At 41.6% G+C, this 57,671-nt stretch carries 63 protein-coding genes and 1 riboswitch (1 of these 64 running past the window's edge); of the genes, 60 read left to right on the top strand and 3 right to left on the bottom strand.

Annotated features, from left to right (window positions below):
- From xerD to AC25Y5_RS12385, 9 genes are all read left to right on the top strand, one after another.
- Nucleotides 1-520, top strand: partial view of a site-specific tyrosine recombinase XerD gene (xerD, locus tag AC25Y5_RS12425; protein ID WP_482101923.1) — the 3' portion only. 380 nt of this gene lie to the left of the window's left edge; 520 of the gene's 900 nt are visible here — the last part of the coding sequence; its start codon lies beyond the left edge, outside the window; it ends in the stop codon at nucleotides 518-520.
- A 36-nt stretch (nucleotides 521-556) separates the two neighbouring features.
- Complete coding sequence (deoB, locus tag AC25Y5_RS12420) at nucleotides 557-1,747, top strand: phosphopentomutase (protein ID WP_488140570.1); 1,191 nt, start codon at nucleotides 557-559, stop codon at nucleotides 1,745-1,747.
- On the top strand, nucleotides 1,747-3,060 hold the full coding sequence (locus AC25Y5_RS12415) for a pyrimidine-nucleoside phosphorylase (protein WP_488140569.1): 1,314 nt from the start codon (nucleotides 1,747-1,749) through the stop codon (nucleotides 3,058-3,060). Before deoB ends, AC25Y5_RS12415 begins: the two co-directional genes overlap by 1 nt.
- Before the next feature lie 430 nt (nucleotides 3,061-3,490).
- Nucleotides 3,491-3,844, top strand: coding sequence for an anti-sigma factor antagonist (locus AC25Y5_RS12410; RefSeq protein WP_488140568.1), 354 nt, complete (start codon nucleotides 3,491-3,493; stop codon nucleotides 3,842-3,844).
- A complete protein-coding gene (gene spoIIAB / locus AC25Y5_RS12405) occupies nucleotides 3,834-4,280 on the top strand; it encodes an anti-sigma F factor (RefSeq protein WP_482101920.1) in 447 nt (148 codons plus the stop codon). Before AC25Y5_RS12410 ends, spoIIAB begins: the two co-directional genes overlap by 11 nt.
- A gap of 3 nt (nucleotides 4,281-4,283) precedes the next feature.
- Nucleotides 4,284-5,072 (top strand): SigF/SigG family RNA polymerase sporulation sigma factor, encoded by a 789-nt coding sequence (locus AC25Y5_RS12400; RefSeq protein ID WP_482101919.1) that lies wholly within the window; start codon nucleotides 4,284-4,286, stop codon nucleotides 5,070-5,072.
- 4 nt (nucleotides 5,073-5,076) lie between these two features.
- The gene (locus tag AC25Y5_RS12395) at nucleotides 5,077-6,549 is read left to right on the top strand and encodes a spore germination protein (protein WP_488140567.1); all 1,473 of its coding nucleotides are present in this window, start codon (nucleotides 5,077-5,079) and stop codon (nucleotides 6,547-6,549) included.
- Nucleotides 6,550-6,613: 64 nt separating this feature from the next.
- The gene (lysA, locus tag AC25Y5_RS12390) at nucleotides 6,614-7,942 is read left to right on the top strand and encodes a diaminopimelate decarboxylase (protein ID WP_488140566.1); all 1,329 of its coding nucleotides are present in this window, start codon (nucleotides 6,614-6,616) and stop codon (nucleotides 7,940-7,942) included.
- Nucleotides 7,943-8,119: 177 nt separating this feature from the next.
- Nucleotides 8,120-8,488, top strand: a complete 369-nt coding sequence (locus AC25Y5_RS12385) for a GNAT family N-acetyltransferase (protein WP_488140565.1) — start codon at nucleotides 8,120-8,122, stop codon at nucleotides 8,486-8,488.
- On the opposite strand, the gene AC25Y5_RS12380 is transcribed toward AC25Y5_RS12385, so the two are convergent.
- Nucleotides 8,485-8,997 carry a DUF309 domain-containing protein gene (locus tag AC25Y5_RS12380; protein ID WP_488140564.1) on the bottom strand — a complete coding sequence of 171 codons (513 nt, stop codon included), beginning with the start codon at nucleotides 8,995-8,997 and terminating at the stop codon, nucleotides 8,485-8,487. The genes AC25Y5_RS12385 and AC25Y5_RS12380 overlap by 4 nt on opposite strands.
- 46 nt (nucleotides 8,998-9,043) lie before the next feature.
- Here AC25Y5_RS12380 and AC25Y5_RS12375 point away from each other — a divergent pair, with 46 nt between their 5' ends.
- The 12 genes from AC25Y5_RS12375 to AC25Y5_RS12320 all read left to right on the top strand — a co-directional run bounded on the left by AC25Y5_RS12375 (nucleotide 9,044) and on the right by AC25Y5_RS12320 (nucleotide 21,545).
- Entirely contained in the window at nucleotides 9,044-9,805 is a 762-nt protein-coding gene (locus tag AC25Y5_RS12375) for a segregation/condensation protein A (protein ID WP_488140563.1), read from the top strand.
- Nucleotides 9,795-10,406: an SMC-Scp complex subunit ScpB gene (gene scpB, locus AC25Y5_RS12370; RefSeq protein ID WP_488140562.1), complete on the top strand. Its 612-nt coding sequence runs from the start codon at nucleotides 9,795-9,797 to the stop codon at nucleotides 10,404-10,406. The genes AC25Y5_RS12375 and scpB overlap by 11 nt, the downstream gene beginning before the upstream one ends.
- Nucleotides 10,403-11,404: a D-alanyl-D-alanine carboxypeptidase family protein gene (locus AC25Y5_RS12365; protein WP_488140561.1), complete on the top strand. Its 1,002-nt coding sequence runs from the start codon at nucleotides 10,403-10,405 to the stop codon at nucleotides 11,402-11,404. The genes scpB and AC25Y5_RS12365 overlap by 4 nt, the downstream gene beginning before the upstream one ends.
- A 162-nt stretch (nucleotides 11,405-11,566) precedes the next feature.
- Nucleotides 11,567-12,298, top strand: a complete 732-nt coding sequence (locus AC25Y5_RS12360; protein WP_482101911.1) for a pseudouridine synthase — start codon at nucleotides 11,567-11,569, stop codon at nucleotides 12,296-12,298.
- Between the two features lie 218 nt (nucleotides 12,299-12,516).
- Entirely contained in the window at nucleotides 12,517-13,050 is a 534-nt protein-coding gene (gene resA, locus AC25Y5_RS12355) for a thiol-disulfide oxidoreductase ResA (protein ID WP_482101910.1), read from the top strand.
- Nucleotides 13,051-13,064: 14 nt separating this feature from the next.
- Nucleotides 13,065-14,714 (top strand): cytochrome c biogenesis protein ResB, encoded by a 1,650-nt coding sequence (gene resB / locus AC25Y5_RS12350; RefSeq protein WP_488140560.1) that lies wholly within the window; start codon nucleotides 13,065-13,067, stop codon nucleotides 14,712-14,714.
- The gene (gene ccsB / locus AC25Y5_RS12345; protein ID WP_488140559.1) at nucleotides 14,714-15,898 is read left to right on the top strand and encodes a c-type cytochrome biogenesis protein CcsB; all 1,185 of its coding nucleotides are present in this window, start codon (nucleotides 14,714-14,716) and stop codon (nucleotides 15,896-15,898) included. The genes resB and ccsB overlap by 1 nt, the downstream gene beginning before the upstream one ends.
- A gap of 248 nt (nucleotides 15,899-16,146) precedes the next feature.
- Nucleotides 16,147-16,866, top strand: coding sequence for a response regulator transcription factor (locus AC25Y5_RS12340; protein WP_482104463.1), 720 nt, complete (start codon nucleotides 16,147-16,149; stop codon nucleotides 16,864-16,866).
- Nucleotides 16,859-18,643: an ATP-binding protein gene (locus tag AC25Y5_RS12335; RefSeq protein ID WP_488140558.1), complete on the top strand. Its 1,785-nt coding sequence runs from the start codon at nucleotides 16,859-16,861 to the stop codon at nucleotides 18,641-18,643. The genes AC25Y5_RS12340 and AC25Y5_RS12335 overlap by 8 nt, the downstream gene beginning before the upstream one ends.
- Before the next feature lie 45 nt (nucleotides 18,644-18,688).
- Nucleotides 18,689-19,240 carry an RNA polymerase sigma factor SigX gene (locus AC25Y5_RS12330; protein ID WP_488140557.1) on the top strand — a complete coding sequence of 184 codons (552 nt, stop codon included), beginning with the start codon at nucleotides 18,689-18,691 and terminating at the stop codon, nucleotides 19,238-19,240.
- Complete coding sequence (locus AC25Y5_RS12325) at nucleotides 19,218-20,435, top strand: hypothetical protein (RefSeq protein WP_488140556.1); 1,218 nt, start codon at nucleotides 19,218-19,220, stop codon at nucleotides 20,433-20,435. Before AC25Y5_RS12330 ends, AC25Y5_RS12325 begins: the two co-directional genes overlap by 23 nt.
- Nucleotides 20,436-20,511: 76 nt before the next feature.
- A riboswitch (FMN riboswitch) is annotated at nucleotides 20,512-20,642 on the top strand.
- A 321-nt stretch (nucleotides 20,643-20,963) separates the two neighbouring features.
- Nucleotides 20,964-21,545 carry an ECF transporter S component gene (locus AC25Y5_RS12320; RefSeq protein ID WP_482101903.1) on the top strand — a complete coding sequence of 194 codons (582 nt, stop codon included), beginning with the start codon at nucleotides 20,964-20,966 and terminating at the stop codon, nucleotides 21,543-21,545.
- Between the two features lie 246 nt (nucleotides 21,546-21,791).
- Here the strand turns inward: AC25Y5_RS12320 and AC25Y5_RS12315 are convergent, their stop codons facing one another.
- Entirely contained in the window at nucleotides 21,792-22,043 is a 252-nt protein-coding gene (locus tag AC25Y5_RS12315; protein ID WP_340795973.1) for a ferredoxin, read from the bottom strand.
- 109 nt (nucleotides 22,044-22,152) lie between these two features.
- Between AC25Y5_RS12315 and AC25Y5_RS12310 the strand changes: the two genes are divergently transcribed.
- From AC25Y5_RS12310 to AC25Y5_RS12290, 5 genes are all read left to right on the top strand, one after another.
- Nucleotides 22,153-23,193 carry a YpbB family protein gene (locus tag AC25Y5_RS12310; RefSeq protein ID WP_488140555.1) on the top strand — a complete coding sequence of 347 codons (1,041 nt, stop codon included), beginning with the start codon at nucleotides 22,153-22,155 and terminating at the stop codon, nucleotides 23,191-23,193.
- Nucleotides 23,193-24,629 carry a RecQ family ATP-dependent DNA helicase gene (locus AC25Y5_RS12305; protein WP_488140554.1) on the top strand — a complete coding sequence of 479 codons (1,437 nt, stop codon included), beginning with the start codon at nucleotides 23,193-23,195 and terminating at the stop codon, nucleotides 24,627-24,629. Before AC25Y5_RS12310 ends, AC25Y5_RS12305 begins: the two co-directional genes overlap by 1 nt.
- Before the next feature lie 224 nt (nucleotides 24,630-24,853).
- A complete protein-coding gene (locus AC25Y5_RS12300; RefSeq protein WP_488140553.1) occupies nucleotides 24,854-25,552 on the top strand; it encodes a LysM peptidoglycan-binding domain-containing protein in 699 nt (232 codons plus the stop codon).
- Between the two features lie 64 nt (nucleotides 25,553-25,616).
- Nucleotides 25,617-26,393, top strand: coding sequence for a metallophosphoesterase (locus AC25Y5_RS12295; RefSeq protein ID WP_488140552.1), 777 nt, complete (start codon nucleotides 25,617-25,619; stop codon nucleotides 26,391-26,393).
- A 26-nt stretch (nucleotides 26,394-26,419) separates the two neighbouring features.
- Entirely contained in the window at nucleotides 26,420-27,391 is a 972-nt protein-coding gene (locus AC25Y5_RS12290; RefSeq protein ID WP_488140551.1) for a YpdA family putative bacillithiol disulfide reductase, read from the top strand.
- A gap of 62 nt (nucleotides 27,392-27,453) precedes the next feature.
- Here the strand turns inward: AC25Y5_RS12290 and AC25Y5_RS12285 are convergent, their stop codons facing one another.
- The gene (locus AC25Y5_RS12285) at nucleotides 27,454-28,392 is read right to left on the bottom strand and encodes an asparaginase (RefSeq protein ID WP_488140550.1); all 939 of its coding nucleotides are present in this window, start codon (nucleotides 28,390-28,392) and stop codon (nucleotides 27,454-27,456) included.
- Between the two features lie 60 nt (nucleotides 28,393-28,452).
- Between AC25Y5_RS12285 and prsW the strand changes: the two genes are divergently transcribed.
- The 34 genes from prsW to AC25Y5_RS12115 all read left to right on the top strand — a co-directional run bounded on the left by prsW (nucleotide 28,453) and on the right by AC25Y5_RS12115 (nucleotide 57,559).
- Nucleotides 28,453-29,136 (top strand): glutamic-type intramembrane protease PrsW, encoded by a 684-nt coding sequence (prsW, locus tag AC25Y5_RS12280; protein WP_482101896.1) that lies wholly within the window; start codon nucleotides 28,453-28,455, stop codon nucleotides 29,134-29,136.
- Between the two features lie 76 nt (nucleotides 29,137-29,212).
- The gene (sleB, locus tag AC25Y5_RS12275; RefSeq protein WP_488140549.1) at nucleotides 29,213-30,004 is read left to right on the top strand and encodes a spore cortex-lytic enzyme; all 792 of its coding nucleotides are present in this window, start codon (nucleotides 29,213-29,215) and stop codon (nucleotides 30,002-30,004) included.
- Between the two features lie 93 nt (nucleotides 30,005-30,097).
- The gene (locus AC25Y5_RS12270; RefSeq protein WP_488140548.1) at nucleotides 30,098-31,372 is read left to right on the top strand and encodes a PepSY1/2 domain-containing protein; all 1,275 of its coding nucleotides are present in this window, start codon (nucleotides 30,098-30,100) and stop codon (nucleotides 31,370-31,372) included.
- A gap of 71 nt (nucleotides 31,373-31,443) precedes the next feature.
- Nucleotides 31,444-32,085, top strand: a complete 642-nt coding sequence (locus AC25Y5_RS12265; RefSeq protein WP_488140547.1) for a flagellar brake protein — start codon at nucleotides 31,444-31,446, stop codon at nucleotides 32,083-32,085.
- A gap of 195 nt (nucleotides 32,086-32,280) precedes the next feature.
- A complete protein-coding gene (gene cmk, locus AC25Y5_RS12260) occupies nucleotides 32,281-32,958 on the top strand; it encodes a (d)CMP kinase (protein ID WP_488140546.1) in 678 nt (225 codons plus the stop codon).
- A complete protein-coding gene (locus AC25Y5_RS12255) occupies nucleotides 32,955-33,539 on the top strand; it encodes a lysophospholipid acyltransferase family protein (protein ID WP_482101891.1) in 585 nt (194 codons plus the stop codon). Before cmk ends, AC25Y5_RS12255 begins: the two co-directional genes overlap by 4 nt.
- An 82-nt stretch (nucleotides 33,540-33,621) precedes the next feature.
- The gene (gene rpsA, locus AC25Y5_RS12250) at nucleotides 33,622-34,770 is read left to right on the top strand and encodes a 30S ribosomal protein S1 (RefSeq protein ID WP_488140545.1); all 1,149 of its coding nucleotides are present in this window, start codon (nucleotides 33,622-33,624) and stop codon (nucleotides 34,768-34,770) included.
- Nucleotides 34,771-34,942: 172 nt separating this feature from the next.
- The gene (gene der / locus AC25Y5_RS12245) at nucleotides 34,943-36,253 is read left to right on the top strand and encodes a ribosome biogenesis GTPase Der (RefSeq protein ID WP_488140544.1); all 1,311 of its coding nucleotides are present in this window, start codon (nucleotides 34,943-34,945) and stop codon (nucleotides 36,251-36,253) included.
- A gap of 33 nt (nucleotides 36,254-36,286) precedes the next feature.
- Nucleotides 36,287-37,309 (top strand): NAD(P)H-dependent glycerol-3-phosphate dehydrogenase, encoded by a 1,023-nt coding sequence (locus tag AC25Y5_RS12240; RefSeq protein ID WP_488140543.1) that lies wholly within the window; start codon nucleotides 36,287-36,289, stop codon nucleotides 37,307-37,309.
- Nucleotides 37,310-37,348: 39 nt separating this feature from the next.
- On the top strand, nucleotides 37,349-37,543 hold the full coding sequence (locus AC25Y5_RS12235; protein ID WP_482102019.1) for a DUF2768 domain-containing protein: 195 nt from the start codon (nucleotides 37,349-37,351) through the stop codon (nucleotides 37,541-37,543).
- Nucleotides 37,543-38,265, top strand: coding sequence for a hypothetical protein (locus AC25Y5_RS12230; RefSeq protein WP_488140542.1), 723 nt, complete (start codon nucleotides 37,543-37,545; stop codon nucleotides 38,263-38,265). Before AC25Y5_RS12235 ends, AC25Y5_RS12230 begins: the two co-directional genes overlap by 1 nt.
- A gap of 76 nt (nucleotides 38,266-38,341) precedes the next feature.
- Nucleotides 38,342-39,820 (top strand): stage IV sporulation protein A, encoded by a 1,479-nt coding sequence (gene spoIVA, locus AC25Y5_RS12225; protein WP_482104447.1) that lies wholly within the window; start codon nucleotides 38,342-38,344, stop codon nucleotides 39,818-39,820.
- A gap of 162 nt (nucleotides 39,821-39,982) precedes the next feature.
- The gene (locus AC25Y5_RS12220; protein WP_482101885.1) at nucleotides 39,983-40,255 is read left to right on the top strand and encodes an HU family DNA-binding protein; all 273 of its coding nucleotides are present in this window, start codon (nucleotides 39,983-39,985) and stop codon (nucleotides 40,253-40,255) included.
- A gap of 176 nt (nucleotides 40,256-40,431) precedes the next feature.
- Entirely contained in the window at nucleotides 40,432-41,004 is a 573-nt protein-coding gene (gene folE / locus AC25Y5_RS12215; RefSeq protein WP_488140541.1) for a GTP cyclohydrolase I FolE, read from the top strand.
- A gap of 68 nt (nucleotides 41,005-41,072) precedes the next feature.
- A complete protein-coding gene (gene mtrB, locus AC25Y5_RS12210) occupies nucleotides 41,073-41,294 on the top strand; it encodes a trp RNA-binding attenuation protein MtrB (RefSeq protein WP_482101883.1) in 222 nt (73 codons plus the stop codon).
- A 48-nt stretch (nucleotides 41,295-41,342) separates the two neighbouring features.
- Complete coding sequence (locus tag AC25Y5_RS12205; RefSeq protein ID WP_488140540.1) at nucleotides 41,343-42,077, top strand: heptaprenyl diphosphate synthase component 1; 735 nt, start codon at nucleotides 41,343-41,345, stop codon at nucleotides 42,075-42,077.
- A gap of 17 nt (nucleotides 42,078-42,094) precedes the next feature.
- Nucleotides 42,095-42,793, top strand: a complete 699-nt coding sequence (locus AC25Y5_RS12200; protein WP_488140539.1) for a demethylmenaquinone methyltransferase — start codon at nucleotides 42,095-42,097, stop codon at nucleotides 42,791-42,793.
- A 24-nt stretch (nucleotides 42,794-42,817) separates the two neighbouring features.
- Nucleotides 42,818-43,792, top strand: coding sequence for a polyprenyl synthetase family protein (locus AC25Y5_RS12195; RefSeq protein WP_482101880.1), 975 nt, complete (start codon nucleotides 42,818-42,820; stop codon nucleotides 43,790-43,792).
- 83 nt (nucleotides 43,793-43,875) lie between these two features.
- Nucleotides 43,876-44,322 carry a nucleoside-diphosphate kinase gene (gene ndk / locus AC25Y5_RS12190; protein WP_482101879.1) on the top strand — a complete coding sequence of 149 codons (447 nt, stop codon included), beginning with the start codon at nucleotides 43,876-43,878 and terminating at the stop codon, nucleotides 44,320-44,322.
- Nucleotides 44,323-44,546: 224 nt separating this feature from the next.
- Nucleotides 44,547-45,317, top strand: a complete 771-nt coding sequence (locus tag AC25Y5_RS12185) for a CheR family methyltransferase (protein ID WP_488140538.1) — start codon at nucleotides 44,547-44,549, stop codon at nucleotides 45,315-45,317.
- 112 nt (nucleotides 45,318-45,429) lie between these two features.
- A complete protein-coding gene (gene aroC / locus AC25Y5_RS12180) occupies nucleotides 45,430-46,611 on the top strand; it encodes a chorismate synthase (protein ID WP_482101877.1) in 1,182 nt (393 codons plus the stop codon).
- Between the two features lies 1 nt (nucleotide 46,612).
- Nucleotides 46,613-47,719 carry a 3-dehydroquinate synthase gene (aroB, locus tag AC25Y5_RS12175; RefSeq protein WP_488140537.1) on the top strand — a complete coding sequence of 369 codons (1,107 nt, stop codon included), beginning with the start codon at nucleotides 46,613-46,615 and terminating at the stop codon, nucleotides 47,717-47,719.
- Nucleotides 47,719-48,081, top strand: coding sequence for a chorismate mutase (aroH, locus tag AC25Y5_RS12170; protein WP_482104653.1), 363 nt, complete (start codon nucleotides 47,719-47,721; stop codon nucleotides 48,079-48,081). Before aroB ends, aroH begins: the two co-directional genes overlap by 1 nt.
- Before the next feature lie 29 nt (nucleotides 48,082-48,110).
- A complete protein-coding gene (gene hisC, locus AC25Y5_RS12165) occupies nucleotides 48,111-49,214 on the top strand; it encodes a histidinol-phosphate transaminase (protein ID WP_488140536.1) in 1,104 nt (367 codons plus the stop codon).
- Nucleotides 49,211-50,311 (top strand): prephenate dehydrogenase, encoded by a 1,101-nt coding sequence (locus AC25Y5_RS12160; protein WP_488140535.1) that lies wholly within the window; start codon nucleotides 49,211-49,213, stop codon nucleotides 50,309-50,311. The genes hisC and AC25Y5_RS12160 overlap by 4 nt, the downstream gene beginning before the upstream one ends.
- Before the next feature lie 18 nt (nucleotides 50,312-50,329).
- The gene (gene aroA, locus AC25Y5_RS12155; RefSeq protein WP_488140602.1) at nucleotides 50,330-51,631 is read left to right on the top strand and encodes a 3-phosphoshikimate 1-carboxyvinyltransferase; all 1,302 of its coding nucleotides are present in this window, start codon (nucleotides 50,330-50,332) and stop codon (nucleotides 51,629-51,631) included.
- 38 nt (nucleotides 51,632-51,669) lie between these two features.
- A complete protein-coding gene (locus AC25Y5_RS12150; protein WP_482101873.1) occupies nucleotides 51,670-52,935 on the top strand; it encodes a tetratricopeptide repeat protein in 1,266 nt (421 codons plus the stop codon).
- Nucleotide 52,936: 1 nt separating this feature from the next.
- Nucleotides 52,937-53,488 (top strand): ReoY family proteolytic degradation factor, encoded by a 552-nt coding sequence (locus AC25Y5_RS12145; RefSeq protein ID WP_482101872.1) that lies wholly within the window; start codon nucleotides 52,937-52,939, stop codon nucleotides 53,486-53,488.
- Nucleotides 53,489-53,545: 57 nt separating this feature from the next.
- The gene (locus AC25Y5_RS12140; RefSeq protein ID WP_488140534.1) at nucleotides 53,546-53,995 is read left to right on the top strand and encodes a YpiF family protein; all 450 of its coding nucleotides are present in this window, start codon (nucleotides 53,546-53,548) and stop codon (nucleotides 53,993-53,995) included.
- A gap of 144 nt (nucleotides 53,996-54,139) precedes the next feature.
- A complete protein-coding gene (locus tag AC25Y5_RS12135; protein ID WP_488140533.1) occupies nucleotides 54,140-54,646 on the top strand; it encodes a Rieske (2Fe-2S) protein in 507 nt (168 codons plus the stop codon).
- Between the two features lie 23 nt (nucleotides 54,647-54,669).
- Nucleotides 54,670-55,344 carry a menaquinol-cytochrome c reductase cytochrome b subunit gene (gene qcrB, locus AC25Y5_RS12130; protein WP_067210348.1) on the top strand — a complete coding sequence of 225 codons (675 nt, stop codon included), beginning with the start codon at nucleotides 54,670-54,672 and terminating at the stop codon, nucleotides 55,342-55,344.
- Between the two features lie 40 nt (nucleotides 55,345-55,384).
- Nucleotides 55,385-56,152 (top strand): c-type cytochrome, encoded by a 768-nt coding sequence (locus AC25Y5_RS12125; RefSeq protein WP_488140532.1) that lies wholly within the window; start codon nucleotides 55,385-55,387, stop codon nucleotides 56,150-56,152.
- A 65-nt stretch (nucleotides 56,153-56,217) separates the two neighbouring features.
- A complete protein-coding gene (gene lhaT, locus AC25Y5_RS12120; RefSeq protein ID WP_488140531.1) occupies nucleotides 56,218-56,817 on the top strand; it encodes a lipoprotein heptaprenylglyceryl N-acetyltransferase LhaT in 600 nt (199 codons plus the stop codon).
- Between the two features lie 73 nt (nucleotides 56,818-56,890).
- Nucleotides 56,891-57,559: a zinc metallopeptidase gene (locus AC25Y5_RS12115; RefSeq protein ID WP_488140530.1), complete on the top strand. Its 669-nt coding sequence runs from the start codon at nucleotides 56,891-56,893 to the stop codon at nucleotides 57,557-57,559.
- Nucleotides 57,560-57,671 lie beyond the last annotated feature (112 nt).

The raw sequence follows: 57,671 nt of genomic DNA, 5'->3' as shown, positions 1-57,671 counted from the left end.
TCGTTCTAAGCCTCAGGGCGTAAGAGATACGGCCTTACTTGAAATTTTATATGGGACGGGAATGCGGGTAAGTGAACTGATTGGACTTAATATGGATGATATTCACTTATCTATGGGATTCGTCCGTGTATTTGGTAAAGGTGGTAAGGAAAGAATTATCCCGCTTGGAGGCAAGTCTATCGAGGCATGTAAGCGCTATATAGAAGAAGCTCGACCGATTTTCATCGAGAAACAAAGAGGAACTGAAGCATTATTCGTTAATATGAGGGGAACTAGACTAACTAGACAGGGTTGTTGGAAACTGTTGAATGGACATGCCTTAAAAGCGGGTATACAGAAAGAGTTGACACCACATATACTGCGGCATACTTTTGCTACACATCTTATCGAAAATGGCGCAGATTTAAGGGCAGTGCAAGAAATGCTCGGTCACGCCGATATCTCAACTACACAAATATATACGCATGTCAGCCGATCCAGGTTGAAAGACGTCTATGTGAAGTTTCATCCTAGAGCTTAAAAGTCTAAAGAAATCGTAATTTATGGAGGAAATATAATGAAAAAACAACAATTTGAACGCGTCCATCTAATCGTACTCGATTCCGTGGGGATAGGGGAATCGCCAGACGCACATCTTTTCGGTGATGTAGGTGCAGACACACTGGGTCATATCGGTGAAGCTGTGGGGGGATTAAATATGCCAATTATGGGCAGTCTTGGGCTTTCCAATATTAGTGAAATACAAGGCATCCCTCCTGTGAATGAACCAAGAGGCTATTTTGGTAAAATGCAGGAATCTTCTGTTGGGAAAGATACTATGACGGGTCATTGGGAAATAATGGGCCTCAATATTGACAAACCATTTAAAGTATATCCAAATGGTTTCCCACAAGAACTGATTTCAGAATTAGAGCAACGCATTGGTCGGAAAGTAATTGGCAATAAACCGGCAAGTGGTACTGGAATTATTGATGAGTTAGGTCAAGAACATATGGAGACCGGCGCAATAATTGTCTATACGTCGGCGGATCCAGTATTGCAAATCGCTGCGCACGAGGGGATTATCCCGATTGAGGAACAATATCGGATTTGTGAAATAGCACGAGAATTAACAATGAAGCCCGAGTTTTTAGTCGGTCGTGTTATTGCACGTCCGTTCATCGGCGAACCGGGTAATTTCGAACGTACTACGAACCGCCATGATTATGCATTGAAGCCATTCGGTCGTACTGTCATGAATGAAATGGTAGATGCGGGTTATGAAGTGATTGCAATTGGAAAAATCTCTGATATTTATAATGGAGAAGGAATAACGGATTCGGTACGTACTGTCAGCAATATGGACGGTGTTGATAAGTTGTTGGATGTTATGAAAAAAGACTTCACGGGGCTCAGTTTCACAAATCTGGTTGATTTTGATGCATTATTTGGGCATCGCAGGGATCCCCTTGGTTACGGAAATGCTCTGCAAGAGTTCGACGTGAGACTCGCAGAAATCATGAGTGCAATGCGTCCGAATGATTTGCTAATCCTAACTGCAGATCACGGCAATGATCCCGTCCATGAAGGTACAGATCATACAAGGGAATATGTTCCCCTTATTATTTACTCACCATCATTTAACAAGGGTGGAGCCATGCCGCAGAATGAAACTTTCTCAGACATTGGCGCGACGATTGCAGAAAACTTTAATGTGAAAATGCCTGAATTCGGCAAGAGTTTCTTAGATTTATTAGAAGAGGTGTGATGATTTTGTTCAGAATGGTTGATGTAATTGAGAAAAAACGAGATGGCTACGCCCTGACGAAAGAAGAGATTACATTCTTCGTGAATGGATATACAGATGGATCGATTCCTGACTATCAAGCGAGTGCATTCCTTATGGCGGTCTATTTCAAAGGGATGACTTCGGAAGAACAAGGATACTTAACTATGGCGATGGTAGAATCTGGTGACCAAATCGACTTGTCTGCAATCGAAGGAATAAAAGTCGATAAACATTCTACCGGTGGTGTTGGCGACACAACAACACTAATACTTGCCCCACTGGTTGCAGCATGCGGCGTTCCCGTCGCGAAGATGAGCGGCAGGGGGCTTGGTCATACTGGTGGGACACTCGACAAGCTAGAGTCGATAGAAGGGTTTCACATTGAATTAACTGAAGAACAGTTCGTAAAGCAAGTGAATGATTTAAAGTTGGCGGTCATTGGTCAAAGTGGCAACTTGACGCCTGCCGACAAAAAACTGTATTCCTTGCGTGATGTGACGGCTACGGTTAATAGTATTCCACTAATTGCAAGTTCCATTATGAGTAAGAAAATTGCTGCAGGAGCAGATGCAATTGTTTTGGATGTGAAAACGGGAGACGGCGCATTCATGAAAACGGAAGCGGACGCAAAAGTGCTGGCGCATTCAATGGTTGCCATTGGAAAGCAGGTCGGTAGAAATACGATGGCAGTCATTTCTGATATGAGTCAGCCATTAGGGTTTGCAATCGGAAACTCTCTTGAAGTGATTGAGGCAATTGAAACCCTCAAAGGGAATGGTCCAGAAGATTTGACAGAACTTTGTCTCGTTCTTGGTAGCAAAATGATTGTAGCTGGAGCAAAAGCAGATTCAATCGATGAAGCTCGGAGTATGTTAAAAGCCGTCATTGCTGATGGTTCAGCGCTTGAATTATTCGGTAAATTGATTGAAGCACAAGGTGGTAACGGTAAGGTCATACATGATATTTCATTATTGCCAACCGCACAATACCAAATAGTCGTACCGGCGCTATCATCAGGTTATGTTACGAAGATGGAAGCAGATGACATCGGTGTTGCCGCAATGCTCCTCGGTGCAGGAAGAGCCACCAAAGATGCTGAAATTGATCTGGCAGTAGGAATTGTGTTAACTAAGAAAATTGGTGACGCTGTGCAAGAAGGTGAAGCGCTCGCCATCATTCATTCAAATACAGAAAATGTAGAACAATCCATGAAACTTATACAAAAACATATTACTGTAGGAAAAGTAGCAGTAGAAGGTCCGCGTCTCATCGGAGAAATGATAACGGGCTGATAGTAATTGAAATCATAGCTCCCCCCACCAAATACTTATTGGTGGGGGGAGCTTTTTTGCTATGTAGTGGACCGCCCAATAGCCCCCGCCAACCGCTCGAAAGCCTGGGTGTACCGCCCAATAGCCCCCGCCAACCGCTCGAAAAGCTAGGTGTACCGCCCAATAGCTCCCGCCAACCGCTCGAAAAGCTGGATGGACCGCCCAATAGCCCTCGTCAACCGTTCGAGAATTTCCGCCGCTCACCCGAGAATCCGCGTCAACTAATTCTTTTTTCTCTCATGTGTAAATCGATTGGAAGACGTACATACTTTCACTAGTAGTTGGCAATGTCGAAATATAAGAACCTTTCAATGACTTTGACTAGTTCTGTCAAGTGTAAGGTTTTTACCCTCCAGTTGTGGAATAATTTGCAGGAAGGAGGGGGTTCAGCATGGCTGACATCGAAATTATTGACAATGGGATTTTAATTGCAACACTGCGAGGGGAATTGGACAATCATGAGGCAAATCGAATCCGTTCCCACATTTCGTCATCTATTTTTAGCGGACAAGTCAAGGCGGTCATTTGGAATTTGGAAAATCTCGGTTTCATGGATAGTGCAGGAATAGGACTCATTCTCGGCAGGATGCGTGATTTAGCACCTATTGAAGGGGAAACACTCATATTAAATCCATCCGTAACAATGGAGAAGATATTTACATTTTCTGGTCTGGGACCGAATATAAGGCATTGCACGGTCGATATCGCGATCGGGGAAATTGGAGGGGTATTACATGAACAATGAAATGACGTTATCATTCGTCGCTATTGAAGAAAATGAAGCACTTGCAAGGATGGCAATGACGTGTTTTATCACGCCGTTGGACCCGACAATCGAAGAAATCTCTGAATTTAAGACAATTGTTTCAGAAGCTGTAACGAATGCGATTATTCATGGTTACGAATGTGATGGGAAGAGTCTAGTCACCCTGCATGCATTGATTGAAGGAAATAAAGTGACAATGACGGTCCGAGATGAAGGAATGGGTATTTTTGACGTAGAGCAGGCAATGGAACCGATGTTTACGACAAGACCGTTCATGGAGCGATCGGGAATGGGATTTACGATAATGGAAAGTTTCGCCGACAGTGTATCTGTCGAATCTGTACTAGGGAATGGAACATCCGTCAAGTTCGAAAAAACGTTTTCTCCGGTCCCGGAAGCAAGCAGAATGAGGTGACCCATGGACGCATCTGTTGAAGTGAAACCCGCTTTGTTGACCCAGGAAAAGATGAGGGAACTCATCAAAGTTTCACAGGAAGGTGATAAAGAAGCAAGAAGAATGATGGTAGAAGGGAATACGCGGCTCGTCTGGTCCATCGTCCAGCGATTTTCTTCCCGCGGCGCGGATCCTGAAGATTTGTTCCAGATTGGTTGTATCGGTCTTATGAAATCCATTGATAAGTTCGATTTGTCGTATGAAGTTAAATTTTCGACATATGCCGTCCCGATGATTGTTGGAGAAATTCAGCGTTTTCTTAGGGATGACGGAATGGTTAAAGTGAGTCGGTCAATCCGGGAGCTTAGTTTTAAAATTCGTCATGCAACCGATGATTACATCAAATTACATGGTAAATCACCATCTATTTCAGAAGTTGCGGCAGTACTTGAAGTAACAGTCGACGAAATCGTTCTAGCATCTGACGCCTTGCGCGATCCTGCCTCACTTCATGAGCAGCTCTATGAAAGTGAAGGAGATAGTCTAACGCTTATGGATCAGCTTCGCGATGACAGATCCGAGAGAGTATTCGATCACATCCCGCTTCGAGATGTCATATCCAAGTTAAATAAACGAGATCAGACGATTATCTATATGCGCTATTATTTGGATTGTACACAAAGTGATATTGCGGAAAGAATTGGAATATCACAAGTTCAAGTGTCACGGCTTGAAAAGAAAATCCTGGCACAATTAAAACAATGGATGGGTGCAGACCCGGAAGAAAGTATTATAAAAGTGAGGACGGATTGAACTAATGGAAAAATTATTTCAGTCAATGAATGAAGCTGAAGAATGGTTTTATAGATGTTTTGGCAAAGACAAGACGTTCGATGCCACCGCCAGGTCGTTGCACCTTTGGGAAATGCCAACAATGCTGTTTTATATTAATGGACTTATTGACGGTCTCACGATAACAATGTTATTGACGGAAATGCAAAGGAATAACGAAAGAAGTAACGAGAGGAATAACGAGAGAAACGACGATGTGGAAGATGGAGGGGAACGCTTCCTCTCTTTTTTTCCATATCATGCTGTTTCAAATGTAAAAGATACTGACGAGTTACTAACTTCGATTCTAAGTGGTATGGCAGGCTTTGTAACACCTGATGGTTATGCATTTACGATTGATATACGATCTTATCCGGGCAGGCAGCCTGACGAACCGGATAACGAAAAAGTTGTCAGAGGATCTAGAGACGGATTTACGGAGAATATCATCCAAAATACAGCGCTCGTCAGAAGGCGGATTCGAACAGAAGATTTACGGTTTGAAATGCATAAAGTGTCGATGAATGGAAAAACAGACGTCGCCATTACATATATGCAAGGAGCGGCTAGTGAAGAGCATTTAACGTATGTACGGGAAAGATTGGATGCAATTCGTCATGATGGTCTAACGATGACAGATAAATCACTTGAAGAATTTCTCATGAAACAGCGTTTTCACCCAATGCCTTTTGTACGTTTTACAGAGCGCCCAGATATATGTGCGGCTCATTTGCTAGAAGGGCATGTCGCAATTATTGTTGATACTTCACCTTCAGCCATACTTGTACCTGCGCCTTTATTTCATCATCTTCAACATGCCGAAGAATATCGCCAGGCACCGCTTATCGGAACAATGGTCAGGTTAATGCGTTTCTTTGCAGCATTAATGAGTCTCATTCTCTTGCCATTTTGGTATTTGCTCGCGACGAAACAACAATACTTACCAGATTTCCTCAGTTACATCGGGCCAAAAGACCTTGGGGACATCCCACTTCTTGTTCAGCTCCTCATTGCTGATGGAGGTATCGAAATACTCCGAATGGCAGCTATTCATACGCCGACGCCGATGTCGACCGCAATGGGACTTGTCGCCGCAATTGTCATTGGACAAGTGGCAATCGATGTTGGACTTTTCACTCCGGAAGTCGTACTGTATGTAGCGGTTAGCGCAATCTTCACTTTCTCTATCCCCTCTTACGAATTAAGTTTGACAACAAAGATTTTCCGATTATGCATTTTGTTATCGACAGCACTTCTTGGAGCACCTGGATTTTTCATAGCTGTTGCAGTACTATTTTACTATTTATGCTCTTTAAAGCCGATGGGCATACCGTATTTATGGCCCGCTGTCCCATTTTTCCCGAGAGCTATGTTGCGTGTTCTAGTAAGGTTTCCGATGACTGCAGATGCTCCTAGACCATTCATAACGAACTCACCTAATCGAAACCGTGTGTCCTAGACGTTGCTTCAACCCTTCAATATATGATAAAGTTTTAATTATCTAAGTCGAGGGGGAAGGCAATATGCATTTATACGGAACTCAATCGATCAACGAACAAGGCCACCTAACAATAGGTGACGTTGATACGGTTGATCTTGCACATACTTATGGAACACCACTTATCGTTTATGATATCGACTTGTTCCGTGAACGGGCAAAAGCCTTTAAAGAGACTTTCGAAAAGGTTGGCATCCGTGCACAAGTCGCTTATGCGAGTAAAGCATTTTCGTCGATTGCCATATATGAAATAGCAGCACAACAAGGACTTTCTCTTGATGTCGTTTCTGGAGGAGAACTGTACACAGCAGTAGCTGCAGGTTTCCCAAGCAATCGAATTCACTTTCACGGTAACAATAAGAGTTTTACGGAGCTACAGTATGCGTTCGACGAAAAAATAGGTTGTATTGTTATCGATAACTTTTCTGAAATCGGATTAGTAAAAGAAATCGCGGAATCGCGTGAAGAAAAGATGAATGTGCTTATTAGGGTAACACCTGGAGTAGAAGCTTCGACGCATGATTATATTACAACTGGCCAGGAAGATTCCAAGTTTGGTTTCGATTTAAAAAATGGTCAGACAGATAAGGCTTTTCTTGAACTGTACAATCATCCTTATATCAACTTACTGGGCATGCATTGTCATATTGGCTCTCAGATTTTCGAGACGGATGCATTTCGATTAGCTGCAGAAGCTCTTATGTTGAAAATGGTTGACTGGCAAAAAAATCACGAATTCATATGTACCGTTCTGAACTTGGGCGGCGGTTTTGGTATTCGGTATACAGAGGTAGACAAACCCCTTGAACCGTCAGTATATATCGAAGAAATGGCGAAAGTGGTTTTGTCTATGACACGCAGCTATAATTACCCTATGCCTGAAGTTTGGATAGAGCCGGGCAGATCGCTAGTTGGAGATGCAGGTACGACTCTTTATACTGCTGGAAGCGCCAAAGAAGTACCAGGGATCCGCACTTATATAGCGGTTGACGGAGGAATGTCAGATAATATACGACCTGCACTTTACGGTGCAAAATATACTGCGGTCTCAGCAAACCGTATGAATGAGCCTCACGATGATAAAGTAACGATAGCAGGGAAATGTTGTGAGTCGGGGGACAAGCTGATTGAAGAAGCTTATTTGGCACAACCTGTCGAAGGGGATATAATCGCTGTTTTCTGTACAGGAGCTTACGGCTATTCTATGGCTAGTAATTACAACCGACTTCCTAAACCTGCCATTGTATTCTGCGAAAAAGGAGTCGACCAGCTGGTTGTTCGTAGAGAGACCTATGAAGACATTGTCAGACTCGACATTCCGTTGCAGCAAATTAGACAGGGGGAGAAGATTTGAACAAACGCAATATCCTCCTGCTTGCCTTTATTGTAGTTGCAGCTATTATGTGGGGGGCGGTATACTGGAGGTTCGTCGCACCAGTCCTCGATCCTCGATAATAGACAAGGCTTATCATTGGAAAACGCAGTCAGTCCTTTAGAAACAGAAAGGACTTTCAGAAAAGAAGGGATTCAAGTGATACTACTACGCTATAAGAAAATAAATGAAAAAATTGCAATGGGCTTACTTTCGTATATGCCCGGCGATAAAACAGTGAAAAAACTGCAGGATACGATTCACCAATACGAAACAGATGATAAATGGCAGTTGTATCTTTATAAAAAAGATGACGACTTTATCGGTGTTATCGGGCTTGAATTAGGTGATGGAATCTATACTTTGCAACATATTTCCGTCAACCCCTCTTTTCGTGGTGAAGGGATCGGCAAGGAAATGGTGAAAAAGGTACAGGCATTATTTCCTGAACAGAAATGCGTTGGTACGGAAGAAACTGTACAATTTATACAAAAATGTACGCAGAAAGAAGAAGGAGCAGATAATTAATATCTGCCCTTCTTCTTTTCTTCGCGTTCTCTAAGAATATCACTACGGTCTCTTAGCATATGTTTATGAATGACAGCATCATCACCGAAGGGAAGTAGTTCCATAGATTGTTCCGCTTTATGCACGAGTTTAGTCAGTGTAGGCGATTTGATGACAATCGGGAACGATTCAAATGGGAGTTGCTGTTTCAATCGACTAATTGCATTTTTTAAATTTTGGAGAAGTAGATGGAAATCAATTTCGTCTGTGAAGGCGGGAGTGTCTATCTCAGATGCCGGTAATTTTGACATCGCTTTTTCAAGCGTTCGAATTGCGCCGTTAAAATTACCACGACGCCAATGATACATTCCGGTGGATAGGAGAATATAAGCGGTTAAAGAGTGGCTTTTATCTCTGTTAGGAATAGACTTCCAATATTCCTCCAGTACTTCATGACATTCAAAATAGTCTTGATTACTGTTAAAATAAACAATGAAATTTACGAATAACGGATGATGGTACGGATGCATGTTAACAGTCCTCTCCATAGTTTGATAAATAGGTAGGTGTGAAAGTATGACGTATTTTGTGAAATTGGAAGCTTTTGAAGGTCCACTAGATCTATTATTACATTTAATCAACAGACTTGAAATTGATATATACGATATCCCTATGTCGCAATTGACAGGACAATACATAGAACACCTTCAAGCGATGCGGGTATTGCAACTGGATGAGCTGAGTGAATATCTAGTTTTAGCTGCAACTTTGCTAGAAATAAAGAGCAAAATGCTTCTGCCCGTCCACGAAAGTGAAGCGTTCGATGATGACTTTGATCTGGATGCGGAAGACGATCCGCGAGATGAACTCGTTGCTCGACTTATTGAATATAGGAAGTATAAGGAAGCTGCCATCAGTCTGAAAGAATCGGCGGATGATCGAGCTGTCCATTTTACAAAAACACCTGAAGATCTTACGCAGTTTGGTGAAATCGTCGCGAATGAATCGGAAGTGAGTTTAAATGTTTTTGATCTAATCGGCGCATTCCAAAAGATGTTAAATAGAAAGCGTTTAAAAGCACCCTTAACGGCTAGTATAACAAAAACAGAAGTATCGCTAAATGAAAAAATGGACGAAATTATGGCTATATTAGAAAGGGGAGGCGGAAAGTGTGATTTCTACTCTCTATTTGAAGACGGGGAGACAACCGATCTCGTTGTAACCTTTCTATCTTTGCTTGAATTAATGAAACGGCGAGACGTCACTGTCGATCAGAATGGTAATTTTGACGAAATAACTGTGACGTTTCGACGGGAGGATGAGTGTTATGGCGATTGAAAGCCGCTTGCCGGGAATGATTGAAAGTTTTTTATTCATCGTAGGTGATGAAGGGTTAACCATTCAACAGTTAACGGCTTTGACGGAGCATGATGAATCTGAAGTTACAGAGGTAATCGACTGGCTTCGGACAAACTATGAAGAGCGAAGAGAAAGTGGTATTGAACTGAAAATCTTTGGTGGTGCATACCGTTTAGTGACGAAAGCTGAATTTGCAGAGGATCTAAAACGATTGTTAGAAAATCCATCACCAAAGACCATGACACAGGCTTCTCTCGAAGTATTGGCGATTATCGCCTACAGACAACCTGTAACGCGCGTTGAAATCGATGATCTAAGAGGTGTAAAATCCGAAGGCCCGATTAACACATTGATTGCTAAAGGGCTCATTATGGAAAAAGGTCGTTTTGAAGGAAGTGGACGAGCAATCCTTTATGGAACGACCGATTTATTTCTTGACCGCTTCGGCTTGGAATCACTTGTCGGCTTGCCACCGCTTTCTCAGGACGAAGAGGGAGAGGAGATTGAAACGGACTTGTTCATGACAAAGTTCCAGGAAGCATTTGCAATGGAAAATGACGGAGGAGGAGACATTTCTTGAAACGGGTAATGATTGTTGTCCTATTTTTCTCGATATTATTTGGCACAGGGGTAAACGAAGTGGCCGCGTCCGGTCAGGCATGGGCAGTAATAGACGCAGACACGGGCAGGTTACTGGAAGGCCATAATGAAAATGTCAGGTTGCCAATTGCCAGTCTGACAAAAATCTGGACGGCGTTAACGTTCCTTGAAAGTGGTACACCTCCCGGAGATGTAATTATATCTCCACAAGCAGCATCAGCGGAAGGATCTTCGCTATATTTGCAGACAGGTACAAGTATGGACTCATATGCGTTGCTCTACGGCTTGATGTTGCGATCAGGGAATGATGCAGCGTATGCTTTATCAGAAGAAGCTGGTGGCTCAATGGGTGGATTCGTGAATTTAATGAATGAAAACGCACTGCTCTACGGCTTGAATGACACTGTTTTTACTAATCCTTCTGGCCTGCACGATGAGCTTCACTTGTCTACGGCGTTTGAAACAGCGCTTATGCTGCACTACGCGATGGAAAATGACAAGTTCCGTGAAATTGCATCTACTAAAAACTATAGTTATGAGGGCAAGGATCGAGTCTATAGCTGGCGAAATAAACACCGACTTATCCATTCTGAACCGACTGTAATTGCAGGGAAAACCGGTTTTACAAAAGCTGCTGGCCGAACGCTTGCAACCTACTTTGAGAAGGATGGAAAAAACATCATTGTAGTCACGCTGAATGACGGTAATGACTGGAACACACATAAAAACTTGGCAAATCAAGTTTTTTCTAACTATAAAATTGTAACCGTCGCAAAAAAAGGAGTCTACGATATTCTACCGGGTGTAGAAGCAGAATTGGAAAAATCCATTCGTTTGCTGCTTAAAAAAGGTGAAACTGAAGAGTTGTCCAATGTCATTCAAATCCCTCGTGGGGAAAGTGGTAATAGTAGTGGCGTATGGACCGTCTCACTCGATGGAGAACCGCTAGTTGCGAGCAATGTCCTACTAAAACAATGAATCTAAGCGAAAGCTACTGAGAATCGTGGAAAACAAACCCCGTCACCATTAATAATTCAATTGTGACGTTTTTGAGAAGACTGATGCTATCTAGGTCAGTCTTCTTTTCATTTACGACAAAGTGTGACATAATTTTTTACAGAATGAAGATGGGGTGACTTAATGGAAAGATTACAGAAAGTACTAGCACAAGCTGGAGTTGCATCACGGAGAAAATCCGAAACACTAATAGTAGCTGGTAAAGTGAAAGTGAACGGTGTAGTTGTTACGGAATTAGGGACAAAAGTATCCAATTCCGACCGAGTGGAAGTTGAAGGTGTAGAGCTCGTTAAAGAAAGCTACGTATACTATTTACTATATAAACCAAGAGGGGTTATTTCCACTGTCGACGATGAGAAAGGTAGGAAAACCGTTTTAGACCTGTTTCCGCAAATTGAACAACGGATTTTCCCGGTTGGACGACTTGACTATGATACATCTGGTGTAATCATTATGACGAATGATGGAGACTTCTCTTATCTAATGACACACCCGAAATTTGGTATTAAGAAAAAGTATATTGCAAAAGTAAAAGGGATTCCCGATCGCGAAGCGCTTCGTAAACTAGAAAAAGGTATCGATTTGGAAGATGGTAAAACTGCTCCAGCGCATGTGAAAATGCAGACGGTAGATAAGAAAGCCGGTACTGCACTCATTGAAATCACGATTCACGAGGGCAGAAACCGCCAAGTACGTCGAATGTTCGATGCAATCGGATGTCCGGTTCAAAAACTTCGTAGGGAATCATTTGGGAACATAACAACCCACGGGTTGAATGCAGGCGAAGCACGTGAACTGACCAAACATGAAGTGAAACAGCTACGTGTCCTCGCGGAGACAGGTAAAATAGGCTGATTTCGAATCATTTGCGCCATGCGAAATTTGGTTGCCTACCAAAACTTATCTAAAAAAATGTGATTGACGCCTTGCCCTGGACAAATAGGGAAGGAATTGAAGTACTTTCCTACCCGTGAGGCAATTGTTCACAAACCCTTCAATTATAGCAAGTTACTGCAAAGGTCTATTTGTTATAATTTAAGGCAGAGCTTAATTATTGTTAGGAGGTAGTGCATATGGCTAAGGCGGGTAAAAAGAAATCTCGTCTAATTATTAGGACGTTTGTGCTGTTGCTTCTCGTATCAGCAGTTGTCTATACCATCGCTTCGAAAGATAAAGTGAAAGTATTAGCGGTTGGAGATAAAGCCCCCGATTTCGAGCTTGTCGATTTGGAAGGCAACACGCATCAGTTATCTGATTATAAAGGCGAGGGCGTTTTCCTGAACTTCTGGGGAACTTGGTGTGGTCCTTGTAAAAAGGAAATGCCATATATGGAAAATCAACATATAGCATTTGAAGAAAAAGGCGTCAATATTCTTGCAGTCAATATCGCCGAATCTGATTTGAAGGTTGAAACGTTTAGAGACCAGTATGGCCTGACTTTTCCAATCACAATCGATAAGGATAAGAGTGTTAAGGAAGCCTATAATATAGTGCCGCTTCCTACGACCTTTCTTATCAATAAAGACGGCGAAATTGAACAAATCATAACAAGGGAAATGTCTGAAGATGAGATCATTACACTCATGGAAAGCATTCAACCCTCTTAAGGAGTAAATCCAGAATGAGCAAAATCAAATGCCAGTGCGGTCATGACAATCCATTTGGCACAGTGCTTTGTGAGCGATGTGGTAGACCGCAAACAGAAGAAGCGAAAGAAAGTAAACTTGTTGACATGCGCTACGAAGGTTCGGCAAGAAGATCGCAGACATATAAACGTTCAATAGTTGATAAAGTATGGAATTTCTTTTCAAGTGTGAAAATTGGCATCAGTATTATTGTTGCCGTTCTCGCGACAGCTGCAATCGGGACGATATTCCCACAAAAATTATATGTACCTGCATCCACAGAAGTGGAATTAGCTGCTTACTATGAAAGACTTTACGGATTTGCTGGAACCATTTATTACAAACTAGGGTTTCATGATATGTACAATAGCTGGTGGTTCATCACACTAGTCGGGATGCTTGGAGCATCCATCATCATCGCTAGTGTCGATCGGGTTATTCCGCTTTATAAATCATTGAAAAAGCAACGTACGAAACGCCATCCTTCCTTCATGAAAAAACAACGTCTCTATGGCGAAGGACCTTCGGAAGATCCAGATGCCGCACTACTAAAAGCGGAGGAGAAACTGAAGGAACTTCGTTACAACGTGAAGACGGAAGACGGAGCAATACTTGCAGAGAAAAACCGTTTTTCAAGATGGGGTCCGTACGTCAATCACTTGGGACTTATCATTTTCTTATTCGGTATTCTACTGCGTGGTATACCTGGGTTTTATGTAGATGAAACGATGTGGATCCGCGAAGGAGAAACACGCTCTATTCCGGGGGCAGAAGGTTACTTTTTGGAAAGTAAAGAATTCATCATAGAAAACTATACAAAAGAGGAAGCTGACGAAGTGTTCGGTGATGCGCTCGAACGTGTCGGCATGATTGCGAAAAACTATCAGACTGATGTCGCTTTGTATCAAAAAAAGGAAGGTAGTCTTCCCGGTTCCAATGAGACAGAGTTCGTGAAGGACTACTCAATTATTGTCAATAAACCATTAAAATTTGATGGCTATAACGTGTTTCAAATGGATTTTCGTCTAGATGAATTAAAATCAATGACGTTCAATTTAACTGAAAAAGCGACGGGTTCATCATTCGGGGAATTCACGGTCGACCTTAACAATCCGGAACGTGATTACGAGCTTGAGAATGGCGCAAGCGTTGTACTGAGTGATTATTATCCTGACTATGATGGGGTTGAGAACGGAGAACCAATATCGAAATCTCCGATACCGAACAATCCTGCATTCATCTTTAAAATGGTGACTCCGGATAAGCCTGACGGTGAAATGAGCTTTGTTGCGATCAAACAAACACTCGAAACGGAAGTCAATGATTATAAAGTGAATTTCGTTAGTGCAGAAACCCGAGATATCTCGGGACTTACAGTACGCAAGGATAAAACGTTATATCTCCTTCTTGTAGGGGGGATTATCTTCATGATTGGTGTCTCGCAAGGATCTTATTGGCACCATAGAAGAATTTGGATTCAAAAAGGGACTGACGGCGGGATGTTAGTTGCCGGTCATACAAATAAAAACTGGTTTTCCTTGAAGAAAGACCTCGATCAAGTGAAAGACGTTGCAGAATTACCAAATTATGAAGACAGACAAGACAAAGAATCTACCTTGGAAGATAAGGAAGTGGACAAAATATAATGGGACTTGCAGCGTTAAGTGCTAATCTACTTTTAGTTTCATTTATCGCCTATCTTGTCGCAACGCTCTTTTTCGGCGGTGCGGTAAAAGGTGCTAAATCGGAAACCTCTAATAATAACAGCAGATGGGGAAAAATTGCGATTACGATTACGGTTATCGGATTCATTACCCATGTCGGCTATTTCATTACTCGCTGGATAGCATCAGGACATGCCCCAGTAAGCAATATGTTCGAATTTACAACAGCGTTTGGAATGATGCTCGTAGGGGCATTTATTCTTCTGTATTACATTTATAGAACGCCATCACTCGGCTTGTTCGCACTGCCAATCGCGATTATTATCATCGGGTATGCAAGTATGTTCCCGAGGGAAATTACACCACTTATTCCGGCACTGAAAAGTTATTGGTTGTGGGTTCATGTAATTACGGCTGCACTTGGTGAATCGATTCTTGCGATTAGTGCTGTTGCAGGACTTATCTACTTATTGAAGAATATTGATTTGACGAAAAAGTCGAAACAGCGTTTCTGGCTAGAGGCGGTTATCTTCACACTTATATTAGTAATTGGGTTCGTATTGTCTTCGACATCGTTTAAAATAGCAGGCTATGAAGCGGAGTTCACATACATTGATAAAAATGAACAACCTGCTAAAATTGAGTACAATTATCCACCACTTTTCGGAATGGCTGGTTATGAATCGCTTACACCAGGTGTAATGACGCCATGGGCCGAAATGCCGCCAATCATTAATGCGAAGACGTTTACGACATTCGTCTGGTCAGTCGCGAGCGGAATCGTTCTGTACTTGATACTGAGACTCATCTTCCGACGTCCACTTGCGGCATTGTTGCAGCCTTTCGCTAAAAAAGCGAATTCGCAAATGATGGACGAAATTGGATATCGTTCTGTTTTGATTGGTTTCCCTATCTTCACACTTGGTGCACTCATCTTCGCTATGATTTGGGCTCACGAGGCTTGGTCTAGGTTCTGGGGTTGGGATCCAAAAGAAGTATGGGCTCTGATAACATGGTTATTCTATGCCGCATTCCTTCACTTACGTTTTTCGCGCGGGTGGGACGGCAAGAAATCAGCATGGCTAGCAGTTATCGGTTTCATTATTATTATGTTTAATCTAATTGCTGTTAACTTAATCATTGCTGGGTTACACTCTTATGCTTAAGACTAGGTAAGGAAACTTAACAATTGAATAGTAATCGAGAACTTCATGGAAGTAGTTGGGTAACTGCTTCCGTGAAGTTTTTTATTGTTTACATAACAACAGCTGAACGATACATAAAAAAGCACACTACTTCACCGATCCGTCATATTGAAACGGGGTGAAAGCAAGCCACCGCCGCTTTTCTGTTTCTTTTTTACATGGCGACTTGTACAATGGACTAAGAAGCAAGTTGAAAGGGGTATACATCTATGGACGAAAAGTTGAAACTGTTAGTAGTAGATGACGAGGAGAGAATCCGCCGTTTGTTAAATATGTATCTTACGCGAGAAGGATATGAAATTGACGAAGCGGTTGATGGAGCCCAAGCGCTTGAAAAGGCTCTCATTAATAATTATGACTGTATTTTACTTGACTTGATGATGCCTGAAAAAGATGGCCTTGAAGTGCTGGAAGAATTGAGAGAAAAGAAAATAATGACGCCTGTTATAATGCTGACAGCAAAAGGCGAGGAGTCTGACAGAGTAACCGGTTTTGAAGCGGGTGCGGATGATTACATAGTGAAACCGTTCAGTCCGCGTGAAGTTGTACTGCGCGTTAAGGCGATTTTAAGAAGATCAGTTACATTTCCGGGATCCGCATCAGCATCTACATCGAAAGATTTAGTCGTTTTTCCACAATTGACAATCGATCACGATGCACACCGTGTTACAGCAGATGGTAAAGAAGTGGCGCTGACGCCTAAAGAATATGAACTTCTGTATTTCCTTGCGAAGTCGCCGGACAAAGTTTTCGATAGAGAGCAATTGTTAAAAGAAGTATGGCATTATGAATTCTTTGGCGACCTTCGTACTGTCGATACGCATGTTAAGCGACTTCGGGAAAAGCTCAGTCGCGTCTCTGAACATGCGGCAAAAATGATTGTCACTGTGTGGGGAGTCGGCTACAAGTTCGAGATTCCTAATGAATAGGATATGGAATTCAATTGTCGGGAAGCTATGGGCAACCATATTGCTTCTCGTTTCCTTTGTCCTTTTTATCGTAACAGTACTGTTACTAGAATTCCTTGATAATTTTCATACGCAACAAGCCGAGGACACCTTGCGAAGGGTAGTAACGACAATCGGGAAAATCGTCGAAGATCATGAAGGTGGACCTTCGATGCAAGTAATTATTCATGACATTCTTGACGAAGAAACAAATGCAATGGTTGTGGGTTCCGAACGAGAAGTTACCGATTCGTTTCATAAGGGATTAAACCAGGAAAAGATAGAGGAAAAAATCCTGAATGAATCTCTATTCCAATTCAATCAAAAACTGGATAAGCCAGTCGTGAAGGAAATGATTCTACCTTCTAATATTGAAGAAGATGTCATGGAGCAATATCTAGTTTTATCTTACCCGCTTGAAATAGAAAATGAAGTAACTGGTACGGTTGTCATTTACCAAAGTCTTGAAGCTGTCCACAGAACTACGAAAAGAACTACGCATATTGTATTTTTATCAGCATTTATAGCATTTATTTTAACGACATTTTTTGCATTCTTCCTGTCCACTCGAATTACTCTACCTTTAAGGAGTTTTAGGCAAGCTGCTTTTGAATTGTCAAAAGGTAACTTCGACACTCGTTTGCCTGTAAATCAAAATGATGAAATTGGTCAACTCGCTACGGCATTTAATCAGATGGGTAGACAACTTAAATATCATGTAGAACTAATTAATCAGGATAAGGAACAACTTTCAAGCATTCTGACTTCGATGACGGATGCTGTCATTACATTCAATCGTGATTACACGATTCTTTTAAGTAATCCTCAAGCAGAAAGACTATTGCAAAATTGGTATATTAAAAATGAACAACTAGAAGGAAATCGCCATATACCGCCAGCGATTTTTCATATGCTTGAACATGTTATTACATTTGCGGAGGAAGTGGAGGATGAATTGGAACTGAGTGGGCAGTTCTATGGTATTTCCATAAGCCCGCTTTACAGCGGAAATAGTATTCGTGGGGCTGTTGCAGTCTTAAGAGATATGACGGATCAGCATAAACTTGAAAAGCTCCGTTCAGATTTCATCGCAAACGTTTCCCATGAACTTCGAACGCCCATTTCCATGCTTCAGGGGTACAGTGAAGCGATTATAGATGGCGTGACCAACAGTGATGAGGAACGCGACGAGATGGTGCAAATCATTCACGATGAGTCGAAAAGAATGGGACGTCTTGTGACGGATCTTTTGGATCTCGCTAGGATGGAGTCCGGTCATATGCGGCTTTACAAAGAAGATTTGTCAATAATCCCTTTCCTGGACAGAATTGTATTTAAGTTTATGCAAGTGGCGCGCGAAGCGAATGTTGAACTGTCTTTCAAATTTCCGGAAGCCCAAGAATTAATTATAAACGTTGATGAAGATCGGTTGGAGCAAGTATTTACTAATTTAATCGACAATGCCATACGCCATACGCCTGATGGAGGTAGTGTCAAGATTAGTATTGAAAAGCTTGTAGATAAGATTGAAATAAAAGTCACCGATACAGGCGTTGGGATTCCAGTAGAGGATCTTCCGTACATCTTCGAACGATTTTATAAAGCGGATAAAGCGAGAACAAGGGGGAAAGGCGGTACGGGTCTAGGACTTGCTATCGCGAAAAGTATAATAGACTCCCACGGCGGCAGAATTACTGCAACAAGGGGCGACGTTGAAGGTACGATTTTCTGTTGTACATTGCTTTTAAAAAATATGTAACTAAATAGCTTGAAGAACGACTAATTAATAGAGCGGGGGAATTTTATGGACGACTCCGTTTTTCACCGACTATACGAGCAGTATCATCAGGATGTGTTCAAGTTTCTTATCTATTTGACAAGAGACCGTGATCAAGCTGAAGACCTTATGCATGAAGTATATGTAAGGGTGCTGCGGGCGTACGTCGGTTTTGAGGGGAAAAGTTCCGAAAAGACATGGCTCTTTTCAATTGCCAAAAATGTCGCAATAGATTATTTCAGGAAAAACACAGTGCGAAAAAAACATCTCTTTGATAAATTCGACTGGGAAAAAAGTGAACTCGTTTCGACTGGAATCCTTCAGGAGGAAATCGTTACACTCAGTGAAGAAATGCAAGAGCTGTTAAACGCACTTAATACGTGTACAGGTGATCAGAAAATGGTTATCATTATGCGTTATTTCCAAGACCTTTCAATTGCTGAATCAGCTGAAATCCTTGGCTGGACAGAAGGCAAAGTAAAGACCACTCAACACAGGGCAATCAAAGCTTTACAAAAGAAATTGAATGCTCTTCCGACAGAAGGGAGGGAACTTGATGACCCACAAAAAATGGAATAGCAACAAGATTGAAAATCTCCTCGGAGATTTGCCTGATATAGAGGATAACCGTTCAAATTCGAAAATTCTTGAACGGCTTAAGCAGGACGAAAGGCTGAGTGACCACCGTCGCAAGCGATCGTTAAGGTGGATGCCGGCATTGGTAGCTATCGCCGCTCTGCTAGTTGTAGGGCTTCTAATCCCATCGATGTTGCGGGGAGATGACAGCGCAATGAAGTCTGAAAGTGCAGACTCGGCTGTGATGAAGAGTGATGACTTTGACACTTCTACAGCAGGAGATGAATCGGCTAACATGGCTACCGTTGAAGAAAAGATGGAAAAGTCTTCTACCTTGATGGCAGAAATGGAGAGTGGTACGCATCATTTTGCTGTCTATCCCGAAGATCTTGAAGATGCTACATTATTCCACATAGGACTTGTAGGTGATCAGGCATCAAGCATTCCTGTTTCTTTCGTTATTCCAAACAGTCAAATCGAAGCGGATTTTGGGACTTTGAATCCGACAAGTTATGATTTATACACAAAATATGCGGTGCGTATCGACGAGGAAGCGCTCGGATTTACTGCATATCATCCTTATGAAGGTGTTTTTATTCGGGATGATTTAGACCTTATCCACCGGCTTCCGAAGGGGCATGGCTATGACTTGGCGTCTGCTTCGATGGAAGTGTATTTCAATACATTGCAGGATACGTTTTACGGTTTTAAAGAAATGCAATTTCAGCACGAAGATGAATCGGCAGTCGTGTTCTCCGAAGTCGGGCAGCCCAGTACGCCAATGGTGTTAAAGAGTGGTATCAATCACATTAATTACTACTTATTTGAGCAAGAAGATGGACAGCAGTTTCTTTCATCCAACTTTTCGCAACCGCAGCCATCTATCGTAAAGGCGCTGCAACAGATGAGAATAAAGCCAAATGATGTTTTCCAGGCAGTCATTCCAGCTGCTATCGAATTTGAAGTAAATCAAGGAACTGAAGTGACTGTTGTAACATTCACAAAACCCCTGGACTTGGAAGGGATTGAGCCAATAAAAGGAATGTTGATGATTGAAGGTATGCTGTTAACGGCCGCTAGCTTTGGTGAACAGCTTCAATTTGAAAATGTAGTTCAAGAAGATTGGAACGGTTTTAACTTCAGTCAACCTTTACCGGTTCCGATTGGGTCTAATCCGCTACCTTTCATTTTGAAATGAAAAAAGAGTGCTTTGTAAACTGAACTGTTTACAAAGCACTCTTTTATATATACAATAGAAATGTAACATAATATTGATTCATCTTCGGGGCAGGGTGTAATTCCCGACCGGCGGTAAAGGAACTTTTTTTCCAAGCCCGCGAGCTTAACAGCTGATACCGGTGTGATTCCGGAGCCGACAGTATAGTCTGGATGGGAGAAGGTGAAGGTGCGGCCATCTTTTTGTGTTGTCCACAAAAAGGGTGCTAGTTTAATCATGGGTAAATAGGATATTTTCTCCTTTTAACTTGTGAAGATTTCGAGATGAATGCAGCAATAGATGCAAGTAAGTGAACACCAGAGTGTCCTAAAGTTAGACACATATTGATGTGAACGAGCGAAGCTGATGACGTATTGCGACATGTATCGGAAGCGAAACGTACCTTTTAACTCCTTAAAGCCTATTTGCTTTAGGGATTTTTTGTCGACATATATAGGATGGAACGGCCTTTCCTCTTTTGAAGTGAATCGCAAAAGGAGAGAGGAACAAATGACAAACAAGAAATTACGTAAGATGATTTTGATCGCGATACTAGGGAGTATTTCAACTGTTTTGATGCAGTTTAACTTCCCGTTACCTGCATTACCGGCATTCCTGAAAATTGATTTCAGTGAGATTCCTGCCGTTCTGGCAATCATGACTATGGGACCTGTAGCTGGAATATCGGTTGAATTGCTTAAAAATATTATGCACTGGTTCATGTCAGGGAGCCCGACTGGAGTACCTGTAGGAGAACTTGCAAACTTTGTAACGGGAGTACTCTTTATACTACCTATCTATTTCATCTTCAATAAATTCCGGACGGCTAAAGGCCTTACGGTCGGTCTGATTGCTGGAACAGTTGCGATGGCAGTCGGCATGAGCGTCCTGAACTATGTATTGTTCTTGCCAATGTACGGTTACTTCCTTAATATGCCGGCTATGTCAGGTGATGCATTGTACTCAATGATTGTATTGGGAATCTTACCATTTAACCTTGTCAAAGGTGTTATTCTAATGGTTATTACATTGCTACTTTTCAATAGTATGCAAAAATGGATTGCTCAACAGCGGTCACAATTAGCTTCTTAAATTACAAATGTCACGAGTCAAACTACTATATATAGAGAAAAGCCGTACCGGGAAGTTTTACCGGTACGGCTTTTCTATGTATTAATTAATTTAGTGACCTGAAGGTGAGTTCAGCGCGTTCAACACTGCATAGGACATGCTTGTGGAGTAATCTAGTGTAGTTGGGTCGGTATGGTATTTCCGACGTCAACTGAGAGGCGCAGAGCTAGTAATACTGGTTGGTGTATGTCGACTACTAATTTGAAATTAATCTTCGTATTTTAACGCATCGCCATCAAATGGTGCATCGGCAGTCTTGATTGAATCGGTTGGACAGCCATCGAAAGCATCTTCCAAATCTTCCATTAGTTCTTCTGGAACTTCCGCTGTACCCGTGTTATCATCGAGGATAACGTAAGCAATCCCCTCGTCATCATAATCGTATATATCTGGAGCAGCTGCTCCACACGCCCCACATGCGATGCATGTATCTTGGTCGACGATTGTATATTTAGGCATAGTCTTTTTCTCCTCTTTTCTCCGTACAAAAAATTTACTTCATAATCCATTCTAATGATGTTGACAAGAGTTTTCAACAAAAAACGTTTGTTTATCGGAGGAATTCAAAATGAATCTATTTTCAATACTATTAACCATCATAAGTAGAATAGATGGGGAACGCAAAATCTATGCGGGTTTTCACCTATTACGCGGCAAAAAATCGGGTCAGACTTTGCAGGATGTCGAATATTACGGCTTAAAAGAATTCTTTGGCATTTTACCAAAATTGTCGTTAGAAGAGTATAATTTAGTTGCTCATCAATTGGCGGATCAAGAACTTATTTTAACCATGAATGATTCATACGTCAAGTTGACTGAACAGGGAAATGCCAAAGTTGCAAAAATTCAATCTTACCAATTTAACGGTTGGGACTATAGAGGTCGTGAAATGATTTTTTTTGGAAGGTTATCGCTTACAGTTCAAACGGTCTCTAATTTTAAGGCAGGTGAAAAGTCTTTCATGCCAGTTCAAAAAGACCGCGATATCCAGCACTTTGTAAAATCTTTCTTACATACTTTGCCTATTGGCGATCCTGCGTTTTCTCGCTTGCTTAGCGAAGAGCTTCGCGTTTGCTTTACACGAAGCGGAATAAACGACATTCAAAAGCAAGTTATCACCTATCGATTGAGCGGTTTTAAAATGAGCGGATGGACTTGGGATCAATTATCGGATACTTTGAAACAAAATCCATTTGACATCCGTCTACTTTTTATAGAAGCATTACATATGTTACTAACTGTAATCTTGAATTCATCCGATTTGCCTTTGTTGCGAAAATTAGCTGAAAATGTCAAGGTTTCGACATACTTGACTGATTCGTCAGTAAAAACGAAACAGCTTTTTATCCGTGGACTATCGATTGAAGACATAGTCAATGTACGTAAATTGAAAACAAGTACGATTGAAGATCACTTCGTCGAAATGTCTATTAATGACTTAGAATTCCCTCTAACTGATTTTGTTTCAGAGGAAGATGTAGTGGCAGTCATTGCGAAAGTTAGTGAATTTGGAACACGAAGACTTCGAGTGCTGAAATCGGAATTCGAGCACTTGTCCTATTTTCAACTACGACTAATTCTAGGTGCTCGGACTGGAGTGGAATGCTAGTGGAGATTCACAAAATTTTGAAAGAGAAATTTGGTTTTGACCAATTCAGGACGGGTCAAGAGGAAGTGATTCGCGATGTAATTGCAGGTAAAGACACGGTTGCCATTTTGCCTACAGGCATTGGGAAATCCCTTTGCTACCAACTACCAGCATATGTCTTTGAAGGAGTAGTCTTAATCGTTTCACCCTTGGTTGCTTTAATGGAAGACCAAGTGGCCATCATGAAAAGAAATGGAGAAAAACGAGTGGTTGCTTTGAATTCATTCCACACTTATTCTGAAAAGACACGAATAATGAATGAGTTGCAGCATTATAAATTTATTTTTATTTCACCTGAAATGCTGTTGCAGAAAAAAGTGACTGCACTACTCCGCACTTTGAATGTGTCGTTATTCGTAGTGGATGAGGCGCATTGTATATCGCAATGGGGATTTGATTTTCGGCCAGATTACTTACGGATTGGGGAATTGTTCGACGGTGTGGCGCGTCCGGGTATTTTGGCTTTAACGGCTACAGCGGATGATAAGGTAAAAGCTGATATTTGCCATTATTTACAGTTACGGACACCAATCATCCATCAGCAATCACTTGACCGTCCGAATATTTCATATTCGATTATTAAAGTTGACAACGGGATGATGAAAACGGATTGGATAAGAAGTCGTATAATTGAAACACAGGGTCCTGGAATTATATACGTTGCTTCAAGAAAACGTGCGGATGAACTTTCAGCAATCCTCCAGACGGACGGTGTATCAGTCGCATCTTACCACGCTGGTAAAGAACAAGAAGATCGTGCATTTATCCAAGAGCAGTTCATTATTGGTGAAATTAGTTGGATTTGCGCTACAAATGCTTTTGGGATGGGTATACATAAGAATGATATCCGCCAAGTAATCCATGAACATGTGCCCCAGGCCATTGCAAGTTATATTCAAGAAGTTGGAAGGGCAGGCCGGGACGGTAAACAATCTGCTGCAACATTGCTTTTTTCTCCAGAAGACGAATCGAGAACACGGTTTATTGTTCAAGATGATATACCACAAGAAACTGAAATTCGGCATTATCAACAGCTTCTAGTGAACAATGTTTCACCTAATGAGGCTGCAGAATTAGCGCGAATCAGCGAAACAGGAAAACGTGTCATGGATTACTATATTGAACGTATGTCAATCGAAGACGTTATTATTCGGATGAATGAGTTAATAAGGGAAAAAGAGGCACAGCTACAGACGATGCTTCGACTAATCCACTCAGATCAATGCATTCGACACGAAATTTTACGTTTTTTTGGTGAGAACTGTGAAGTGAAACCTCAATATTGTTGTTCAGTTTGCAGAACTGCAGAATTTATAGGGACTGTTGGACAAAAGTCGATTCCATTCGATAAACGAACGATGGATTGGGATCAAAGACTAGCTGTACTTCTTGGATAATAGCTTGGTTTCTCAAAAAAAGTTCACTTAGTATGAGCCTTCAGCTAGTCAAAAGGTGTCCTAAATTCGTCGCGTCCTGCAGGCACAAGCTCAATTCAAAATCTGGACATCTTTTCCAAGATGAAAGCGTAGCGGCAGTAGTGATTTCACCAATGTGTATTTGATTTTTACGACAAAACTCGTCATAATAGAAGAATAGTACGATGCGATAGGAGAATGTGGCGATGAAAAAAGATGATTACAAGACTGAATTCGAAGAGCACAGGAAAGAAATCAGTTTAGACGAAGGTTCAGAAGTTGGAGACCTTCCATCGCGTACGGAATTACACAGGAAAGGTCGGAAGCCAAAAAAGAAATCCGGCCATTTGATGATTAACATAGTTCTTGGACTATTTACGCTGATTCCAGTACTCATTTTAGTTTATTTCATTTCTGATTTTTATTCCCCTGGTGATATGACATCTGCAAAAGGTGGCGAAACGGGTATACGCTTTGAAACTAGTAAGGAAGCGGCCGATAAAAAAAATGATGCCACCGATAAGGATATTGCAATTGAGGCCGAGGATGATGAGAGTAAAACAGATAGCAAAGATGATGGGGATAGTACTAGTAAACCGGTGAGTGGAGCGGAAAAGCCAGTAGTCAAAGCCGATCCAATACCTGAGAAGAAACCGGTAGTGAAACCTGAACCTAAGCCAGAAAAGAAACCTGAACCAAAACCAGAAAAAAAACCTGAACCAAAGCCAGAGAAGAAACCTGAACCAAAACCAACTGCTAAAACGCATAAAGTGGGCAGTAATGAGAATCTCTATCGTATTTCACTGAAATATTATGGCAATGGAACAGGTGTAGATAAAATTAGAAATGCGAATGGCTTGTCTTCAAATGAAATTAGTGTGGGCCAGACGCTCGTTATTCCTTGATAAATAACATTCTGGAAGAAGGCAAAGTGTACTTGCTTTGCCTTTTTCCTATGAAAGGTGGGGCATGATTACGGTCAATAAAACAATTAAGTTATTAGTATTAACTATAGTCGGCTTCATCACATTCATGTTTATGAGCGCCAGAAGAAGGAACGTTGTTCACCATAGCATGAACATAGAAAGTCAAAGTTTACTCGACAAAAGGCTATCGGTATTTTTCATTTCTGATATTCATAGGCGTAAAATCGATGATAAGCTACTAGCTGAAATTCAATTCGAAAATACAATTGATGTGGTTATCATCGGCGGGGATCTTGCCGAAAAAGGTATCCCATTAGCGCGTGTCGAGAAGAATATCCGTCAGTTAGCCAGTTTAGGTCCGTTGTTTTTTATCTGGGGGAACAATGACCGTGAGGCAGGAGAAAAGCAAATTAGGGATATGATTAGCCGCTACGGAGGGAAAATCCTTGATAATGAAAATGTAGCAATTCCTGGTCATTCAAAGTGGGGGATTGGTGGAACAGATGATCCATCTAGCGGGAATGTCGATATTGATTCTTCTCTTCAATCCATCGAACAGTATGAAAATGTTATATTTGTTACACATACGCCTTCACTTTTTAGGAAAGTGGAACAGCTTTATCAACCTCGTATATTGCTGGCTGGACATACACACGGAGGTCAAATTAGAATCGGTAAATACGGTCTGGAAGACAAAGGATCCTTCCGCATCAAGAATGGTCGGGCAAAGCTTATCAGCAATGGATATGGCACTTCTAAGATACCGTTGCGTCTAGGGGCAGAGCCAGAATGTCATATTATTGCAATCAGATACACTTGAACCGTCCTAAAGGAGCGAAAGTTAAAATGATACTAAAAGATGTAATTGTGATAGGGGGAGGACCATGTGGTCTTTCAGCGGCAATTGAATTGCAAAATAAAGGTCATGACGTACTTGTTATTGAAAAGGGTACTATTGTGAACTCGATTTATCATTATCCAACGCATCAAACCTTTTTCAGTACCAGTATTAAATTATCCATTGGGGATATTCCGTTTATCACTGCAATAGATAGACCAAAGCGAAATGATGCGCTTGTCTATTATCGTAAAGTAGCTGAATTTAAAAAAATACCCATCAATAATTACGAAAAAGTGGAAGACGTCACTAAGGTAGGTCAAGACTTTCGCGTTTTAACAGACAAAAACGAATACCTAGCTGCAAACGTTGTTGTTGCGACTGGCTATTATGACAATCCAAATCGATTGGGAATTGAGGGGGAGGAACTTCCGAACGTTTTCCATTATTTTAAAGAAGCACACCCTTACTTCGGAAAGAAGGTTGTTGTCATTGGAGGTAAGAACTCATCCATTGACGCAGCGCTAGAATTGGAACGTGCCGGCGCACAGGTTACCGTAATTTATCGGGGTTCTGACTATTCACCGAGTATCAAACCATGGATTTTACCGGGATTTGACAGTCTTGTCCGCAGTGGTGACATTGATATGCATTTTAATGCGGATATACTCAAAATCACTAACTCATCTGTTGTGTTTGAAAAAAAGGGAGAGACATTCGAATTCGATAATGATTTTGTCTTTGCGATGATTGGCTATCATCCTAACTACGCTTTTTTGGAGAAAATAGGTATTAAAATTGATAAAGAAAGTGGACGTCCCACTTTTGATGAAGAAACGATGGAGTCGAATGTGGAAGGGCTCTTTGTAGCGGGGGTAATAGCAGCTGGAAATAATGCCAATGAAATTTTTATTGAAAATGGAAAGTTTCATGGTGACATAATCGCGCGAGCAATCGAAATGAAGAAAAACGAGAAATGAAAAAGGCTACTCTTCACCTGTTTAGACCAGGTGAAGAGTAGCCTTTTTCGTTGCTTAGGAAACTACTGCGAACATAGTTCTAGCAATAGTTTTAAACGCGCTTTCTGACCACTAAGTCCGTGTTCGAAACGCACACCCATTTTACTCAACATTTTCCCTCCTCCTTCATAAGCATAAATGTCTTGAGCAATTCCGTTGAAGCAACGGGAAACTAGAATAATTGGAAGGCCGTCAGAAAGGAGCTGTCTGATTCCTGTGATTAGATCAGACGGAACATTGCCCTGTCCAAGTCCCTCGAGAACCAAGCCGTCATACCCGAGTGAGGCGATTGATATTAGCAAGTCTGAATCCATTCCCGCATAGACTTTGAACATTGCTACCTTTTTAGTGATTTTCACTATTGGGAGATACGTTCGGGAAAGTGGCGCATGATGAAAATGAATGTCCGACTTCGTTACGATACCGATTGGACCGTATTGAGGACTTTGGAAAGTTGATACGCTACTACTATGAGTCTTTGTCACGTTAGTCGCTGTATGGATTTCATCGTTTAGGACGACGAGCACACCTTTTCCGATGGCGTAGTCTGAAGCTGCAACCCTGACAGCAGACATCAGATTGTAAACGCCATCCGATCCGATTTCATTGGAAGAGCGCATGGCACCTGTTAATACAATGGGGATGCTGAAATTCGTTGACAGTTCTAGGAAATACGCAGTCTCTTCAAGTGTGTCCGTGCCATGGGTAATGACTACGCCATCGAAGTGACTGTCCTCAATATGTCGAGAGATTAATTTTTGCAGCTCCAACATCTCTACGGGTGTAATGTGAGGGGAAGGTAAATTAAATGCTTCCACTTCTGTAATCGTAGCGAAATGTTGGATGTTATATATTTCTAATGCTAGTGGATTGGTCGCACTTAACATAATGCCACCCGTTGTGATATCTAGTTCCATCGAAATTGTGCCGCCTGTATGTACGAGTAGAATGTTTTTCAGCATTTTAGTTCCTCCTGTTTAAGGGAATTGATGGTATAATAAAGCGGAAATGGAGGCCAGCCTATGTTCATTTTGCTTACCGTAGCGATTGCGCCGGGATTGGCGCTCTTCAGTTATTTTTATTTAAGAAAACAAATTGCAAAAGAACCATCTCTGACATTATTTCACACATTCTTATATGGTGCTATCATGACTTTCCCAATATTGTTCATTCAACATGTTTTCGAAGAGGAAAACATTTTTTCTAACTACTTCTTTCGAAATGTAGTCTTTACCAGCGGTCTTGAAGAGTTTTTTAAATGGCTTATCCTTCTGTTAGCGATTTATCGTCATGTAGAATTTGAAGATGCTTATGATGGAATCCTTTATGGTGCCAGCGCATCCTTAGGTTTTGCAACAGTTGAAAATATTATTTATCTCTTAACATTTGGAACTGATACAGCTTTTCTCCGTGCTTTACTGCCAGTTTCAAGTCATGCCCTTTTCGGTGTTGTCATGGGTTATTATTTTGGACGTGCTAAGTTTGCAGTTGAAGCACACGTTAATAAGTACTTATTTTTAGCATTACTAGCTCCATATGGTCTTCACTTCATATACAATGGCATCCTTGCCGTAGATGATTTGTGGCTGTATCTGATTATTCCTTTTATGTTATTTCTATGGTGGTTTGGCTTAACACGAGTTAAATATGCACATTCGTTCGCAATGCAACAATTCAGACGTAAAACCCGAATGAACACAAAATGATTCAGCAATTGCTGAATCATTTTTTTGTTTTGCTAATAATAATGATGATTTTGGACAAACTGATTTAAAAGGAGGAATGAACTTGAAAAAAATGATTATCCGCATGATTACAATCGTCCTTCTCCTCGGAAGTGCATATGCTGCATCTCCCGGTCAAATTGAGGCATTCAGCACGCAGAATGTTGCGCGAGGAGCTTTCGGAGATGACGTTATCGAACTGCAGTCAAGACTTCAGTATATCGGTTATTACACTGGGACAATTGATGGGAAATTCGGTTATGGAACCTATTGGGCTTTACGTAACTTTCAAGAGGAATATGGACTTCCAGTTGACGGAATTGCAGGGTTGCAGACAAGAAAGAAATTAGTGGATGCATCTAATTATGATGAGAAATTCGTTAAAGATAATATGAATAAAGGAAATAAGTTCACTCATTACGGAAGTAAGCCACTAGCATCTCAAGTGGATAAAGGTGCAGGCAAAAAAGAGAATGTTCAATTACCTGCAAAGTATTCGGATGCAGATCTTAATCTGATAGCAAATGCGGTTTACGGTGAAGCGAGGGGCGAGCCATATGAAGGCCAGGTAGCAGTTGCAGCAGTCATTTTAAACCGCATAGAGCATCCTGACTTTCCGGATACTGTAGGTGGCGTAATTTTCCAACCACTGGCCTTTACTGCTGTTGCAGATGGTCAAATATGGCTGACTCCCAACGAACGAGCAAAAGAGGCGGTCCTGGATGCGATTAATGGCTGGGATCCGTCAGAAAACTCGATTTACTACTTTAACCCTATTACAGCAACAAGTGAATGGATTTGGTCGCGACCACAAATAAAGAAGATTGGGCTGCATGTATTTTGCCATTAAGGACTAACATTTGAACACGAAAGGAGGATAGGGCAAATATAGTGGGAATAACAAAAGGCTCCTGCTGTTATTTGCTGATTTATGAAAAAACTGATGTTTGTTTTGATATACTCTGTAGCAGCACTTTCAATTTTTTCTTATACTAAAGCGACTGAAAATAAAGAGCTATCCATAGCCTTAAGCAACCAATATGCTAATAAGATGACTGATGCGTCGAAGAAGCTGGAAGAATTAGATATTGCGGTGAAGAAAACGTTATTATTTAATGAGACAGAAGGCTCATCTGAAGCACGGGAGGACATTTGGCGCTTATCATCTGATATAAAAAACTCAGTATCCTCTCTGCCGATGGATCCAAGTTTTTCTACATCCTGGATGAATTATCTTGGACGACTTGGCAACTTTGCAAAGGAAACTGACCGTTCAAAGGATAATGCTGAATATCACCGAGTAATGAAATTAGCCTCCAAGAATCTAAGTTCCATGTCGGATGAGTGGCAAGTTGCAACTGCAGGCATGGTGAGCGGCGATTTGTCGGTTGATGGATGGAATAAAAGACTCGATAGTGCAAGTGCTGGACATGATTGGACGGGAATGGGCACTGCTGTAAAGCAGTATACAGAAAGTGATTTCCCGCTCACGGCAAGTGAGTCGGATTCGATGAAAAAGAAAGATCTTAAAGAAATAGAAGATCCGAAAGTTACAAAAGAACAGGCTGTTACCAACTTTAAAAAATTGTTCCCACACCTATCAAACGAAACCATTGTTGTAGAAAAAAGCCAACCAGGATCTCCCTATCCGTTTTATCATATTCGTTTCGCGGAAGATGAGTCTGTCGGTTACATCGACATCACAGAAAAAGGTGGCCATGTCTTATCATTATTAACGGAAAGACCTTTTGGAAAAGAAAGCCTTCCGTTTGAAGACTTGAAAAAGAAAGCTGAGTCGTTTTTAAAAGATGCGGGGTATAAGGATCTTGTTTATGAAGAGGCAAGGGAAAATAATACAGCATGGCATATGGTGTTTGTTCGAGTAGAACCTGAATATGGAGCAAAATTATTTTCAGATATCATTCATTTGAAAATCGCCAAAGATAATGCAGGTATAGTCGGATTGGATGCTTCTGAATATGTACGTAAAGAGAAAACTTCGAAGCAACCGATAACGAAAAAGGATTGGAAATCATTTTTCCACACCAACGTAACGATTGTCAAAGAAGAATATGCATATGTTGAAAATAGTCAGTTGGAACAGCGACTTGCACATTATATGACTGTCACATTAGATGAAAATGGTGAAACAGGTACGTATGCTGTTATTGTCGACACTGAAACAGCCGAAGTAATTAAAACGGAAAGGTTACAGTAAAATAGGCATTGGATTTTCCATCTTGTCATGACATAATAGGATGTATGACATATAGATGGCAGGTGTTACATGTGCTACTTTCGATAGGGACAATTATTGTTATTGACAAGGATTTTACTAAAGATGGTGAAAAGTTTAAAAGTAAAGTGGTCGATATGAGTGATGGGTACGTGATGATTGACTATCCAACTCATATTGAAACCGGACGCACTTCATTCTTCATGGATGGAACGCAGTTACAAGTGAACTTCACTGATAGCACCAAAATTTCATATGCATTTCGGACAGAAGTAAGTGGTCGCCTTAATAAAGGGATCCCCATGCTGAAATTAACCTATCCTGGTGATGATCAGCTCATTAAGATACAAAGACGCCAATTTGTAAGAGTAGAATCAGCAATAGATGTCGCTGTGGAGAAAAATAGCCTATTCAGCCAATATGTCGCTGCAGACTTAAGTGCAGGCGGTATCGCACTTTTTTTGTCAAACTTCACAACACTAGTCGCTGAGGAAGTCGTATCGTTAATTATCGTATTACCGTTCAATAGTCACGATATTAAGTATGTTAAATTATCTGCAAAGGTCGTCAGAGTATGGGAGAAAGATGGAAGAATAATTGCTTCGCTGGAATTTGAGAAAGTAAATGCATTTGTGCGTCAATCCATCATTCGGTTCTGCTTTGAACGACAATTGCAAATGAGAGATTTTAAATAGAATTAAATGGGGGAAAGTCCGTGATAAAAGGGCTTTTCTCTTTTCATTTTCATGACTAGCGCGCCGAAGGGAAATGGTTAATTCAAAGAAAAATACAAATTCCGCGGCTTTTACCTTTTCTTTCACAACCTAACAAAGGCGCTGACGTCATACTTATGATACAATGTTTTCGAATTGATTACGGGGGTTTGAGAAATGACAAAAAGAATAAAAATCGCGATTGACGGTCCGGCTGCTGCTGGAAAAAGTACAATTGCCAAAATTACAGCTGAAAAACTAGGTTATACGTATATTGATACTGGAGCAATGTACCGTGCACTTACGCATAAGGCATTAGACTGCAACATAAATAGTAATGATGGAATGAAACTGGAGAAATTACTTGAACAGATTGAAATCGTTCTATTACCATCACCGGTAGGTCAAGCCATAATTGTTGATGGTGTAGATGTATCTGAATCCATTCGCTCACAACTGGTAACTGCCAATGTGTCTGCCGTTGCTGCTCACAGTGGTGTTAGATGCCTAATGGTCGATAAGCAACGGCAATTAGCTGAAGGAGTCGGTGTTGTCATGGATGGCCGTGATATTGGGACAGCTGTGTTGCCAGATGCGGAACTCAAGATTTTTATGACTGCGTCTGTCGAAGAAAGAGCAAGGCGGCGTCATATTGAAGATGAACGTCGCGGTTTCATCACTTCACTTGAACAACTGAAGGCTGAAATAAGCGAACGTGATCGTGCGGATATGGAGAGAGAGGTATCTCCGCTGAGACAGGCAGAAGACGCCGTTCTTATTGACTCGACTTCCATGACCATCGAGGATGTGGCGAAAAAAATTAGCGAACTGGCCGAAAAGAGGATGCGTTTATGAATTTATACCCACTAGGCAAATTTCTGTGTAGCACTATTTTTTATCCGCTATATAGAATTAAAGTGATTGGCAAGGAAAACTTTCCCAAAGAAGGAGGCGTTCTTCTCTGTACGAACCATATTGAGAATGTCGATCCGCCTGTTGTAGGGATTACATGTCCACGACCTGTTCACTTCATGGCGAAAGAAGAACTTTTCAAATTGCCAGTATTAAAAAGTGTCCTGCCACAAGTGAATGCATATCCGGTGAAACGCGGGATGAGTGATCGAGAGGCGTTTCGTAATACACTTAAAATCCTGAAATCAGGAAAAGTGGTCGGAATGTTTCCTGAAGGCACACGGAGTAAGACGGGCGAACTTGGCGAAGGCCTTGCGGGTGCAGGATTTTTTGCTTTGAAAGGCGGAGATGCTGTCGTTGTTCCTTGCGCAATTATAGGACCTTATAAAGCATTTAAAAGATTAACAGTTGTCTATGGAAAACCGCTTGACATGACGCCTTACCGTGAAAATAGGACGTCGGCTGAAGAGGTTACAGAAGTTATAATGAGTGAGATCAAAAACCTTCTCGAACAAAATAAATGAACAAAATAAGGGTAAATTTTTGTTATTATGAATCGATTCGCATAATATGGAAGTAAGATTCTTTATGAAGGAGGTCTACATAATGACTGAAGAGATGAACTTAGAAACAGAGAACAACTACAATGAAGGTGACCGTGTTACTGGAAAAGTGACGAAAATCGAAGACAAATCGGTGACAGTTGAAATTGCGGGAGCTCCGTTTGATGGTGTTATTCCAATCAGTGAACTATCAAGCCTTCACATTGAGACGGCTTCGGATGCGGTTGCTGAAGGTGATGAACTTGAACTTATTATTATGAAAATCGAAGAAGATAATTATGTTCTTTCAAAACGGAAAGTCGACGCGGAAGATGCTTGGGGTTCACTTGAAGAGAAATTTAACTCAAAAGAAACAATTGAAACGGAAGTGAAAGACGTCGTTAAAGGTGGATTAGTAGTCGACCTGGGCGTACGGGGCTTCATACCAGCATCACTTGTCGAAGATTATTTTGTCGAATCTTTCGAAGAATATAAAGGTCGGACAATGACTTTCAAAATTGTTGAAATGGATAAAGAGAAAAACCGACTAATTCTATCCCACCGTGCGGTTATTCAGGAAGATAAAGAATCGCAAAAAGGTGAGATACTGGATGGTCTTAAAGAAGGCGAAATACTTGAGGGTACTGTCCAACGTCTTGCAGCATTCGGTGCTTTTGTCGATATTGGAGGAATTGATGGACTTGTCCATATTTCACAATTGTCACATGATCATGTTGAAAAAGTGTTGGATGTTTTAAAAGAAGGCGATAAAGTGAATGTGAAGGTTTTGTCAATAGACCGTGATTCAGAACGGATATCGCTTTCCATTAAAGACACTTTGCCTGGTCCTTGGGAAGGTATCGAAGAAAAGGCTCCAAAGGGAACGAAACTTGATGGAACCGTGAAAAGACTTGTGTCATACGGTGCATTCGTGGAAGTGTTCCCAGGCGTCGAAGGTCTTGTTCATATCTCGCGTATTTCCCATCAGCACATCGGTACGCCGCACGAAGTGTTGCAGGAAGGTCAAAAGATTGAAGTTAAAGTGTTGGAAGTAAATACACAAGAGAAGCGACTCTCTTTGAGCATTAAAGATCTTGTAGAAAAAGAAGATAATAATTCATACGGTAGCTATGAAATGCCTGAAGAAGCTTCAGGCTTCTCAATGGGAGACGTCATTGGTGATCAGTTGAAGAAGTTTGCTAATAGAGACTAATTGGGATGGTAATATAGCCTCGCTTTCAAACAATTAGCCCGATTTGGATCCCTGGAAAACGAACAAGTGAACATTATGAACGAGTATTTATATGGATGATGGTGCTTTTACGGGCATCATCGTCTTTTTTTGTGTATAATATGCAGAAGATAAGCTGGAAGGATGTTAGATTATGAATAAACCAACTGTAGCGATCGTCGGTAGGCCGAACGTCGGGAAATCGACAATATTTAACCGAATCGTTGGTGAACGTATTTCAATCGTAGAAGATGTAGCAGGAGTTACCCGTGACCGTATTTATAGTTCAGCCGATTGGCTCGCGCACGAATTCAACCTGATTGATACTGGTGGAATCGATATTGGAGATGAACCCTTCCTTGAACAAATCCGGCTACAAGCGGAAATTGCAATAGATGAAGCGGATGTAATCATTTTCCTCGTGAATGGCCGTGAAGGGGTAACGGATGCAGATGAACAAGTCGCCAAAATATTGTATAAAACGAAAAAACCTGTCGTTTTGGCAGTGAATAAGGTTGATAATCCGGATATGCGGGATATGATTTATGACTTCTATTCCCTAGGATTTGGTGAACCTTATCCGATTTCGGGTTCACATGGACTAGGACTTGGAGATTTGCTTGACGCGGTAGCAAACGACTTTCCTGAGCCCGGAGCTGAAGAAATTGAAGATGATGTAATTCGGTTTTCATTAATCGGCAGACCGAATGTTGGGAAATCATCACTTGTTAACGCATTTTTAGGCGAGGAACGAGTTATCGTTAGTGATATCCCTGGCACGACAGTAGATGCCATCGATACTGCTTATGAATATGATGGGCAAAAATATAAAATTATCGATACTGCAGGTATGCGTAAAAAAGGTAAAGTATACGAAAATGTGGAGAAATATGCTGTTCTTCGTGCATTAAAAGCCATTGACCGTTCCGATGTCGTTCTCATTGTTATAAATGGGGAAGAAGGTATTCGTGAAATGGACAAGCGAATTGCCGGTTACGCGGAAGATGCAGGAAAAGGCGTCCTTTTTGTTGTCAATAAGTGGGATGCTGTTGAGAAAGACGATAAAACAATGAATAAGTTTATAGCGGATATCCGAGATAATTTCTTATTCCTAGACTATGCACCAATCGCTTTTGTTTCAGCTAAAACGAAACAGCGCGTAAATACTTTGTTTGAAAAAGTTAAGTTAATAAGTGAAAATCATGCACTGCGAATCCAATCGAGTGTCTTGAATGAAGTAATCGAAGATGCGGTTGCAAGAAATCCAGCGCCTAATAATAAAGGACGTAGACTGCGCATCTATTACGTGACGCAAGTAGCCGTTAAACCGCCAACTTTTGTCGTCTTTGTGAACGATGTTGAAATTATGCACTTTTCTTATGAGCGTTTTTTACAAAACCGTCTACGGGAATCATTCGGCTTCGAGGGAACGCCAATCCGGCTCATAACACGTGCAAGAAGCTGACCGGATTTGGAGAAGAAAGGGTGTCTGTATGAAATGGAAAAAGTAACTGTTATCGGCGCCGGAAGCTGGGGGACAGCAATTGCTTTTGTCTTAGCAGAAAATGGTCATGACTGTTTACTCTGGGCGAGACGTTCTGACCAGTCTTCCGAAGTGAATGAAAATCATACGAATCATTCATATTTACCGGGTATTTCTTTACCGGCCAATTTGACAGCAACATCTGACTTGGGAAAGGCTATGATGCATGGGGATACCATCATCATAGCTGTTCCAACAAAAGCAATTCGTGAAATCTGTTCAGAACTGAATACTATGGACATCAATCCGAAATTGATTGTTCATGTTTCAAAAGGCATTGAGCCTGATTCTTTGAAGCGAATTTCCGAGATGATTTCGGAGGAACTGGATTCCACTAAGAGAACCGCTATTGTTGCGCTTTCTGGTCCAAGCCATGCGGAAGAAGTTGTGCTGCGTCATCCGACGACAGTGACGGCTGCTTCTCTTGATTTAGACGCTGCGGAAAAAGTTCAGGACTTATTTATGAACAATTACTTCCGTGTCTATACCAACCCCGATCTCCTAGGTGTGGAAATTGGAGCTGCGCTTAAAAATGTTATAGCGCTCGCTGCCGGTATTTCTGATGGCCTTGGTTATGGTGACAACGCCAAAGCTGCGCTTATTACAAGAGGCTTAGCAGAAATTTCTAGACTTGGCGTTAAGATGGGGGCAAATCCTTTGACGTTTTCAGGCCTAACGGGTCTAGGAGATTTGATTGTCACTTGTACAAGTGTTCATTCACGTAACTGGAAAGCAGGTAACATGCTCGGTAAAGGAAATAGTCTAGATGAAGTTGTATCAGGCATGGGAATGGTCATTGAAGGTGTCAGAACAGCTAAAGCTGCCCATCAGCTTGCAGCCCAGTACGGGGTCTCCATGCCGCTCACAGAGGCACTGTATTCTATTCTATTTGAAGACATACCACCGAAACATGCTGTTGATCAATTAATGACTCGCATGAAAAAACAGGAAGTGGAAGATCTCTTCGGTACAAGGTAATTCTTTAACTATACGAAAGGAGGACTTAAATTGTCCTCAATGGATAAGATGTGGCTATCGTTTTATGCAATGGGATTCATGTTCATTTCTATGGGTCTTATTTATGTAAGCCGACATAAGCTTAAAAATAAAATAATTAAATTTCTACTAGCGCTAATCGCTTATTCTTTGTTGATTTTCGCATTTTTTGCGATGATTTATCTTGTGTTTAATGGCCCGACAGGAGGAGCATGATGAAAAAGTCAGTAAAAAGAATCAGTTTACTCCTGATGTCTTCATTTATTTTTGTTTTATCAGGCTGTATGTACCCTTCAGAAAAAACAACTGTACAGGAAATTCCTTACGCCGATCAGCTGGAATCAATGCAAAAAGCAGTAGATGCCTTCCAACAGAATTCGGGAGGACTATTGCCTATCAAAACACGTGAGCTTGAAACAGATATTTATATCAAATATCCCATTGAGTTCGCTAAACTTGTTCCTGCATTTACAGAAAAAATACCATCTAATGCTTATGAAACAGGTGGCATTTACCAATATGTGTTGACAAACGTTGAAACGGACCCAACTGTTAAGCTCGTTGATCTACGCTCAGCTGAACGTATTCGTGACTTGAATTTGCGAAAAAACATTAATGGCAAAGTTTCATTCAAGGATGCGGTCGGTGACAATGTTTATGCTGTTGACTTCAAAGCGATGGGTTTCAAAGAGCCGCTGACGGTCCCTAGCCCCTACTCGGAAACTATGTTGCCACTGGTAATCGGAGGGGATGGCATATTTTACATCGATTATTCAATTGACTTGAACCGGATTTTGAAAGAAGAAAAGCCGGATGTTAAAGAAGGCGAAGATATCCGCTATCTACTAGCAGATAATAATCCGGTTTTACCGGCCTACTCTCTCCCTTATACGGTGAATGAAAAGAATGAACCTATATTTATGAGGAATTCAAAATAAAAAACGTTTCATGCTACGTGCATGAAACGTTTTTTATTTACATAAACTAATATGCGCATATAAAGGAGGACGATGGATGAAAGAAGAATTATATGAAAACTTGGCTAGACGTACAGATGGAGATATTTACATTGGAGTCGTTGGTCCTGTTCGTGTAGGGAAATCTACATTTGTTAAAAGGGTGATGGAAGAAGTTGTGATTCCGAACATGACGGACGCGGCGGACCGAATACGAGCACAGGATGAACTTCCACAAAGTTCACCTGGACCCGTGATCATGACATCAGAACCCAAATTTGTACCCGCTCAAGGGACTTCGGTTTCGGTAGGGGATGGAGACTTAAAGTTTCAAATCAGGCTTGCTGATTGCGTGGGCTATGTCATAGACGGTGTTAAAGGGTATGAAGACGAGGATGGACCGAAATACGTTCACACGCCTTGGCACAACGAACCAATACCTTTCGAGGAAGCTGCCCGCATCGGTACCGACAAAGTAATTCGGGATCATTCCACAATTGGAATTCTGGTTACAACGGATGGAACGGTCAATAATATTCCAAGAGCTGCAGCTGAAGTTGCAGAAGCGGAAATCGTTACTAAACTACAGGATATCGGTAAGCCGTTCGTCATTGTGCTGAATTCTAAAATGCCAGCGAATGAAAAAACAGTCACTCTGAAGCAGGAGTTGCATGAGAGATATGGTGTTCCTGTTATCGCTATCAGCGCAGACCAGTTGAATGCGCAGGAAATTCAGCTCATCTTAAAAGAAGCACTGTATGAATTCCCAATTTCGGATATCGAAATACAAAAGCCGGATTGGATGGATGTGCTGGGAAGTGAGCATGAGTTGAATGCTAACATTGACAGGGTTATAAACGAAGGATTCTTGGAAGCTTCGAAAATTCGTAAAGTTCAAGAATTGGCAGAAAAACTGAAAGAAGAAAAGTATGTTAAAAATGCTGATGTTATTGAAGTTGATGCGGGCAAAGGGAAAGCGATTGTGAAAATCGATATGGATGAACAGGCTTTCCGTGAAATTTGTGAAGAAATCATGGGACAGGAGATTGGTTCAAAAAAAGACTGGTTATTGTTTGTTAAAGATGCTGCAAAAGCGAAAAAGTCATATGAAATGTATTCGGAAGCAATTGATACAGCTAGAAAACAAGGGTACGGTGTCGCACTTCCGACAATTGATGATTTCAATCCATCACCACCAGAATTAATTAAACAGAACAACTTTTTTGGTGTCCGTATGAAAGCAACAGCACCTTCACTTCATATCATCAGGGTCGATATGGAAGCTGAATTTTCGCCATTAATCGGATCTGAATTTCACAGCCATCATTTATTGAAAGAATTGAAGAATGCATATTTACATGACAGAGAGGCGTTATGGGAAACCCAATTATTCGGAACGCCACTACATGAAGTCATGAAAGAAAGCATTCGTTTTAAAACTGCATCGGTTCCGATGAACGCACGAAAACGTCTGCGGGAGACGATTGAGCAGATGGTTAACGATGGTAATAAAGGTATGATTACATTTATCGTATAAAGGAAAAAGATCCGTCAAAAACGGATCTTTTTCTGTTTTTCGCCCTTAAAGTGCATGATATTGGCAGTTTCGCGATAATATTGTTGCGTCAGAGATTTTCTTGTGATACTCTTTTTACAGTATTAGAAGCTAGCTAATGCCCTTTGAGAGGAGGTGAATGGTGTGAATAAAACAGAATTGATTACCTCTGTAGCTGAAGCAGCAGAATTAACTAAGAAAGATGCTACAAAAGCTGTCGAAGCTGTATTCGATACGATCCAGTCTACTCTTGCTGAAGGTGAGAAAGTACAATTGATCGGTTTTGGTAACTTCGAAGTTCGTGAGCGCGCAGCACGTAAAGGTCGTAACCCGCAATCTGGAGAAGAAATCGATATCGCAGCAAGCAAAGTTCCCGCTTTTAAAGCTGGTAAAGCGCTTAAAGACGCAGTTAAATAATCTTTGAATTTACATAGGAGTCCGTCCATAGCATCTGTTTTTCAGATGCTTGGGGCGGACTTCTTTCCAATTTCCAACTAAAACACAACATATAAAGTAAAGGAACTGTACGGAGTCGAGTGAGTGTGCTACTATTTTTGTTGGAATAACTTTATATCCGATTGGGGAAGATTCGTATGAAGAATGTTGTCGATTATGAGAAAATAGAGAAGGCAGTTTCAATGATTCTCGAAGCAATCGGTGAAGATACCGAGCGTGAAGGTCTCATAGATACGCCGAAGCGGGTTGCGAAAATGTACGCCGAGATGTTCGAAGGCTTAAATAAAGATCCTAAAGATTATTTTGAAACGGTTTTCAACGAAAACTATGATGAAGTAGTACTTGTGAAAGATATACCGTTTTACTCGATGTGTGAGCATCATCTTGTGCCGTTTTTTGGTCACGCTCACATTGCATACATACCGCGTGATGGTGTTGTCGCTGGTCTTAGTAAACTAGCGAGAACTGTTGAAACAACTGCAAGGAGACCTCAACTTCAGGAACGTATTACATCCACTGTGGCAGATACCTTAATGGAGATGCTGAATCCGGTCGGTGTTTATGTCGTAATCGAAGCTGAACATATGTGTATGACTATGAGAGGGGTAAAAAAACCCGGTTCCAAGACTGTAACTACAGTAGCGCGTGGTATTTACGAAAATGACGATGTTAAGCGCGCGGAAATCCTATCTCTTATCAAGATGTCCTGAGACCTTTGCGGGCAACTCCTTTTCTATGATATGATAAAACCGTTAAAGATTAGACAGGAGAGGTGAAAATGACACAAACCGACTATATCGTAATTAAAGCTAAGGAAGACGGTGTCAATGTAATCGGTTTAACTCGTGGGAACGACACGAAGTTCCATCATACGGAAAAGTTAGACCGTGGTGAAGTGATGATCGCACAATTTACTGATCATACGTCAGCCATGAAAATTCGTGGAAATGCAGACGTTCATACCGCATATGGTGTCTTAACAAGCGAAGGGAAAGACTAATTCGCTTGATACAATTTTCATTAGACGTCATTGAATGGAGATTCGACGATGGAAATACAAAAAACTAAAGCACATATTGAAAATTATATACTTGAAGTTGAGCGATCAATTTACGAGCCAATTATAGATAGAGATGTAGGGCGAATGTCCGTAGACTCTATCAAATCTTTCTTTCTACTTTTGCCTTTGTTAAACGGGGAAAGATGGAATGATCGTGTAAATACTGCAGCAGTTGCGGTCGGTGCAGTACATGCAGCGTTTGATGCGCATAATTCAATCGATGTTTCCAACGCCACGTCGAGACAGCAACAACTTAAAGTATTGTCAGGAGACCATTTTAGTGGTGTTCATTACCGGCTTCTAGCTTCTCTCCCCGATTTCGGTTTTATCCGTTCATTGTCTGAAACAATCGGTCGAATTAACGAGAAGAAGGCAACTTTTCATAACCGTTTACCGGACAGTCCGGATAAACTGGTGGAAACCGTACGCATTATCGAAGCAGGATGTATAACGGATTTTTTACTTACATTTGGATTTTCGGATTACGTCCCCATTGCAAGTGCAGCATTGCCGCTTATGTGGCTTGAAGGTATTAAATCAGATGGTACAACTAATTGGGAATACAATTCGAGTAGCGGGTTGAAGTCTCACAATATGGAAATAGCGATAGAACACCTTAGTACTGAATTGCAAGTAGCGGTCGACTCGGCTGATTTCCTCGAACCTTTCTTACAGCAGAAGATCCGTGATTTTTCGGTCCCGCTCCTTGGTAAACTGAATTGAGAAAAGAGGCATGACTCTTGTCACTATCAAAAGAACAGAAAGTCCATAATGTTTTTGAAAAAATATCTATCGATTACGATAAGATGAATTCTGTAATTAGTTTCAATCAGCATAAAAAATGGCGTGATGACATCATGTCCCATATGGCTGTTCACAAGGGTGCACATGCACTAGATGTCTGTTGCGGCACTGCAGATTGGACCATTGCAATTGCAGAGGCGACGGGGATTGAAGGAAGCGTAACCGGCCTAGATTTCAGTGAAGGGATGCTGGAAGCTGGACGCCCTAAGGTCGCAAATCATCCAAATATTAATCTTCTACAAGGGAATGCAATGGAATTACCATTTCCGGACAATTCTTTTGATTACGTGACAATTGGTTTTGGTTTGCGCAACGTACCAGATTATTTGACGGTTTTGAAAGAAATGAATCGGGTTTTGAAGCCGGGCGGCATGGTAGCTTGTCTGGAGACATCTCAAACCGAACTACCTGGTTACCGACAATTATTCCGTTTTTATTTTAAATTCATCATGCCTATTATGGGGAAATTATTCGCGAAAAGTTTTAAAGAGTATTCGTGGCTTCAGGAGTCAGCGAATGATTTCCCGGGAATGAAGCAGCTTGCCCAGCTCTTCACAGAAGCGGGATTCGTGGACGTTTCATATAAGTCATATAGTGGTGGCGCGGCGGCTGGCCATGTGGGTTATAAACAATAAAGACCGCAGGGGAAGGTAATCGTTTTGGAGAAATTGAAGTTAATGTCACTTTATGCCGATTTCCGGAAGGATCTCGCTTATATAGAAAAGGAACTTGAACGATCCGTCAATTCATCTTCCCCAATTATACGGCAAGCATCGCTCCACTTGTTGCGTGCAGGTGGCAAAAGGATTCGACCAATTTTTGTGATCCTAGCTTCCAAATTTGGTACTTATTCTTTGGAAGACGTGGCAAAAGTAGCTGTTTCACTTGAATTGGTTCACATGGCATCGCTTGTGCATGACGATGTTATTGATGACTCAGATATACGTCGTGGCCTAGAGACGGTAAAGGCGCGGTGGGATAACAGGATTGCAATGTATACTGGGGACTTTATCTTCTCACGTGCACTAACATCCATAGGTGAAATCGAAATTCCGGCAGTACATCAACTACTTGCAGTAACTATGTTAGAGATTTGTAAAGGCGAGATCATTCAGATTGATCATCAGCGAAAAACTGATCAGACAATTCGAGATTACTTACGTCGTATTAAGAGAAAAACTGCACTTCTCCTATCATCCAGTTGCGAACTGGGGGCATTGGTTTCCGGAGCAGATCCTGCAATTGTTAGGAAATTACGTCGTTTTGGTTATTTTGCTGGAATGGCTTTTCAAATTGTAGACGATATTCTAGATATTACTTCCACGGACAAAGCACTTGGAAAACCTGCAGGAAGTGACTTGTTGAATGGACACCTGACGTTACCAGTCTTATACATAAAAAATGATGAAAAGTTTAAACCTTTCATGGAGCGTTCTTTTAACGGTACATTGACGGAATTGGAACGCGATGAAATGTTAACTTATATAAAAAGTACGGATGCTATTGAAAAGGCTCAGGCTGTTAGTGACTTGTATTTGAAAAAGGCAATGGCCGAACTACTACCATTGCCGGAAGGTGAAGCTAAAAAGGCGTTTATGCAAATATCGGCTTTCATTGGTACACGTAAGTATTAATGCGCTAACAGTTGAAAAATCAAGCATCGGGTGGTACGATCGAAAAGGAGAAATCCTGATACATACAAGAAGGAGTGTTAATAATGGAAAGAACATTTTTAATGGTTAAACCTGACGGAGTTCAACGTAATCTAATTGGTGAAATTGTAGGTCGTTTCGAAAGTAAAGGTTTCCAACTTGTAGGCGCTAAGCTTATGACAATCTCACAAGAACTTGCTGAACAGCATTACGGCGAGCATAAAGAGCGTCCTTTTTTCGGTGAGTTAGTAGATTTCATCACATCTGGTCCTGTATTCGCTATGGTATGGGAAGGTGAAAATGTTATTTCTGTTGGTCGTCTTATGACAGGAGCAACGAATCCAAAAGAATCAGCACCTGGCACAATTCGTGGAGACTTCGCTGTTACTGTTGGTAAAAACATTATTCACGGTTCGGATGCTCCAGAATCCGCTGTACGTGAAATTGGTCTTTTCTTTAAAGAAGAAGAGCTAATCACTTATGACAAATCAATGAACAACTGGATCAATTAATTACACTGAACAGCCGTGCGAATGACGCACGGCTGTTTTTGTTATTTGTCTATACGTAACCTCGCAGTATGACTCAATACTTTAAACACTTAGCGTCGAATACAACAAATTGTCTACTTTGGCACGCGCTAAACGCCTGTAAGTTGGCTTCTTTTGTATTTGTTCTTCCGAAAATGCTTCCAATCCGTTATAATAGTTAGAATATAGGGACGGGAGGAAACATATTGCCGGATTATGCTTTATTTATAGGAAATATTAAAAGAATGACTGGAATAGACCTATCACTCTATAAAGAAGCGCAGATGAAAAGAAGACTCACTTCTCTTTATGAAAAACGAGGGTTTGGGGATTTCATCGAATATTACGACGCTATACATAATGATAAGGTATTACTTGAGGAATTTCTTGATCGTATGACAATCAACGTCTCAGAATTTTATCGCAATGCCCAGCGGTGGGATGTACTTGAAAAAAAGATTTTTCCTAAACTTCTTTCTGAGAATAAAAAACTAAAAATTTGGAGTGCTGCTTGTTCGACTGGGGAAGAACCGTATTCAATCGCACTCGTTTTATCATCGCATGTACCGCTACATGATATTTCCATATTGGCGACAGACCTTGACTCAGGTGTAATTGAACGTGCAAGAGTAGGTCTTTATCCTGAGAGGGCATTAAAGGAAGTACCCTATTCTGTAGTAAAACAGTACTTTGTCAATGAAGGTCATCATTATCAAGTGAAGGATGAAGTTAAAAGGACTGTGACGTTCAAACAGCAAAATTTGTTGAAAGACAGATACGATTCAGGATTCGATTTAATTGTATGTCGAAATGTCATGATCTATTTTACAGAAGAAGCGAAACATCAAATTTATATGAACTTTTCCAAGGCATTGAAACCCGGCGGGATTTTATTTGTAGGTAGTACTGAACAAATTTTTAATCCTACAAAATATGGTTTTGAATCAGAAGATACGTTCTTTTATAAGAAAATTTAAGGTATCCGGGTAAATTCCGGATATTTTTCATATTAACATATAGTCAAATGTACTTTACTTTGGTAAAGTGCTATAAACGAATGATTGATCATTCGTCAGAGGAGGAAATGGAATGAGGTACTTCACAGCTGGAGAATCACACGGTCCGCAACTTACTGCAATTATTGAAGGGCTACCTGCCCAAATGGAATTAACTGCTGAAATGATTAATGGAGAACTTTCAAGACGCCAAGGTGGACATGGACGCGGAAGACGTATGCAAATAGAAAAAGACCAAGTCGTCATATCGTCAGGTGTCCGTCATGGTAAAACGTTAGGTTCACCTGTTACATTGACGGTCGTTAACGATGACTGGAAACACTGGACATCCATTATGGGTGTAGAACCGCTTTCAGAAGATGTTAATCCTGCTGATGTGAAAAGGCAGATCACCCGACCGAGACCGGGCCACGCAGATCTTGTCGGAGGCATGAAATACGGTCATCGGGATCTACGTAACGTTCTAGAACGGTCTTCCGCGCGCGAGACAACGATGCGCGTAGCTATCGGTGCGGTTGCTAAGCAGTTTCTTCGGGAACTCGACATCCATACTGTCGCACACGTGACGGAAATTGGAGGAGTAACAACCAATCCGGATACATATGCAGGAAAAGGGACTGAAGAGCTAAGGGATATCATTGAAAACGATCCTGTCTATTGTGCAGACCCTGAAGCTTCTAAATTGATGGTCCAAGCCATTGATGATGCAAAAGGCCGCGGAGATACTGCAGGGGGCGTCGTAGAAGTAGTTATTGAAGGCTGTCCGCCTGGAATCGGTAGCTACGTCCAGTTCGACCGTAAGATGGACGGTAAACTTGCAGGAGCGATGATGAGCATCAATGCATTTAAAGGTGTGGAAATTGGACTCGGATTTGAAATGGCTAAAATGCCAGGCAGCAAAGTCCATGATGAAATCGCTTGGAGTGAGGAACTTGGATATTACCGGAAGTCCAATCGTTTAGGTGGTCTTGAAGGTGGAATGACAACAGGCATGCCAATTGTCGTCAGGGGAGTCATGAAACCCATCCCGACGCTATATAAACCACTTGAAAGCGTTGATATCGAAACGAAAGAACCTTTTGTCGCAACAATCGAACGCTCTGACCCATGTGCGGTACCAGCGGCTTCAGTTGTGGCCGAACATGTCATCGCAACAGAGATGGCAAAAGCAATCATGGAAGAATTCCGTTCGGATACAATGGATGGCTTGAAAAAGGAACTTGAAGAATACAGACGGTATGTAAAGGAGTTTTAACATGGGGACACTTTCTGTTAATATCCAAAATCATGAATACGGTGTCCATTTCGGTAAAGATGTATACAATCTATTTGCGACCGACTACGCTGGTTTACTAGCAAGTGCGGACCGTATTGCAATCATTGCTGATGAATCGGTTGCTGACCTCCATTTACCACTTTTACAAAAGGCATTGGAGTCTGCGAATCGTGAAATCGCCGTGAAAACGGTCCCGTCTGGAGAAAACTGTAAAACATCTGCTGTCTACGTCGATTGCCTTTCCTTTCTGTTGAATGAAAAATTCACGAGGGATTCCCTTATTATCGCTTTCGGCGGCGGAGCTTGCGGCGACCTGACAGGGTTTGTTGCAGCGACGTTCATGAGAGGAATAAGGTTTCTCCAATGCCCCACGACGATTTTAGCGCATGACAGTGCGGTAGGCGGCAAAACAGCAATCAATATGCCTGAAGGTAAGAATATGGTCGGTTCATTTCATCAGCCGGTCGGTGTTTTGTTTAACACATCGCTTTTTGAATCGCTACCGCCGCGTGAGATTAGATCCGGCATGGCTGAATTGTTGAAACATGCATTTATTTCGGATCAGGAATGGACGCTCGCATTACTAGACAATCCGTCCTTTTCACAACCCGATTTCGATTGGTTGTCAAGCGAATTGTTACGGGGGACAGAAGTGAAAGCAAAAATCGTAGCGGAAGATGAATTTGAGCATTCTGTACGAAAATATCTTAACTTCGGCCATACATTCGGTCACGCCGTGGAAGGGGTATGTGGGTTCGGTGGTTTAAGCCATGGAGAGTCTGTAATGATTGGTATGGCGTACAGCCTAATCTTGAGCGAAAGTCATGGTTCTGTGAATGAAGAGATGACAACTCGTTTCATCAGTTTCGCCAAGAAGCATGGCTACACGTTCCAACCTGTCCATAAACACGCATTCGATACATTCATGAATTATATGGAAAAAGATAAAAAAGCTTCTTTCGGCAAACTGCATTTCGTTTTGCTAGATGGAATAGGAAATCCCTTTGTGAAAGAATTATCGAAAGAGCAATGTGAAAATGCTTTCAATCTATTGAAGCAAAGAACAGAAGGAGATGGGAAGCTGTGATGGTTAGAGGAGTAAGAGGAGCGACCACTGTCGAATCCGATGAAGAACAATCAGTTCTAGAAGCGACGCAAGAACTTGTTGAAGAAATGGCGAAAGAGAACGCTATCTCTCCAACCGATATTATTTCTGTACTTGTGTCTACTACGACGGACGTCAAATCGACTTTTCCTGCAAAAGCGGTCCGTTCAATCAATGGCTGGATGTACGTCCCAGTCATGTGTACGAATGAAATAGAAGTGCCAGGAGCTATGCCGTTATGCATTAGAATTCTTATGCATGTAAATACAGATACTCCGCAACAGCTTATCAAACATATCTATCAAAATGAAGCTGTAAAACTACGACCGGATTTACAAAAATAATAACGTGAAAATTCACTGGAGGGATTTACATGAACTGGAAAAAAGCACTTGATGGAATGTCTCCATATAAACCTGGTAGATCAATCGAAGAAGTGACAAAGCAGTACGGATTGAAAGAAGTTATAAAACTCGCTTCAAATGAAAACCCGTATGGCTGTGCTCCTTCTGTAAAAGAATTCATGGCAACAGCTACCATCCAACATGAAATCTATCCGGATGGCCATGCCAGTGCGTTGCGAAGTAAATTGGCCATACAACATTCTGTGACCGAAGATACAATATTGTTCGGAAACGGTTCTGACGAAATTGTGATGATCATTTCACGGGCACTCCTCAGTCCGGAAGTGAATACAGTGATGGCGACACCGACTTTTCCGCAGTATGCTCATAGCGCGAAAATTGAAGGTGCCGAAATAAGGGAAGTTCCTTTAAAAGCTGATGGACAACATGATCTTGATGGGTTTCTAAATGAAATCGACAGCAAAACTACCGTCGTTTGGGTATGCAATCCTAACAATCCAACGGGGAATGTCATTCCGAGTGCCGACTTGAAAGCTTTCTTGGAACAAGTTCCTGAAACTGTTCTCGTTGTTCTTGACGAAGCCTATTTTGAGTACGTGACAGCTTCTGATCATGTGGATTCTGTGTCGTTGCTAGAGCAATATCCTAATGCAATCGTGTTGCGTACGTTTTCGAAAGCATATGGTCTAGCAGCATTCAGGGTAGGGTATGCAATCGGCCACCCTGAAGTCATCACTAATCTCAACAAAGTGAGAAACCCGTTCAATAATAACTCGTTTGGAGTGGTGCTTGCTGAAAAGGCATTAGATGACGCGGCATTCATTGAGAAGTGTCGTGAGTTGAATCGTCAACAAAGGGAACGATTCAAGGACTATGCTGGACGTAAAGGCATCCACATCTATGATTCTGAAACGAATTTCGTCCTGATTCAAGTACCGGGCGATGCAGATGAAGCTGCAGAAAAATTGTTACAGCAGGGATTTATCATCCGAAGCGGAAATGCGCTTGGAACGCCAGGATATGTCCGGGTGACAATCGGAACGGAAGAGCAGACCAGCAAATTCTTTGTTGCATTTGATTCATTGCTGTCTGTAGAAGGTTCTCACGCATGAGTTCACATGTAACCATTATCGGTCTCGGATTGATCGGGGGATCGCTGGGTCTAGCCCTAAAAAGAAGATCGGACATACAGGTGACGGGGTTTGACCAATCGCCTAAAACGTTGGAAGAAGCCTATCGAAGAGGAATCATTGATAGAATTGCCCCTACCGTTGAAGAAGCCTGCTTGCGCGCAGATTATATATTCTTTGCCACACCTGTAAATACAACGATTGGAATGATACAGGAGGCAGCTACCTGGGAATTGAAGGAAGATGTCATAATCACTGATACAGGCAGTATAAAAGGCTCGATTATGAAAACTGCATCTGCTTTAATCGAAATGGGAATTACGTTTATAGGAGGCCATCCTATGGCGGGTTCCCACAAAAGTGGTGTCTCAGCGGCAAAAGAACAGTTGTTTGAAAATGCTTATTACATATTGACACCTGATTCTCGGACACATACAGAAAAAGTTGAACGCCTGCGCAAATTATTAGCACCGACGAAAGGAAAGGTTGTCGTACTCGATGCTGAAGAACACGATCGGATGACGGCTATCGTCAGCCACTTTCCACATCTGATTGCTTCATCTCTAGTTGGACGGCTTGCACTTCAACAAGAAGACCAGCCGTTCGTCCAAGAACTTGCTGCGGGAGGATTCCGTGATTTGACCCGAATTGCTTCTGCTGACCCTGTCATGTGGCGGGATATCACAACTCAAAATAGGGAAGAGCTATTACAGCAACTTGACGGATGGTTTGTGGAAATGAGCAATGTTCGGGAGATGTTACTGTCAAATGATCCGGAAAAAATATACGCCTATTTTGCGGAAGCTAAAAAGTTCAGAGACGATTTACCATTAACTTCGCAAGGCGCACTCTATATGACATTTGATTTGCATATAGATATCCCGGATCACCCCGGCATTATTTCTGAAATCACAAAAATACTTGCAATTGAACGAATTAGTATAACTAATATCCGAATCGTCGAAACACGGACGGATGTATACGGAATTCTTGTGATCAGTTTCCAAACTGCAGAGGATCGAGTACGCGCAAAATCGTCTCTATCCAAAACAATGGATTATAGTATGTACATAGTATAAGGGGGGGTCTTGGTGGGAATGAAAACAGTGGAATTTGATAAACCAGTAATGTTGGGTGAAATAGCGGTTCCGGGAGATAAATCAATCTCACATCGTGCAGTAATGCTTGGCTCCATCGCGAAAGGTCATACCCAAATCACTGGCTTCCTGGACGGGGAAGATTGTTTGCGTACAATTGACATTTTCCAACAACTCGGAGTAGAGATTGTTAGAAATGGTACGGATGTCTCGGTGAATAGTCCTGGAATGGAAAATTGGAAAACACCGATAGATAATCTTTATGCCGGTAATTCTGGAACAACAGCGAGGTTATTACTGGGAATACTTGCAGGATCGAATATCAAATCCGTTTTGACGGGAGACGAATCTTTGTCAATGCGCCCCATGAATAGAGTAACATTGCCATTGGCAGCGATGGGCGCCTCCATAGCAGGTGAAGTAGACGCCAATCTTCTGCCGCTCTTAATTGAAGGAGGGCCTCTCACGGCGATTGATTACGAAATGCCAGTTGCAAGTGCCCAAGTAAAATCGGCAATCATATTTGCTGGCATGAATGCTCAAGGGACAACTACGATTACAGAAAAGACTGTTTCGCGCGATCATACCGAGCGTATGTTAATGCAATTTGGAGCAACAATTCATGTGGAAGGAACAAAGGTTAGTGTTACAGGGGGAGATCCGCTCCTGGGTACAGACGTTGTTGTTCCGGGAGACATTTCATCTGCCGCATTTTTCATGGCTGCAGCCGGAATGATACAAGGAAGTTCTATCACATTTAAAAACGTCGGACTTAATCCTACAAGAACAGGCATACTGGATGTACTTAAGGATATGGGTGTTAGTGTTGAAATCTTGGAAGAGACAGATGGAGTCGGAGAACCGTATGGCACGGTCAAGGTCACTTATGCAGAATTACATGGTACAGAAATCAGTGGCGACTTAATACCAAGATTGATTGATGAGTTGCCTGTTATTGCGCTCATGGCTACGCAGGCGCAAGGTATTACGATAATTAAGGACGCAGGAGAACTAAGAGTCAAAGAAACAGACAGAATTGCCGCAGTCTCGTCAGAATTGAACAAGCTTGGTGCAAACGTTGAAGCGACCGAAGATGGAATGATTATCCATGGACCAACACCGTTAACAGGGGGGACACTCGCTTCTTACGGTGACCATAGACTAGGTATGATGGCGGCAATTTCAGCGCTTATTGCATCCGGTCCCATTCAAATTGAAGAGCCTGAGTGCATAGCCATTTCATATCCAGGTTTTTTTGACAACCTAGAAAAACTAGCCACCCAGACAAATAAAAAAGGATAACTGAGTAATGTATATATCGTGAAAGAACAGGTGAAAATATGGGACAGTTAGAAGAGATTGAGCAGTACATCTTAGAAGGAGAAGTAGAAGCGTTGAGCAGCACGGTTGATCAGTTGAACAAATCGACCGATTTTGATTTGCTCTATGAAGCAGCGGGACTGTTCGCCAGTTACGGATTCATGGAAGAAGCCGATCAACTATACGAAACATTGCGCTTCCATCTTCCAGACGAAGCTCAATTGAAGATAGATCGAGCCGGCACGTTACTTGAGCTTGGCGAAGAGGATGAAGCGCTCCTGTTGCTTACCGATGTGAGTCCGGATAATGAAGAGTATGTACAGGCACTGTTGGCATTAGCCGATTACTATCAAATGTCCGGAATGGCGGAAGCTGCACTTTCGAAGATTAAGGAAGCTTACGAAATCGATTCAAATGAGCCAGTTATTCGCTTTGCTTACGCGGAATTACTTCTAGGTTCAGGAAAGTATGGAGAGGCAGCTCGGTTATACCTTGAGTTACATGAAGAAATGGATGAAATCGGTGGCATTCGTATTTTATCTAGACTGGCTGAAACGTATAGCGCAGGTGCGGCTTATGAAGAAGCAATTCCATATTACGAGGAATTACTGGAAGATAATGCATTACCGGATACGCTTTTCGGTGCAGCATTTGCATACTATCAAAGCGGTAATCCTGAAAGGTCGGTTGCGCTTCTCGACAATTTGATTGAAATGGATCCTGATTATTTTTCTGCCTATATGCTTGCGGGACAATCTTTGTTGTTGGTGGGCGAAGACCGAAGAGCATATGAGATGTTTAAAGCTGGAATTCGCAGAGATGAATTTGTCAAAGAACTACAATTGATGGCGGGGAAATCTGCACTGAAACTAGGTCTGCCCGAAGAGGCGGAAGGACACTTGAAAGAAGCGCTCGTTCTCGACCCTGAATATAGTGAAGCACTTATAACACTTGCATCATTGTATAACGAAAGAGAGCAAAACGAAGAATTGCTAGATCTTCTTTCATACATGAAAAATGACCAGATAGACATCCCTTTATTGGATGCATTTATGGCATATGCGTATGAGCGTGAAGAACAATTTGATGATGCATACGCGTCCTATAGTAAGGCATATATTGGGTTAAAGGATGATCAAGGGTTTCTCGGAAACTATGCAAAATTCCTGCTTGAAGAAGGGAAACGCGATGAGGCCTTTGAAGTTATCAAAGAGATAGTTAAAATTGTTCCCGTTGATGAGTATTGGAGAGCTTTCCTAGAAGCACAAAATGACGAGGAGGGGTGACATGACGGCCATGGTTCCTGTCGCCGCTAAAAAGGACTTTGTACGTTGGTTCTTAAAGCGGTACAAATTGAAGCGCCGTGAATGTGTGTGGATTTTGAACTATCTTCTAAGCCATGAGCACCTTCTACAAAACGTTCACTTTACGGATGAAGCGCATTACTGTCCCCGGGCAATGGTGATTTCAACTACAGGTTCGGAGAGCATCCCGTTCCGCTTTTATAAAGGAAATCTAATGACTGCAGATGCTGAGAAATCATTTCATGACCTAAGACTCCACCCTGATGACAAAATGTATATTCAGCTTAATTTCCCGAACAGTCATTCTTGCCCAGAGTATGCGAGCGTCAGAGAAGAGAATCCATTTCTTCCAACCTATCTACAAGTGAGTGAAAGTGATCGAAAAGTTGCGGAACAATTGCTTGAAGAGAGTGTCGCTGCAATGACCGTAGATATGCTAATGAAAAGAGTGGATGAAGCGCTTGATTCGAATGACAAGGAGCGGTTTATCGCGTTATCTGCGACGTTGAATGACATGAAGATAGCAAAGGAATGATGACTCCATCCACCTAGATGGAGTTCTTTACTTATTTCCGAAGGAGGTTTTATTGAGATGAACTGGACAGCTAAAGATATGGATACATATTTGCAACAGAAAGAATATATCGATACACTGATTGTACCCTTGCTTAAAGTAGATACAGAGCCAGGCAACATGAAAAGTAGTGCATCATCATCCGAGTTTCTGATGCACCTAACAACGTTTATCGAAACACAATTTAAAGGCCGAATGATGCTTATGCCACCATATACTTATACGCAGTCGATGAATTTACCAGAGATGGCTACAACATTGACCCGTGACCTTTCTTTAGCACCTTTCAAATATGTGTTTTTCTTAACGACTGATTCTGCTTGGACAAGCATTGAAATCGAAGGCGAAGTCATTTGGTTACCGCCGATTCCGCTTGAAAGTATGGACCCACAACTTAAAAAATCAATTATTGAAGATCAGCTTCGACAAGTACTACCAAGGTTCATGGAAAAGTGGTCAGAACAGTAAAATTCGATATTTGTTCACAAACTTACAGCTATTCAGAATGCATGATTGAATTTCTTTTAGTATTGATATATCATAGATATGTCCTAGTATTACAATTAGCAATAGAATGTCCGTTGGACTGACCTTTAAGTAAGAGGAGGGAAAATGATGAGCAAGAAAGTGTCAAGACGCCAATTCATGAGCTATACACTCATGGGTGTCGGTGGATTCATGGCTTCTGGTATGTTAATGCCAATGGTCCGTTTTGCAATTGATCCAGTGTTGCAGAAGCAAGATGAAGGAGATTTCGTTCCGACTCCGCAAAAAGTGGACGAGCTAACGGAAACGCCGGTTCGTGTCGATTTCACTATCAAAGATCGAAAAGACGCCTGGTATACATCTGACGTATCGAACGCTGCTTGGGTTTATAAAAATGGTGATACGGTCATCGCGCTTTCTCCGGTCTGCAAACACCTTGGCTGTACGGTGAACTGGGGCGGCGATGAAAAGCATCCAGACAAATTTTTCTGTCCATGCCATGCAGGACGTTATATGAAAAATGGTGATAATGTACAAGGAACGCCACCACTCGGGCCACTTGATGTATTTGACGTTAAAGTCGAAGGCGGTTTCGTGTATCTCGGAAAAACAAAACCAAACACATTAGTTTAAAAATGTAAGGGGGTACGACCGAAGTGCTAAATAAAATTTATGATTGGGTTGACGAACGGTTGGATATCACCCCGATTTGGCGCGATATCGCTGACCATGAAGTACCTGAGCACGTAAACCCTGCACATCACTTTTCTGCATTCATCTATTGTTTCGGAGGACTGACGTTTTTTATTACTGTCATCCAGATTCTCTCTGGCATGTTCCTTACAATGTATTACACACCGGACATTGAAAATGCATGGAAATCCGTTTATTACCTTCAAAATGAAGTAGCATTCGGTGAAATTGTGCGTGGTATGCACCACTGGGGAGCGTCGCTTGTTATCGTTATGATGTTCCTACATACGCTGCGTGTATTCTTTACAGGCTCTTATAAGAAACCACGTGAACTGAACTGGGTTGTCGGAGTTTTGATCTTTATGGTCATGCTGGGCCTTGGTTTCACAGGATATCTACTGCCATGGGATATGAAAGCATTGTTCGCTACGAAAGTAGGAATAGAAATTGCAGCTTCAGTCCCGTTCATCGGTGAATCGATTAAAGTACTTCTTGCCGGAGATTCGACGATTCTCGGTGCACAAACATTAACACGCTTCTTCGCGATTCATGTATTCTTCTTACCGGCTGCTTTGCTTGGGTTGCTTGCAGCACACTTTATCATGATCAGAAGACAAGGTATTTCAGGACCACTATAAAATCAATAGGGTCCAACGATTTTAAAAAGGAGGGGACAATATGCATCGCGGAAAAGGGATGAAATTTGTCGGAGATTCGCGCATTAAGGCTACTAACAAAATGCCGAACGTCCCGAAGGATTACTCAGAGTATCCGGGTAAAACAGAAGCTTTTTGGCCTAACTTCCTATTGAAAGAATGGCTGATTGGTGCTGTTTTCCTTATCGGGTATTTAATATTGACAGTAGCTCACCCGTCCCCGCTTGAACGTCAAGCGGATCCAACGGATACAATGTACATGCCGGTTCCGGACTGGTACTTCCTTTCAATGTACCAGCTATTGAAGTATCAATTTGCTTCTGGCCCATATAATGTAATCGGTGCACTTGTTATGCCGGGACTTGCGTTCGGCGCATTGATGCTTGTACCGTTTATGGATACGACAAAGGAACGACGTCCATTTAAACGCCCTCTTCCAACAGCATTTATGCTTCTTGCATTTGCAGCTTTGTTCTATTTGACTTGGGAATCATATGTGAACCATGACTGGGAAAAACAAAAAATACAAGGTGCGATTGTTGAGGAAGTAGAATTTGACACTGAATCAGAAGGTTATCAGATTTATGCTGGAGCATCCTGTATCGGTTGTCACGGGGATGCATTCCAAGGTGGATTAGGTAAGCCGTTAGTAAATACCGGCCTTTCTACTGAGGAAGTTATCGATATCGCTCATGATGGCGTTGGAGAGATGCCTCCTGGAACTTGGGAAGGCTCAGATGAAGATTTGCAAGTACTTGCCGAATTTATTTCAGGCTTGAAAAGCGAGTAATGTAAAAGAGTCAGGAAACTGACTCTTTTTTTCTATACATATTAAGTAATTTGGGAGAGGTACCTATGAGGTTAATACTACAGAAAATTTGGCTCGTTCTATCTCATAAATCATTTCTTTGGATACTGTTCTTTATAAACTTACTTGGCACAGTTTTTGGATATGATTGGTATATGTGGCAACTAGAAATCACGGAGCCGAAGTTCTGGGTTTTCGTACCGGACAGTCCAACTGCAAGCTTGTTTTTCACACTTGCAATCTTCGGCTGGCTTATCGGGAGGAATTTTAAACTCATTGAAGCACTTGCGCTAATAACACTCGTTAAATATGGACTTTGGGCGGTTGTCATGAATATCCTGACGCTTATCGAGACGGGCGAAATTGGCTTGATGGGTTGGATGCTTATTGCATCACATTTTGGAATGGCAGTTCAAGGTGTGTTATACAGTCCTTTGTATAGATTTTCTTTCATCCATATTGCGATTGCGGCTATTTGGACACTCCATAATGATGTCATCGATTATGTGTATGGACAGATGCCGATTTACCACGACCTAATGAAACATATGGAACACATCGGTTATTTTACATTCTGGCTATCCATTTCCTGTATTATGCTTGCTTTTGGGTTGTGGAAGAACAGGACAAAAGCTGTAATATGGTAATTGCAATCAGTTGCGGTTGAAGTGAGTTCATTATAGAATAGAACTTACAGAGAAATAGGGGAGGAAGCTGATTATGTTTTGGATTTACCTAGGCGCAATAATATTATTGCCTCTTTATGCCCAATTCAAAGTGAAAAGAACATACAAAAAATATTCTAAAATACGTTCAACTTCAGGAATGACAGGTGCAGAAGTTGCCCGACTCATTCTTGATAATAATGGTTTGCAGGACGTGCAAGTAGTTAAGACAAAAGGGTTTTTGAGTGACCATTATAACCCACTAACGAAAATCGTCGCTTTGTCACCACATAATTTCGATGAAGCATCTGTAGCGGGAACAGCAATTGCTGCCCACGAAGTAGGCCATGCTATACAGGATAAGGAAGCGTATGCATTTCTACGTTTCCGTCACCGTTTAGCACCAGTTGCAAATATTACTTCAAATGCGTCATGGGTTTTCATTATGATTGGTTTGTTTTTCTCGAGCATGAATTCCATGCTTGGAATTGGTATTGCCCTGTTGGCAGTCGGAGTACTGTTTCAAGTTGTTACATTGCCAGTGGAATTCAATGCCTCATCCCGTGCCATGAATGAGGTTGTCTCTCTTGGCATCATCCGTAATGAAGAAGAAGGACATGCGAAAAAAGTGTTGAGTGCAGCAGCAATGACATATGTTGCAGCAACAGCGGTTGCAGTAATGGAATTGGTGCGTTTACTCTTAATCTTTACGAACAGAGATTAATCATAAAAAGTCCGTCCCTCGTTTTTCGGGGGACGGACTTTTTGCTTTGCAATAGAAACTATTAAATATGGTTCTATAATATTTGTTGGGGTATCCATACAATTTAATCGAA

Source organism: Sporosarcina sp. Y1011 (assembly GCF_057669885.1).
Note: the sequence above shows the minus strand (reverse complement) of the source record. Positions and strands in the feature narration are given on the sequence as shown.

Bases quoted from the DNA above. Each gene is read 5' to 3' on its own strand.
- deoB (WP_488140570.1), top strand. From the start codon at position 557: ATGAAAAAACAACAATTTGAACGCGTCCATCTAATCGTACTCGATTCC.
- AC25Y5_RS12415 (WP_488140569.1), top strand. From the start codon at position 1,747: ATGATTTTGTTCAGAATGGTTGATGTAATTGAGAAAAAACGAGATGGC.
- AC25Y5_RS12410 (WP_488140568.1), top strand. From the start codon at position 3,491: ATGGCTGACATCGAAATTATTGACAATGGGATTTTAATTGCAACACTG.
- spoIIAB (WP_482101920.1), top strand. From the start codon at position 3,834: ATGAACAATGAAATGACGTTATCATTCGTCGCTATTGAAGAAAATGAA.
- AC25Y5_RS12400 (WP_482101919.1), top strand. From the start codon at position 4,284: ATGGACGCATCTGTTGAAGTGAAACCCGCTTTGTTGACCCAGGAAAAG.
- AC25Y5_RS12395 (WP_488140567.1), top strand. From the start codon at position 5,077: ATGGAAAAATTATTTCAGTCAATGAATGAAGCTGAAGAATGGTTTTAT.
- lysA (WP_488140566.1), top strand. From the start codon at position 6,614: ATGCATTTATACGGAACTCAATCGATCAACGAACAAGGCCACCTAACA.
- AC25Y5_RS12380 (WP_488140564.1), bottom strand. From the start codon at position 8,997: ATGCATCCGTACCATCATCCGTTATTCGTAAATTTCATTGTTTATTTT.
- AC25Y5_RS12375 (WP_488140563.1), top strand. From the start codon at position 9,044: ATGACGTATTTTGTGAAATTGGAAGCTTTTGAAGGTCCACTAGATCTA.
- scpB (WP_488140562.1), top strand. From the start codon at position 9,795: ATGGCGATTGAAAGCCGCTTGCCGGGAATGATTGAAAGTTTTTTATTC.
- AC25Y5_RS12360 (WP_482101911.1), top strand. From the start codon at position 11,567: ATGGAAAGATTACAGAAAGTACTAGCACAAGCTGGAGTTGCATCACGG.
- resA (WP_482101910.1), top strand. From the start codon at position 12,517: ATGGCTAAGGCGGGTAAAAAGAAATCTCGTCTAATTATTAGGACGTTT.
- resB (WP_488140560.1), top strand. From the start codon at position 13,065: ATGAGCAAAATCAAATGCCAGTGCGGTCATGACAATCCATTTGGCACA.
- ccsB (WP_488140559.1), top strand. From the start codon at position 14,714: ATGGGACTTGCAGCGTTAAGTGCTAATCTACTTTTAGTTTCATTTATC.
- AC25Y5_RS12340 (WP_482104463.1), top strand. From the start codon at position 16,147: ATGGACGAAAAGTTGAAACTGTTAGTAGTAGATGACGAGGAGAGAATC.
- AC25Y5_RS12335 (WP_488140558.1), top strand. From the start codon at position 16,859: ATGAATAGGATATGGAATTCAATTGTCGGGAAGCTATGGGCAACCATA.
- AC25Y5_RS12330 (WP_488140557.1), top strand. From the start codon at position 18,689: ATGGACGACTCCGTTTTTCACCGACTATACGAGCAGTATCATCAGGAT.
- AC25Y5_RS12325 (WP_488140556.1), top strand. From the start codon at position 19,218: ATGACCCACAAAAAATGGAATAGCAACAAGATTGAAAATCTCCTCGGA.
- AC25Y5_RS12320 (WP_482101903.1), top strand. From the start codon at position 20,964: ATGACAAACAAGAAATTACGTAAGATGATTTTGATCGCGATACTAGGG.
- AC25Y5_RS12315 (WP_340795973.1), bottom strand. From the start codon at position 22,043: ATGCCTAAATATACAATCGTCGACCAAGATACATGCATCGCATGTGGG.
- AC25Y5_RS12310 (WP_488140555.1), top strand. From the start codon at position 22,153: ATGAATCTATTTTCAATACTATTAACCATCATAAGTAGAATAGATGGG.
- AC25Y5_RS12300 (WP_488140553.1), top strand. From the start codon at position 24,854: ATGAAAAAAGATGATTACAAGACTGAATTCGAAGAGCACAGGAAAGAA.
- AC25Y5_RS12295 (WP_488140552.1), top strand. From the start codon at position 25,617: ATGATTACGGTCAATAAAACAATTAAGTTATTAGTATTAACTATAGTC.
- AC25Y5_RS12290 (WP_488140551.1), top strand. From the start codon at position 26,420: ATGATACTAAAAGATGTAATTGTGATAGGGGGAGGACCATGTGGTCTT.
- AC25Y5_RS12285 (WP_488140550.1), bottom strand. From the start codon at position 28,392: ATGCTGAAAAACATTCTACTCGTACATACAGGCGGCACAATTTCGATG.
- prsW (WP_482101896.1), top strand. From the start codon at position 28,453: ATGTTCATTTTGCTTACCGTAGCGATTGCGCCGGGATTGGCGCTCTTC.
- sleB (WP_488140549.1), top strand. From the start codon at position 29,213: ATGAACTTGAAAAAAATGATTATCCGCATGATTACAATCGTCCTTCTC.
- AC25Y5_RS12270 (WP_488140548.1), top strand. From the start codon at position 30,098: ATGTTTGTTTTGATATACTCTGTAGCAGCACTTTCAATTTTTTCTTAT.
- cmk (WP_488140546.1), top strand. From the start codon at position 32,281: ATGACAAAAAGAATAAAAATCGCGATTGACGGTCCGGCTGCTGCTGGA.
- AC25Y5_RS12255 (WP_482101891.1), top strand. From the start codon at position 32,955: ATGAATTTATACCCACTAGGCAAATTTCTGTGTAGCACTATTTTTTAT.
- rpsA (WP_488140545.1), top strand. From the start codon at position 33,622: ATGACTGAAGAGATGAACTTAGAAACAGAGAACAACTACAATGAAGGT.
- der (WP_488140544.1), top strand. From the start codon at position 34,943: ATGAATAAACCAACTGTAGCGATCGTCGGTAGGCCGAACGTCGGGAAA.
- AC25Y5_RS12240 (WP_488140543.1), top strand. From the start codon at position 36,287: ATGGAAAAAGTAACTGTTATCGGCGCCGGAAGCTGGGGGACAGCAATT.
- AC25Y5_RS12235 (WP_482102019.1), top strand. From the start codon at position 37,349: ATGGATAAGATGTGGCTATCGTTTTATGCAATGGGATTCATGTTCATT.
- AC25Y5_RS12230 (WP_488140542.1), top strand. From the start codon at position 37,543: ATGAAAAAGTCAGTAAAAAGAATCAGTTTACTCCTGATGTCTTCATTT.
- spoIVA (WP_482104447.1), top strand. From the start codon at position 38,342: ATGAAAGAAGAATTATATGAAAACTTGGCTAGACGTACAGATGGAGAT.
- folE (WP_488140541.1), top strand. From the start codon at position 40,432: ATGAAGAATGTTGTCGATTATGAGAAAATAGAGAAGGCAGTTTCAATG.
- mtrB (WP_482101883.1), top strand. From the start codon at position 41,073: ATGACACAAACCGACTATATCGTAATTAAAGCTAAGGAAGACGGTGTC.
- AC25Y5_RS12205 (WP_488140540.1), top strand. From the start codon at position 41,343: ATGGAAATACAAAAAACTAAAGCACATATTGAAAATTATATACTTGAA.
- ndk (WP_482101879.1), top strand. From the start codon at position 43,876: ATGGAAAGAACATTTTTAATGGTTAAACCTGACGGAGTTCAACGTAAT.
- aroC (WP_482101877.1), top strand. From the start codon at position 45,430: ATGAGGTACTTCACAGCTGGAGAATCACACGGTCCGCAACTTACTGCA.
- aroB (WP_488140537.1), top strand. From the start codon at position 46,613: ATGGGGACACTTTCTGTTAATATCCAAAATCATGAATACGGTGTCCAT.
- aroH (WP_482104653.1), top strand. From the start codon at position 47,719: ATGGTTAGAGGAGTAAGAGGAGCGACCACTGTCGAATCCGATGAAGAA.
- hisC (WP_488140536.1), top strand. From the start codon at position 48,111: ATGAACTGGAAAAAAGCACTTGATGGAATGTCTCCATATAAACCTGGT.
- AC25Y5_RS12160 (WP_488140535.1), top strand. From the start codon at position 49,211: ATGAGTTCACATGTAACCATTATCGGTCTCGGATTGATCGGGGGATCG.
- aroA (WP_488140602.1), top strand. From the start codon at position 50,330: ATGAAAACAGTGGAATTTGATAAACCAGTAATGTTGGGTGAAATAGCG.
- AC25Y5_RS12150 (WP_482101873.1), top strand. From the start codon at position 51,670: ATGGGACAGTTAGAAGAGATTGAGCAGTACATCTTAGAAGGAGAAGTA.
- AC25Y5_RS12145 (WP_482101872.1), top strand. From the start codon at position 52,937: ATGACGGCCATGGTTCCTGTCGCCGCTAAAAAGGACTTTGTACGTTGG.
- AC25Y5_RS12140 (WP_488140534.1), top strand. From the start codon at position 53,546: ATGAACTGGACAGCTAAAGATATGGATACATATTTGCAACAGAAAGAA.
- AC25Y5_RS12135 (WP_488140533.1), top strand. From the start codon at position 54,140: ATGATGAGCAAGAAAGTGTCAAGACGCCAATTCATGAGCTATACACTC.
- AC25Y5_RS12125 (WP_488140532.1), top strand. From the start codon at position 55,385: ATGCATCGCGGAAAAGGGATGAAATTTGTCGGAGATTCGCGCATTAAG.
- lhaT (WP_488140531.1), top strand. From the start codon at position 56,218: ATGAGGTTAATACTACAGAAAATTTGGCTCGTTCTATCTCATAAATCA.
- AC25Y5_RS12115 (WP_488140530.1), top strand. From the start codon at position 56,891: ATGTTTTGGATTTACCTAGGCGCAATAATATTATTGCCTCTTTATGCC.